We start from the raw sequence: 54,884 nt of genomic DNA, 5'->3' as shown, positions 1-54,884 counted from the left end.
GGCCTCAGGCTCTTCTCCCGGCTCGTGTTCTCACCGCTGATCGCATCCAGCGCCGTCAGCTACGGCCCGTTCGGAACCGTCCTGGTCATCCAGTCCTGGCTGGTCGGCGTGGGCGTCGTCGTGTTCGGCGGGGCGCTGGCCGGCCGACTGCTCCACGACGAGCTCCCCCGCCTGTCACGGGCGCTGAAACGCCGGGGGTGAGGCTCGGATCTACCGCATTCTTCGTCCACCTCACCGGGCCGTGCAGCGACAGGTGTCGCCACTCTCAACGCATCCGGCTGCCCCGCGTCACACCGCTTGGTCTGATTGGGTGTGCAGGCGGCTGTTGGGGCCGTCATGGTCGCCGGCGCTCTCGTCGTTGAACCAGTAGTCACCGGCCGCCAGGTGCCGGAAGGAGTGGGTGCTCTCGCTGGGCAGCTCGACCGTGACGGCCCGTTTCCCGTCCTTGCGCGAGCGCAGGGTGTGAACGCCGGGCTGCCAGTCGTTGAAGTCGCCCACCACGCTGACCGGCCCGGGCGGGGTGTCGGCGGGAAGGATGAAGGTGACCTCGGTGGGTCCTCGCGCAGCGTGCGCTCCAGCATCGGAATCGGCTGCCCGGGGGCGGGCGGGGTTGCCCCCTCATCCTCGCCACCGGACCCCCAGCCCGCATTCCGGCACCTCGTACCAGGCCGTAGACATCACCCTCCCGCCACGATCCGTAGCCGAAATGGCGCGAACCGTGATGCGTCGTGCCAGCGTGGCGGGGAGGGAATCCGAACGCCGCCGCGAAGAGGACCCGCTGCGCGGCGACGAGCTCTGAAAAGGCATCGTCCACGAAGCCAGAGCCCGGCCGGGCTCTGCACTGCCCCGCCTCACCTCTCGGTGCACTCGCTGGGCGAGCCTGTCCCCGATGCTGGCCCTTGTGGTTTCCCTGTACGTCCCGCTCTGGGTCCACTGGCGAGGTGCGGTCCAGGTCCTCCTGCGGTACCCACGGAGTATGACTCTGCAGCACCCTTCCGAACGGGGAAGCAAAGGGCGAGGCCCGTTCGAACGCCTCGCGGAGCGAGCGTCGAATCTGACGAGCTCCCCTGTGTTCTTTTCGTTCTGTCTGCTGCTCGTCGGAGCCTTCATCGGGGTCCATGCAGCGGGTTTGCCACTGAGCTGGCAGCTTCTTGTCGGAGACAGCATGGTGTCGGTGACTCTGCTGCTGTTGGCCCTCCTCAAGAATGCCGAGCGGCGGGCGGACCGTGCCATCCAGCGCAAACTCGACGCGATTGCGCTGGCGCTGCTGGAGGAACGCCGACGTACCACCGGTGAGGTATTCGACTCACTTGAGGAGGCTATTGGTATGGAGGAGGACTCCTGAGATACGCCGTGATGCGGACGCGTACGTGACCGCCGCAAGAATCCGCGAGCGCGGCGCCACCGTGGCGGTCGGTCCGCTCTCCTTCGGCACGGAACGCTCGGTGCTGGCCACTGACCCCGGCGACGTACCGGCACCTCGGCGAGGTCTCCGAGGGCACCGAATATCAGGTGACGTTCCGTACGACCGCCGACCGGCAACCGCCCTTACGACTCGCCGGAGGTCATCGCGTTCGCAATCGACGCCGGCCGCACCGAGTACCTGGACTGGATCGCCCGGGACAGTTCAGCGGCGGGCGGCTGAGAGTCGTCCGTCGAAGGTGATGTCGAAGGCGTTGAGGGCGGCCTTCCGGCGCTGGGTCGTTCGCGGAACTCCAGGAACCGCTCGGTGGCGGCTTCCTCGGTCGCCGCGGTGTAGACGGGCTTCAGCGCTTTCGAGATCTTGTCCCAGTCCTGCCGGGCCGCGTATCGGAACGAGGCCGGCAGCAGGTGGACCACGCATGTTTGCGTGATGGCCTGGGGCCAGACCGTCTCGATGGCGTCCGGGAGGCCCTTCAGCCCGTCGCAGACGAGCATGCAGATATCGGACACGCCCCTGTTTTTTGACGGGAATCGAACCCGCGCTATAAGCTTGGGAATCTATGCCGCGCAAGACATTCGTATGACGTCTGACCTGCGCAGATAGCCCGCCAAACACCCTTTCGCGAGGGGCTGCCCGTACCCGTATTGACCGCTGTTAACCGCTCGGAAGGGCACGGATAGGGCACGGGCCGGCCGCACGGAGAGCGGCAGTGTTCTGGTCCTGCTCGCCGAGTGGATGTTCAGGCGGCAGCGTTCTGGTACCTGCGTGGGTCAGGGCCGTCTCTCAGCGCGTTCCCAGGCCACCGTCGGAGGCCGACACGACTCCGGACTCGTACGCCGCTATCACCAGCTGGGCGCGGTCGCGGGCGCCCAGCTTGGCCAGGAGGCGGCCGATGTGGGTCTTCACCGTGCCCATGCTCAGGTGCAGACGCGCTGCGATCTCGTCATTCGACAGGCCCCGCGCGATCAGCTCGAGGACCTCGCGCTCCCGCTCCGTCACTCCCGTCAGCGGGGCGGGACCCCGGCTCGGGGCCGGGTCGCGCCTGCTGGTGAAGTCCTCGATCAAGCGGCGCGTGACGGACGGAGCCAGCAGGGAGTCGCCCGCGGCGACGACCCGGATGGCGGCCAGAACCTCCGCCGGAGGGGCGTCCTTGAGGAGGAAGCCGGAGGCACCGGCCCGTAGGGCCGCGTAGACGTACTCGTCGAGGTCGAACGTGGTCAGGATCAGCACCCGTACCCCGGCGGTCTCCGGGGAGCCGCAGATCTGCCGGGTTGCCTCGATGCCGTCCATGACGGGCATCCGAACGTCCATCAGGACCACGTCCGGTCGGTGCAGGCGGGCCAGTTCGATGGCTTCGGCCCCGTCACCCGCCTCTCCGACGGCAGTGAGACCGGGCTCGTTGTCGACGAGGATCCGGAAGGAGCCCCGCAGCAACACCTGGTCGTCGACGACGAGTACCCGGGTCGCGTCGGTCATTCGGTCCTCCTCGCGCCGTCCCGGGGCAGGCGGGCGGAGACCATGAAGCCACCCTCGGTACGAGGGCCCGCGCTGAATGTCCCGCCGTACGTCATCACCCGCTCCCGCATGCCCACCAGGCCGTGCCCGCCCGGCGGCGCGCGGTCGGGGCCGCGGACGCCGTCGTCCGTGACATCGATGCGCACCTCGCGGGGGTCCGCCTCGACCGTCACCCGGCAGCGTGCGGGGGCCGCGTGCTTCACCGCGTTGGTGAGGGACTCCTGGACGATCCGGTGAACGGCCGAGGAGATTCCGGCGGGCAGACCTTCGTCCGGGACCCGGACCGCGAGCTCCACCGCCACGCCGGCCCGTCGGGCCTGATCGGCCAGCAGGGGGAGGGCGTCGATGCCGGGCGTCGGGCCCAGCGGTACGTCGACGGCGCCGGCGTCGGCGCGCAGCACGCCAAGGGCGCGTCGCATGTCGGTCATGGCGGCGCGGCTGGTCTGGTCGATGACACGCAGGGCGTCCACAGCCTCCTCCGGGCGGTGCTGGGCGACGTGACCGGCGACGCCCGCTTTCACGGCGATCAGGCTGAGGCTGTGCGACACGATGTCATGCAACTCGCGTGCGATCCTCAGACGTTCCTCGACGATGGCACGTTCGCTCTGGCGGGCGGCGTGGTCCGCTTCCCGGGCTCGGCGGGCGCGCACCGCGAAGCCCGCCGCCCAGCCGCCGCCCAGGACCAGCCAGACGATGGCGGCGACACCGGCCGCCCCGCTCCAGCTCTCGGCCGGGGTGACCACGGCCTCCCCGGTGAGCACGGCAGCCGCCGAAGCGGTGAGTGTGGCGGCCAGCACCGGTACGGAGTGGCGGGGGGCCCGGGTGAGGGCGACCGCGTAGAGGGTGAGGCCGACCGCGAGGTACGGCTCGCGCGTGATGTCCAGGAGGGTGGCGGCGACGGCTCCGGCAACGGCCGTCAGCGCGGCCGGCACGGGCCACCGCCGGCGGCCCGCGACCGGGAGGCCGACCGCTGCGGCCACGAGCAGGCCCGCCCACACCGGTCCGGTGTAGGCGGGCTGGGTGACGCTGCCGGACATCCGGGCGAAACCGGCGTACGTGGCAGCGATCAGGATCGCGGCTGTCGCGTCGAGTGCGAGGAGACGGCTGTCGTGCGGTCGCCGGAGGAGACGCATGGCCCGACCGTACATCGTCAACCGGCCGTACATCGTCAACCAACCTGACCGGCAACGGTCATGACCGCGAGGGCCGTGATCACCGCGGCGGTCCAGCACAGCACGGCGGCCCGGCGCGGTGCCGGGCCGTCGCGAAGGACGGTGGCACCCAGCGGGACGAGGGCGACGCAGAGTCCGGCGACAGCCACGACCGACAGCGGAGTGGTGCCCTTGAGCACGCCGAGCGGCAGCGCGGCGGCCGCCGCGAGGGCGAGGGCGCGTACCGGGCCGAGTATCCGGGCCCGCCAGGCGCCGATGGCGAGGAGCAGCCAGCCGCCCATGATCGCAAGGTTGAGGGCGCTGAAGATGTGGAAGGCGCCGTACGTCTCGCCGACGAACCGGGTTGCGGCCTCGGCGCCTTGCCGGTCGGCGAGCTGGAAGGCGAGGTGGTCCACGCCGACGTGGAAGGTCCGAGCGAAGAGCCCGAGGACGCCGAAGATCCCGCCCCACAGGGCCAGTCCGGGGCTGCGGTGGCCGATGCGGGAGGCGAGTGCGGCCAGGGCGGGCCAGAGCAGGACGGTTCCGGCGGCGAAGGCGCCGTAGGAGGCCGCGATCAGGCCGGGGTGCTCGACGCGGGCGGCGAGCTGCTCGGGGTAGAAGAAGTGGAACGGAAGTCTCAACAGGACTCCGGTGCCCAGGAGTAGCGGCCCGGTGACCAGCGAGACCCCGCCCGCCCAACGCCCGGGAAAGCCCGACCACTCCATCGGCAGCAGCCGGGCCTTCGCCGGGACGGCGGTGTCGTCTACGAGGGGTGTGCTCCGTATGGTCGTCATGCCGTGAACGATCCCGCCCGCAAGGGCCCCGCCGCGTCGGAGCACGGTCCGCTTCCCGGCATCGGCCCCAGGTCCGACGATGCCCTTCTCCCCAGCCCCGGTGTCAGACCACGGTCCGACACCGGGCGGGACAATGGTGCGCTAGTGGTGCGCGACTCCTGAATAGGTCTAGACAACGACGAAGGCCCAGGTCGCTGACCTGGGCCTTCGTTCAAGAGCGGATGACGGGAATCGAACCCGCGCTATAAGCTTGGGAAGCTCATGTTCTACCATTAAACTACATCCGCAAGGTGGGCCAGTTGCCTGGATCCCTACCGTTGCACACTGTACCCCATGATCGACCCCCGGTGAATTCTCCCGTCCGGGTCGGCGTCGCCTCCGCATCGCAGGAGGGTTCGTGGGGGCGGGAGTTGGGGCGTACCGTGGGGGTGCGGAGCGGCGGCTGGAGTGGGTCCCGATCATCCCCTAATGTGGCGATTCATCGCGTTACGGCTCGTTGGGGAAAGGGACTCGATGGAGCACACAGTCGTCCGTTGTGCCGAAGGGCATGTTTTCAACACCGCTTCGTTCCCGTTGCAGCACCTCGGTGCCGGCCGGATCGGGCCCGGGCGGCTGCTGCGGTGTCCGCGGTGCGCGCGGCTGAGGCACGCGGTGCCCGTCGCCGGCGTCAAGCGGTAGTACGCGGGGCGGCAGGACGGTAGGCGCAGGACGGTAGGCGGGCGCGCGGGGACCCTTCTCGATTGGGGGTGGCCCGCGCGCTCTGCGTATCCTCGGGGCGTGCTTCTCTCCGACAAAGACATCCGGGCCGAGATCGACAGCGGACGGGTTCGCATTGACCCGTTCGAGGAGTCGATGGTGCAGCCCTCCAGCATCGATGTGCGTCTCGACCGGTTCTTCCGGGTCTTCGAGAACCACCGCTATGCGCACATCGACCCCGCCATCGAGCAGCCCGACCTGACCCGCATGGTCGAACCCGAGGGCGACGAGGCGTTCATCCTGCATCCGGGTGAGTTCGTGCTCGCCTCGACGTACGAGGTCATCTCGCTGCCCGAGGACATCGCCTCCAGGCTGGAGGGGAAGTCCAGCCTGGGCCGCCTGGGTCTGGTGACGCATTCGACGGCCGGATTCATCGACCCCGGGTTCTCGGGGCACGTGACCCTGGAGCTGTCGAACCTGGCCACCCTTCCGATCAAGCTCTGGCCGGGCATGAAGATCGGGCAGCTGTGCATGTTCCGCCTCAGCTCGCCCGCGGAGTTCCCGTACGGCAGCGAGCGGTACGGCTCCAGGTACCAGGGGCAGCGCGGGCCGACCGCCTCGCGCTCCTTCCAGAACTTCCACCGCACCCAGGTGAGGCACGAGGCATGAGCGAAGTACGCGAGAACCTGACCTACGAGGGGTTCGGCAACGCCGTCCGCGAGCTGGCGCAGACCATCGCCGACGACGGCTACGAGCCGGACATCATCCTGAGCATCGCCCGCGGCGGCGTGTTCGTCGCCGGCGGTCTGGCGTACGCGCTCGACTGCAAGAACATCCACCTGGTGAACGTGGAGTTCTACACCGGCGTGGGCACCACGCTGGAGATGCCGGTCATGCTGGCGCCCGTGCCCGAGGCGATCGACTTCACGAACAAGAAGGTCCTGATCGCCGACGACGTCGCCGACACGGGCAAGACGCTCAAGCTCGTCCACGACTTCTGCCTCGGCCACGTCGCCGAGGTGCGCTCCGCCGTCATCTACGAGAAGTCCCACTCGCTCGTGCAGTGCGAGTACGTGTGGAAGCGCACCGACGACTGGATCGAGTTCCCCTGGTCGGTCCAGCCGCCCGTGGTGAAGCGCGAGGGCCAGGTCCTCGACGCCTGACCGAGGACACGGACACCACCGCGTACGTGAAGGGCCCGCCGCGCGACCGCGCGGCGGGCCCTTCACGTACGCGTCGGCTAGAGCGTGCCCAGCTTGATCATCGAGAGCAGCGCGACCAGCTGGATCGCGGACGCGCCCAGCGCCTTCTGCCAGGGCAGGTCGTGCGACCTGCTGACCATCGCGGTGAAGAGCGCGCCGGCCGCCAGCCAGGTCACCCAGCCCAGCACCTGCACGAGCATGTTGTCGCCGCCCAGGAACACCGCCACCAGCAGGCGCGGCGCGTCCGTGATGGACATGACCAGCATCGACAGGCCCACGGTCGGCTGCCACGCGCCGTCGCCGCCCAGCTGGCGGGCGAGGGTGTGGGTGACCGCGCCGAGGATCAGGCCGCACAGGACGAAGGCCACGCCGGCGCTGAGGATGATCGGGATCACCTGGGTGAGGGTCGCCTTGATGGCGTCCTCGCGGGCCTTGTCGAAGCCGAAGACCGCGAGCATGCCGTAGACGAAGGTCACGACCAGCGCCGGACCCCAGACGGGGTAGTCGCGCATCTGCAGGAAGGTCGGACCCGGCCGCAGCACGAGGCCGCGAAGCAGGTCCTTCCAGTGCAGCCGCGGCCCGGCGGGGGCCGCGGGGGCCGCGCCCGCGTGGTAGGTCGCGCCCTGGCCGTACGGGTCCTCGCCGACCGAGAAGGCCTGGGTGTACCCCGGGTCGTTCGCGTACGAGGCCCCGTGCGGGCCCGCGTACGGGTCCTGCGGCGGCTGCGGGTGCGGGTGAGGGTGCGGCTGGGAGTACTGGCCCTGGCGGCCCGGCTGGGCCTGCTGCCCGTACGGGTCGAAGTACTCCGGCTCGCCGTGGTCGCCCGCGCCGCCCTGGGCCGGCCACTGCTGCTGCGGCGGCGGCCCGGAGGGAGGGTAGGGCTGATGGCCGTACGGTGCCTGCGGCGCTTGCTGCTGCTGACCGTACGGCTGCTGCCGCGGGGTGTGCGGGGGTTGCTGCGGAGGGTGGTTGTCGTCCCTGCCGCGTCCGATCCTGAATCCAGCCACGTGATCGAAAGTACCTGCTCCGCCGGGCGGCCGTGGCCGGGCCACCGGAACGGGCACCCTTTGCGGCTGACCTGTGACATCCCCTAGGGGGAGCCGGGGGAGGGTGATTTACACGGTTGCGTGAGCTTCTGTAGGGGTTCGTTACGCAGCCGACGGAATGCGTACGTATCGGGTCCGTAGCTTCGTGGGTGTCGCCGCCACGGAGTCACGAACCAGAACGGAAGCCCAAGACATGCGCCCTACCCGCCGCAGCACCGCCCTTCGTACCGCCGCAGTCCTCACCGGCGCCGCCGCCGTACTGGCGCTGCCCGTCGGGTCCGCCTCGGCCGACTCGCCGACGGTGCCGGAACCCGAGGTGCTGCCGGGGATCGAGCAGCCCGTGGTGGATCCGACGGCCGAGCCGTCCGAGAAGCCGTCCGAGAAGCCGTCCGAGAAGCCGACGGCGGAGCGGCCGGCCGAGCGGCCCGGGAAGGGCCGCGCGTACGTCACCACCGTGAGGCTGGCCGACGGGTCGGTCGCCAAGGTCTACAGGCTCGGCGACGGCCACTTCCAGGCGGACGTCTTCGCCGGTGGCACCAAGCTGGACACCCTGGTCAGCAGGAACGGCAAGCCGGCGTACGGGCAGAACAACGGCCTGCACGTGGTCCTCCAGCCGAACGGCACCGTGACCTCGTGGATCGAGGGCGGCTCCCGCAAGCCCGTCGAGAAGCCGAAGCCAAAGCCGAAGCCGCAGGTCAAGAAGGAGAGCTCGGTGCGGATCACCATGCCGGACGGGCGGATCGCCCGGCTGGTCGACGGCCCGAAGGGCAAGCGCGCCGAGATCTCCATGCCGAACGGGAACGTGCTCGGCACGATCGACCTGAAGAACCCGAGCGTGCTGAACGACGGCTGGACGTACAAGCTCGTCCAGGACGGGAAGCGCGTGAAGTTCGTCGTCATCGACGGCAAGGGGGGCGGGGACAGCTGGGTGTACGACTTCTCCACCGGCAGGCTGATCGAGCGGTACGAGGCGGAGAAGCCGGCGAAGGCGGAGCCGTCGAAGATCGAGCGGGCCGTCCCGAAGGGCGGCGTGAACGCCGGCGCCGCGGGGCCCTCGGACCCGAAGGCCGACACCCCGCTGCTGCTGGCCGCGGGCGGCGGCATGGCCGCGACGGGCGCGGCGGGCCTCGGCTTCGCGATGCTCCGCCGGAACCGCGGCAACGACTGATACGCGGAACGGCCGGTCCCCCTGAGGGGACCGGCCGTCCTACTGCCGTGTTCGGGCGGGGGCTACTTGGCCGCCTCGGGCTTCGCCCCGTCCTTGCCGTCGGCCGCGGGAGCCGCAGCCTCGGCCTTGTCCTCGTCCGCAGCCCCGTCCTTGGCCGCAGCCTCGTCCTCGGCGGGTCCGTCGGCCTCGACCGGAGCCTCGGCCTCGTCCTCGGCCTTGGCCGGGGCCTCCGCCTCGGCCGGAGCGTCGCCCTCGGCCTTGTTCGGAGCCTCCGCCGTGACCTCGGCCTCGGTGTCCGTCTCCGGCTTCGCCGCGGGAGTCTCGTCGTCGGCAGCCTCGGTCTCCGCGGCGGCCTTGTCCTCGGCCTTCGGCTCGGCGTCGGCCTTCGGCTCGGCGTCGGCCTTCGGCGCCGCCTCGGCCTTGGCCGGAGCAACCGCCTTGGCCTCGTCCTCGGCCGGAGCCTCGGCCTCCGCCTCTTCCTTGGCCTCGGCCTCCGGCTTCGCCTCTTCCTCGGCCTCGGCCTCAGCGGCCGCCTTGGCCTCCGCCTCTTCCTTGGCCTTCGCCTCCGCGGCGGCAGCCGCCTCGGCCTTGGCTTCGGCCTCTGCCTTGGCCTTGGCTTCGGCCTCTGCCTTGGCCTTGGCTTCGGCCTCCGCCTTGGCCTTGGCCTTCGCCTCGGCTTCCGCAGCCGCCTTCGCCTCGGCCTCCGCGGCGGCAGCGGCCTCGGCCTCCGCCGTCAGCGCCGCCAGTTCCTCCTCCGTCGGCTCCGGGGCCTTCACCGACTCCAGCAGCAGCTGCGCCACGTCCACGACCTGGACGGACTCCTTCGCCTGGCCGTCGTTCTTCTTGCCGTTCACCGAGTCGGTCAGCATCACCAGGCAGAACGGGCAGGCCGTCGACACGATGTCCGGGTTCAGCGAGAGGGCCTCGTCGACGCGCTCGTTGTTGATGCGCTTGCCGATCCGCTCCTCCATCCACATCCGCGCGCCACCGGCGCCACAGCAGAAGCCCCGCTCCTTGTGGCGGTGCATCTCCTGCTGCCGCAGCCCCGGCACGGCGGACATGATCTCGCGCGGCGGCGTGTAGACCTTGTTGTGCCGGCCCAGGTAGCAGGGGTCGTGGTACGTGATCAGACCGTCGACCGGCGTCACCGGCGTCAGCCGGCCCTCGTCGATCAGGTGCTGGAGCAGCTGCGTGTGGTGGATGACCTCGTACTCGCCGCCCAGCTGCGGGTACTCGTTGGCGATGGTGTTGAAGCAGTGCGGGCAGGTGGAGACGATCCGCTTCGCCGACTTCGGCTTCTTCGTCGCCGGGTCGTCGTCGTCCTCGCCGAACGCCATGTTCAGCATGGCCACGTTCTCCTGGCCCAGCTGCTGGAACAGCGGCTCGTTGCCCAGGCGGCGCGGCGAGTCACCGGTGCACTTCTCGTCGCCGCCCATGATCGCGAACTTGACGCCCGCGATGTTCAGCAGCTCCGCGAAGGCCTTCGTGGTCTTCTTCGCCCGGTCCTCCAGGGCGCCCGCGCAGCCGACCCAGTACAGGTAGTCGAACTCCGAGAGGTCCTCCGCGTCCTTCCCGATGATCGGGACCTCGAAGTCGACCTCCTTCGTCCACTCCACGCGCTGCTTCTTGGCCAGACCCCAGGGGTTGCCCTTCTTCTCCAGGTTCTTGAGCATCGTGCCCGCCTCCGACGGGAACGCGCTCTCGATCATCACCTGGTAGCGGCGCATGTCGACGATGTGGTCGATGTGCTCGATGTCGACCGGGCACTGCTCCACGCACGCACCACAGGTCGTGCAGGACCACAGCACGTCCGGGTCGATGACGCCGTTCTCCTCGGCGGTGCCGATCAGCGGGCGCTCGGCCTCCGCCAGGGCGGCCGCCGGGACGTCCTTGAGCTGCTCGGCGGTCGCCTTCTCCTCGCCCTCCATCGTCTTGCCGCCGCCCGCGAGCAGGTACGGGGCCTTCGCGTGCGCGTGGTCGCGCAGCGACATGATCAGGAGCTTCGGGGACAGCGGCTTGCCGGTGTTCCAGGCGGGGCACTGCGACTGGCAGCGGCCGCACTCGGTGCAGGTGGAGAAGTCGAGGATGCCCTTCCAGGAGAACTGCTCGACCTGGGAGACGCCGAAGACGTCGTCCTCGCCCGGCTCCTCGAAGTCGATCTCCTTGCCGCCGCTCGTCATCGGCTGGAGGGCGCCGAGCGCCGTCGAACCGTCGGCGTTGCGCTTGAACCAGATGTTCGGGAAGCCGAGGAAGCGGTGCCAGGCCACACCCATGTTGGTGTTGAGCGAGACCGTGATCATCCAGATGAAGGAGACGCTGATCTTCACCATCGCGGTGAAGTAGATGGCGTTCTGGATGCCGCTGAACGAGAGCCCCTTGAAGGCCAGCACCAGCGGGTACGAGGCGAAGTACGCCGGCTCGTACGACTCGACGCCGTGGATCGCGCCCTCGAGGCCGCGCAGGGCCAGGATCGCGAGGCCGATGGTGAGGATGACGTACTCGACGAAGTACGCCTGCCAGGCCTTCGAGCCGGCGAAGCGCGACTTGCGGCCGGCCCGCGAGGGAAGGTTGAGCAGGCGGATCGCCATCAGGACGACGATGCCGACGACCGTCATCACGCCGATGAACTCGGTGTAGAGCTCGAACGGCAGGAAGTCGCCGACGATCGGCAGCAGCCAGTCCGCCTGGAAGAGCTGGCCGAAGGCCTGCACCAGGGTGGGCGGCAGCGTCAGGAAGCCGATCGCGACGAACCAGTGCGCGAAGCCGACGATGCCCCACCGGTTCATCCGGGTGTGGCCGAGGAACTCCCTGACCAGGGTGATCGTTCGGTCCTTCGGGCGGTCTGTGCGGCTGCCCGCCGGTACGGGTTGGCCGAGCTTCACGAACCGGTAGATCTGCGCCACGGCTCGGGCGATCAGCGCGACGCCGACCACGGTCAGGACCAGCGACACGATGATCGCGGCGAGTTGCATGGGAGGGCTCCTCGGGCGGGACTTACTAAGCGGTAACTTATTGAGTCAAGGCTTGAGGTTACCCAGTTCCAGCGCCGCACTGTAGGTGAGCGTGCGGTGATCTGTGTCGCTCAGGCATGCCTCTGTCGGTAGGCCGCCCGAGGGGTCTGCGCGAGGATCGCGAGATCCATCCCCAGCCAATGGCTCTCCACATAGTGCCGGTCCAGCAGGGCCATCTCCTCCCAGGGGAGGTCGGAACGTGCGCTGACCTGCCACAATCCGGTCATTCCGGGACGTACGAGCAGCCGTTCCGGGTGGTCGGTACGGGCCTCGGGGCGCGGCCCGACCAGCGACATCTCGCCGCGGGCCACGTTGAGCAGCCGCGGCAGCCCCTCCAGGGCGCACCGGCGCACCAGCTCGCCCGCCCGCCCCGCCCCCTCGGTGCGCAGCCGCCAGGCGCGGAAGGGGCGCCCGCCGAGCCCGAGCGCGGGGTCGCGTACGAGGACGCCCGCGCGGGTCACCGCGTACAGCAGGGCGGCCGCCGCCAGGGCCGGGACGGCGCACAGCGGCAGCAGGACCGCCGCGCCGACGAGGTCGAAGACCCGCTTCGCCGGTGGCCCGGCCGGCCATCGCACCGGCGTCCGGGTCGGGATCCGCGTCCGGAGCCGGAGCCCTGGCCGGGCGGTGAGGGGGTGCGGCAGAGGCATGCCAGCACGCTGCCGGACGCCCGCCCGGCCCCCGGTGCGCCGCGCGGTCGCGCCCCGCGCCCGGAACCCGTTCGGCTGCGGGCCGTCCGCCGGGACTCCGCCCCGGAGCCCGCGCCTCGATCGCCGGCGGGCCGGATCCCGTACCGGCCCTGAGCGTAAGCGCAGCCTAAAGGTTGAGCCCCCAAGGCTCACCTCTGTTGACGCCGACGCGGCGTTACGGCACTCTTGAGTCTGTTCCACTCAAGTCAGCTGGAGGAATCGAAATGGCACGTGCGGTCGGCATCGACCTGGGCACCACTAACTCCGTCGTCAGCGTTCTCGAAGGCGGCGAGCCCACCGTCATCACCAACGCCGAGGGTGCCAGGACCACGCCGTCCGTCGTCGCCTTCGCCAAGAACGGCGAGGTCCTCGTCGGCGAGGTGGCCAAGCGCCAGGCGGTCACGAACGTTGACCGGACCATCCGCTCCGTCAAGCGCCACATGGGCACTGACTGGAAGATCAACCTGGATGGCAAGGACTTCAACCCGCAGCAGATGAGCGCCTTCATCCTGCAGAAGCTGAAGCGCGACGCCGAGGCGTACCTGGGTGAGAAGGTCACGGACGCGGTCATCACCGTTCCCGCCTACTTCAACGACTCCGAGCGCCAGGCGACGAAGGAGGCCGGCGAGATCGCGGGCCTGAACGTCCTGCGCATCGTCAACGAGCCGACCGCCGCCGCCCTGGCGTACGGCCTCGACAAGGACGACCAGACCATTCTCGTCTTCGACCTCGGTGGCGGCACCTTCGACGTGTCGCTCCTGGAGATCGGCGACGGTGTCGTCGAGGTGAAGGCCACCAACGGTGACAACCACCTCGGTGGCGACGACTGGGACCAGCGCGTCGTCGACTACCTGGTGAAGCAGTTCGCCAACGGCCACGGCGTCGACCTGTCCAAGGACAAGATGGCGCTCCAGCGCCTGCGCGAGGCCGCCGAGAAGGCGAAGATCGAGCTGTCCTCCTCCACGGAGACCTCGATCAACCTGCCGTACATCACGGCCTCCGCCGAGGGCCCGCTGCACCTGGACGAGAAGCTCACCCGCGCCCAGTTCCAGCAGCTGACCGCGGACCTGCTCGACCGCTGCAAGACCCCGTTCCACAACGTCATCAAGGACGCCGGCATCGCGCTGTCCGAGATCGACCACGTGGTCCTGGTCGGCGGCTCCACCCGCATGCCGGCCGTCGCCGAGCTCGTCAAGGAGCTCACCGGCGGTCAGGACGCCAACAAGGGCGTCAACCCGGACGAGGTCGTCGCCATCGGCGCCACCCTCCAGGCCGGTGTCCTCAAGGGTGAGGTCAAGGACGTCCTGCTCCTCGACGTGACCCCGCTGTCCCTCGGCATCGAGACCAAGGGCGGCATCATGACCAAGCTCATCGAGCGCAACACGACCATCCCGACCAAGCGGTCGGAGATCTTCACGACGGCCGAGGACAACCAGCCGTCCGTGCAGATCCAGGTCTACCAGGGCGAGCGCGAGATCGCGGCGTACAACAAGAAGCTCGGCATGTTCGAGCTGACGGGCCTGCCGCCGGCCCCGCGCGGCGTCCCGCAGATCGAGGTCTCCTTCGACATCGACGCGAACGGCATCATGCACGTCACGGCCAAGGACCTTGGCACGGGCAAGGAGCAGAAGATGACCGTCACCGGCGGCTCCTCGCTCGGCAAGGACGAGGTCGACCGCATGCGCCAGGAGGCCGAGCAGTACGCGGACGAGGACCTGCGCCGCAAGGAGGCCGCCGAGTCCCGCAACCAGGGCGAGCAGCTCGTCTACCAGACGGAGAAGTTCCTCGCGGACAACGCGGAGAAGGTCCCGGCCGAGGTCAAGACCGAGGTCGAGACGGCCGTCACCGAGCTGAAGGACAAGCTCAAGGGCGAGGACACCGCCGAGATCCGCACCGCGACCGAGAAGCTCGCCGCGGTCAGCCAGAAGCTCGGCCAGGCCATCTACGCCGACGCCCAGGCCGCCCAGGCCGCCGGCGGCGCGGGTGACGCGGGCCAGGCCAAGGCCGACGACGACGTCGTCGACGCCGAGATCGTCGACGACGAGAAGCCGAAGGGCGGCGCTGCCTGATGTCGGAGGAGACCCCGGGTTTCGACGAGAAGCCTGAAGTCCCCACCGGCGCCGACGACGCGGAGCCGAAGGCCGCCGACTCCTCCAAGGAGGAGGACGAGGCGGCCCCGGCCGGGGACAAGGCTCAGGACGTCGCGCTCCTGGCGCAGCTGGACCAGGCCCGTACCGCGCTCGGCGAGCGCACCGCGGACCTCCAGCGGCTCCAGGCCGAGTACCAGAACTACCGTCGCCGCGTGGAGCGGGACCGGGTCGCCGTCAAGGAGATCGCGGTCGCGAGCCTGCTGACGGAGCTCCTCCCGACCCTGGACGACATCGGCCGCGCGCGGGAGCACGGCGAGCTGGTCGGCGGCTTCAAGTCGGTGGCCGAGTCGCTGGAGACCGCCGCCGCCAAGATGGGGCTGCAGCAGTTCGGCAAGGAGGGCGAGCCCTTCGACCCGACGATCCACGAGGCCCTGATGCACTCGTACGCGCCGGACGTCACCGAGACGACGTGCGTGGCGATCCTGCAGCCGGGGTACCGCATCGGCGAGCGCACGATCCGCCCCGCGCGGGTCGCGGTGGCCGAGCCCCAGCCGGGCGCGGCACCCGCCGCGAAGTCCGAGTCCGGTGACGGCGACACGCCGTCCGACAAGGACACGGATGCCCCCGACAAGGGCTGACGCACACCATGTAGGGATCCGAGAGGAGGGACACCGGGGATGAGCACGAAGGACTTCGTCGAGAAGGACTACTACAAGGTCCTCGGTGTCCCGAAGGACGCCACCGAGGCCGAGATCAAGAAGGCGTACCGGAAGCTCGCCCGCGAGTTCCACCCGGACGCCAACAAGGGCGACGCCTCGGCCGAGGAGCGCTTCAAGGAGATCTCCGAGGCGAACGACGTCCTCGGCGACGCCAAGAAGCGCAAGGAGTACGACGAGGCCCGCGCGCTGTTCGGGAACGGCGGCTTCCGCCCCGGCCCGGGCGGCGGCTCGTTCAACTTCGACCTGGGCGACCTGTTCGGCGGTACGCAGCAGGCCGGCCAGGGCGGCTTCGGCGGCGGCCTGGGCGACGTCTTCGGCGGTCTGTTCAACCGCGGCGCGGGCGCCGGTGCGGGCACCCGCACCCAGCCGCGCCGCGGCCAGGACGTGGAGTCGGAGGTCACCCTCTCCTTCACGGAGGCCGTGGACGGCGCGACCGTGCCGCTGCGGATGTCCTCGCAGGCTCCCTGCAAGGCCTGTTCGGGCACCGGCGACACGAACGGCACCCCCAGGGTGTGCCCGACCTGCGTCGGCACCGGCCAGGTCTCCCGGGGCAGCGGCGGCGGCTTCTCGCTGACCGACCCCTGCGCGGACTGCAAGGGCCGCGGCCTGATCGCGGAGAACCCCTGCGAGGTCTGCAAGGGCAGCGGGCGCGCCAAGTCCTCCCGCACCATGCAGGTCCGGATCCCGGCCGGCGTCTCCGACGGCCAGCGGATCCGGCTGCGCGGCAAGGGCGCTCCGGGCGAGCGCGGCGGCCCGGCGGGCGACCTGTACGTGGTGGTGCACGTCGGCACCCACCCGGTGTTCGGCCGCAAGGGCGACAACCTCACGGTGACGGTCCCGGTGACCTTCGCCGAGGCCGTCCTGGGCGCCGACATCAAGGTGCCGACGCTGGGCGGCCCCCCGGTCACCCTGAAGCTCCCCCCGGGCACCCCCGGCGGCCGCACCATGCGGGCCCGCGGCAAGGGCGCGGTCCGCAAGGACGGCACCCGCGGCGACCTGCTCGTCACGGTCGAGGTCGCGGTTCCGGCGGAGCTGTCCGACAAGGCCCGCGAGGCCCTGGAGACGTACCGGGACGCGACCGGGTCCGAGGACCCGCGCGCCCTCCTGTTCGAGTCCGCGAAGGGAGCATGACATGGACGGCCGCCGACGACAGCCCCGCTTCGGCGAGGGGGCTTACCAGCTCACCGACGAGACCCCGGTCTACGTGATCTCGGTGGCCGCCCAGCTCTCGGGCCTGCATCCGCAGACCCTGCGCCAGTACGACCGGCTCGGCCTGGTCTCCCCGGACCGTACGGCCGGCCGCGGCCGGCGGTATTCGGCCAGGGACATCGAACTGCTCCGCACGGTGCAGCAGCTGTCCCAGGACGAGGGCATCAACCTGGCCGGGATCAAGCGGATCATCGAACTGGAGAACCAGGTGGCCGCGCTCCAGCAGCGCGTGGCCGAGCTGTCCGCAGCCGTGGACGGGGCGGCCGCCGCCCTCCAGGCCCGCGAGGCCCAGGTGCACGCCTCGTACCGCCGCGACCTGGTCCCGTACCAGCCGCCGATGCCGGGCAACGCGCTGGTCGTCTGGCGCCCCACCAAGCGTCCGGGCGACTGACCCGCCGACCGCGCCGTGAAGGCCCCGTCGGGCCCCTCCCACACGGGAAGGGGTCGAACGGGGCCTTCCGTGCGTCCGGGGGCCCCTGACGGCCGCCTGCGGGCTCCTGTCAGCCCTCGGGGAGCTGTGCCGGGTTCGGTCCGTGCAGGATCCCGGACTGGGCGATGAGGTAGCCCAGTTGGGCCCTGCTGCCGCTGCCCAGGGCGGCGGCCAGCTTCGCGATGTGCGCGCGGCAGGTGCGCACGTTCATTCCCAGCCGGCGGGCGATCGCCTCGTCCACGTGGCCCTCGATCAGCAGCTGCGCGATGGAACGCTGCACTCCCGAGATACCATCCGGGTTGTGCGTGTAAGTGACCTCGTCACCCAACGGCACGGCTCTGCGCCAGAGTTGCTCGAAGACCTTGATGAGGTAGTCCACCAGGCCCGGGTGCCGCAGCTCCAGGGCCACCCGCCGGTCGTCGCTGGCGGGGATGATGGCCACCGTGCGGTCGAAGATCATGAGACGCTCTATCAGCTCCTCCAGCGTGCGGATCTCGACCTTTCCGGCGGAGATCCGGTCCACGTAGGCGAGCGTGCCCTGGCTGTGCCGCACCGTGTGCTGGTAGAGCGTGCGGATGCTCACCCCGCGGTCGATCATCGGCGTGGCCCGCTCCAGGGACTCGCTGAGCACGGAGGTCGGCCGGGCGCCACCCGGCTGGACGGTCAGGGCCTCGGTGTGGCACTCCGCGGTGGCCAGGTCGATGGCGGCGTTGATCTGGTCGAATCCCTCCAGCACCGTGATGGCGTGGGTGTTGGCGGGGCTCTGGGCGCTGATGGTGAGGAACGGCTCGAATGCGTCGGTGAGATCTACGGCGGTGCGCCTGCGTTCCTGGATCTCGCGTTCGATCGGATGGAGCCGCTGGGCCAGTGCGATGGACGGGGGAACCGCGCGCAGCTGGTTCGCGTCGTCCGGGTCGGGTCGCAGTAGCGCGAATTCGAGCAGGCAGGGGGCGTTCGCGACCTCGCCGCGGGCGACGCGGCCGGTGCTCAGGGCGGCCGCGTAGAGTCGCGCCCCCTCGGCGCACATCTCTGTGACGGGGTGGCGATGTGTCGGGTTTATGTCACTTTTGGGCAAATCTCCACCCCCCAGGGTCCTGAACATGTAAGAACATGATGCATCGTCCCTGTGGCACTGACGTGCCTGAATGAGCCATCGTCTGTCAGTGCGGGGGAGAGGATTCCATCAAGTGAGGACGAAGCCGACCATGTATAAGAGAATGCTTCGCTCGGCGCTTGCCGTTGTTTTCTCCGCCGTTGCGGTCTTTGGGGCAGTCGTCGCCGTCGACGGGGACGCGGGGAGCGCTCAGGCTGCCGCCGGTCCGTCGGCCGGGACGGCGGTAGAGAGCGATTTCGGCTGGAACAGCATCCCTGCGAAGGCCTCCTGATGACCCCGGACGACCGCGACTTCCGCCGCGAAATGGCATCCGCGTACCGCTCCGGATGGCAGTTCATAGACCTCGCCACGGCGATCCCCTACGCCGGCGATTCGTTGATGGTCACTCTTTTCGGCCAGCCGATCGTCGTCGTGCGCGAGGAGGACGAGGACGTCCGCGCCTACCGCTGTCTGCGCCGCCCCCGGGGCGCACCGCAGCCCGTCCGCTGCGAAGTGCGGTACGGAATGGTCTTCGTCAACCTCGACCAGCGTGACCACCAGCTCTTCGAGCCCGATATCACCACCGCCACCCCCCGCAGTGCCTGAGGCGATTCCCCCGTCGTTGCAGATCGCTCCAGGTGCTACCCCCACACAACGGCGCCATCGTGGACCTGACCACGATGGCGCCGTTGTGATGTCCGCGTCCAGTGGCCGAACCGGACAATCGCCCCCGGGCCAGGCGGGAGCGCCCGGAGGACCCTCCGGGGCCTCCCCTTGGACGCTCAGGCCCGGCCCATGGCCCGGTCGAGGGTGATCTCCAGGACCACCCGGTCCGGGTTGGGCGAGGGCATCCGCCCGTACCGCTCCGCGTAGCGCGCCACGGCCTCGGCGACCGACGCCTCGTCCGTACGGATCACCGCGCGCCCCTCCAGGGTGGCCCAGCGCCTGCCCTCCATCTGGCAGACCGCCACCCGCGCGCCGCCGCCGGCCGCCGCCAGGACGTTGCGGACCTTCTTGCTGTGCTTGTTGCTGATCACCCGCGCCAGCCCGGCCTCCGGGTCGTACGTCACTCCCACCGGCACCACGTGGGGCGTGCCGTCCGGGCGGGGGGTGGTCAGGGTGCAGACGTGCCGCTCCCGCCAGAAGGCGAGGTACTCGGGCGTCGGGTTGAGTACGTCATGGGACATGGGCCGAAGCGTACGCCCGCGTACCCGCCGGATCCGGCGGGAGAATGGCCCCGAAAGGAGCCTTGAGTGGAATAGACTCAACTTTGCAGATGCTGAATCTGTCAGAGTGCGCACGCGGCCAGCCGGGTGCGACGAGTCACGTACGCCCGCAGGAGAGGAGAAACCGAGAGTGGACGCCGAGCTGACCAACAAGAGCCGCGACGCCCTGAACGCGGCCACGAGCAGGGCCGTCAAGGACGGCCACGCCGACCTGACCCCCGCGCACCTCCTGCTGGCGCTGCTCGCCGGCGAGGACAACGAGAACGTCATCGACCTGCTGGTCGCCACCGACGCCGACCAGGCCGCCGTCCGCGCCGGGGCGGAGCGGCTGCTCGCCGCCCTGCCCAGCGTCACCGGCTCCACCGTCGCGCCCCCGCAGCCCAGCCGGGACCTGCTCGCCGTGCTGGCCGAGGCCGACTCCCAGGCCGGCCGCCTCGGCGACGAGTACCTCTCGACCGAACACCTCCTCATCGCCGTCGCCGCCAAGGGCGGCCCGGCCGGTGAGGTCCTTTCCGCCCAGGGCGCCACGGCGAAGAAGCTGCTGGACGCCTTCCAGAACGCACGAGGAGCACGGCGGGTGACCACCCCCGACCCCGAGGGCCAGTACAAGGCCCTGGAGAAGTTCGGCACCGACTTCACCGCCGCCGCACGCGACGGCAAGCTCGACCCCGTCATCGGCCGCGACCACGAGATCCGGCGCGTCGTCCAGGTCCTCTCCCGCCGCACCAAGAACAACCCGGTGCTGATCGGCGAGCCCGGAGTGGGCAAGACCGCCGTGGTCGAGGGCCTGGCCCAGCGCATCGTCAAGGGCGACGTCCCCGAGTCCCTCAAGGGCAAGCGGCTCGTCTCCCTCGACCTCGGCGCGATGGTGGCCGGCGCCAAGTACCGCGGCGAGTTCGAGGAGCGCCTCAAGACCGTCCTCGCCGAGATCAAGTCGAGCGAGGGCCAGATCATCACCTTCATCGACGAGCTGCACACCGTCGTCGGCGCCGGGGCCGGCGGGGACTCCGCCATGGACGCGGGCAACATGCTCAAGCCCATGCTGGCCCGCGGCGAGCTGCGCATGGTCGGCGCGACCACCCTGGACGAGTACCGCGAGCGCATCGAGAAGGACCCGGCACTGGAGCGCCGCTTCCAGCAGGTGCTGGTCGCCGAGCCCACCGTCGAGGACACCATCGCGATCCTGCGCGGGCTCAAGGGCCGCTACGAGGCCCACCACAAGGTCGTCATCAACGACAGCGCCCTGGTGGCCGCCGCCACCCTCTCCGACCGCTACATCACCTCCCGCTTCCTGCCCGACAAGGCCATCGACCTCGTCGACGAGGCGGCCTCCCGGCTCCGTATGGAGATCGATTCCTCGCCCGTGGAGATCGACGAGCTCCAGCGCTCCGTCGACCGGATGCGGATGGAGGAGCTGGCGCTGAAGAACGAGTCCGACCCGGCCTCGATCGAGCGCCTCGACAAGATCCGCAAGGACCTCGCGGACAAGGAGGAGGAGCTGCGCGGCCTCACCGCCCGCTGGGAGAAGGAGAAGCAGTCCCTCAACCGCGTCGGCGAGCTCAAGGAGCGCCTGGACGACCTGCGCGGCCAGGCCGAGCGCGCCCAGCGCGACGGCGACTTCGACACCGCCTCCAAGCTGCTCTACGGGGAGATCCCGCAGCTGGAGCGCGAGCTGGCGGAGGCCACCGAGGAGGAGGCCGCGGCCGGGACCTCGAAGAACTCCATGGTCAAGGACGAGGTCGGCCCCGACGACATCGCCGACGTGGTCGGCGCCTGGACCGGGATCCCGGCCGGCCGGCTCCTGGAGGGGGAGACCCAGAAGCTCCTGCGCATGGAGGACGAGCTGGGCCGCCGCCTGATCGGCCAGAGCGAGGCCGTACGGGCCGTCGCGGACGCCGTGCGCCGCACCCGCGCCGGCATCGCCGACCCGGACCGGCCGACCGGCTCCTTCCTCTTCCTGGGCCCGACGGGCGTGGGCAAGACGGAGCTGGCCAAGGCCCTCGCGGACTTCCTCTTCGACGACGAGCGGGCCATGGTCCGCATCGACATGTCCGAGTACTCCGAGAAGCACAGCGTGGCCCGGCTCGTCGGCGCCCCGCCCGGGTACGTCGGCTACGAGGAGGGCGGCCAGCTCACCGAGGCCGTCCGCCGCCGCCCGTACAGCGTGGTGCTGCTGGACGAGGTCGAGAAGGCCCACCCCGAGGTCTTCGACATCCTGCTCCAGGTCCTCGACGACGGCCGGCTCACCGACGGCCAGGGCCGGACGGTGGATTTCCGCAACACCATCCTGATCCTCACCTCGAACCTGGGCAGCCAGTTCCTGGTGGACCCCGCCACACCGGCCGAGCAGAAGAAGACGCAGGTCCTGGAGGTGGTCCGGGCGAGCTTCAAGCCGGAGTTCCTCAACCGCCTCGACGACATCGTGGTCTTCTCCGCGCTGACCCGCGACGAGCTGGCGCACATCGCCGAGCTCCAGATCGCCCGGCTCGCCAAGCGCCTCGCCGACCGCCGGCTCGCCCTGGACGTCACTCCCGAGGCCCTGGCCTGGCTGGCGGACAAGGGCAACGACCCGGCGTACGGCGCCCGCCCCCTGCGCCGCCTGATCCAGACGGCCGTCGGCGACCGGCTGGCCAGGGAGATCCTCTCCGGCGAGGTCCGCGACGGCGACACCGTACGGGTCGACGTGGCGGGCGAGGACCTGCTGGTCGGCCGGGCCCTGTAAGGGCCGCACGGCCCCCGTGTCCGCCCGGAGCGGATCGCGGGTGCGGGGCTGGACACGGGGTAGGCGCGATGGGGGAGGATGGCGGTATCCGCACGAAGGGAAGTACACGGTGAGCATCGACCCGGCCTCGATTCCGAACTTCGGGGGTCAGCCCGAACCGCAAGGCCAAGGACCGGCGGGCCCCGTCGTCCCCGACCAGGACCTGGTGAAGCAGCTCCTGGAGCAGATGGAGCTGAAGTACGTCGTCGACGACGAGGGCGACCTCGCGGCGCCGTGGGAGGACTTCCGCACCTACTTCATGTTCCGCGGCGAGGGCGAGCAGCAGGTCTTCTCCGTGCGGACCTTCTACGACCGTCCGCACGCCATCGACGACAAGCCGCAGCTGCTGGAGTCGATCGACGACTGGAACCGCCGCACCCTGTGGCCGAAGGTCTACAGCCACACGCACGACGACGGCTCCGTCCGCCTGATCGGCGAGGCGCAGATGCTGATCGGCACCGGCGTCAGCCTGGAGCACTTCGTGTCCTCCACGGTCAGCTGGGTCCGCGCGTCGATCGAGTTCGACAAGTGGCTGCTGGAGCAGCTCGGCCTGGAGAAGGACGTCGACTCCGCCGAGGGCGACGAGAAGAAGGAGGAGGACGGCGAGTAGCCGTCCCCCCTCCTCCTACAGGGGCACCTTCGCCATCAGGAGCAGGTACGCCCCGTAGCCGTACGAGAGCCCGGCCAGGCCGGCGGTCACCGCGATCGCCGTGCGCGGCCGGGCTCTCGCCATGGCGGCCGCCACCGGCAGCAGCAGCGGGAACGCGGGCAGCAGGAAGCGCGGCTTCGACTCGAAGAAGCCCGCCCCGCCGAAGGTGATCACCAGCAGCGTCCCCGCGTACACGAGCAGCGGCAGCGGCGTCCGGTCCAGTACGGCCAGCACGGCGAGCAGCCCGGCGGCGGCGAGCACCGCCAGCGTCACCGCGACCGGAACGGTCACGGGCCCGCCGGACAGGACCTTCCAGGCCGTCTCCAGGGTCCCGCCGCCGAAGTCGAAGCGCGAGCCCCACTGCCGCTGCACGGTGAAGTAGCCGAAGGGGTCGTGCCGGTGCGCGCCCACGGCCACGACGTACGAGGCCCAGCCCGCGGGCGCGAGCAGCCCGGCCGCCCACACCCCGGGCGCGCGGTTGCCCCGTACCAGCTCCCGCAGGGCCAGCACGGTCACGGCGGCGGCCACGGCGATCCCGGTCGGCCGGGTCAGCCCGGCGAGCGCCGCCAGGGAGGCCGCCCACAGCCAGCGCTCCCGCAGCAGCGCGTACAGCGACCAGGCGGCCAGCGCGCACAGCAGCGGCTCCGTGTAGGCGAGGCTCAGCACCACCGCGTGCGGCAGCGAGGCCCACAGCGCGACGAGCAGCACCCCGGCCCGGGCCCCGAGCAGCAGCTCCCCGATGCGGTACACCCCGACGGCGGCAGCGGCAGCGGCCGTCCAGGACACCACGAGCCCGGCGACGGGGCCGCCGCCGGTGAGGTCCACCAGCAGCGGGTACAGCGGGAAGAAGGCGTAGTCGCTCTGGATGGAATCGGAGGCGGGCCACATGTGGGTGCGGCCGTAGCCGTTGGCGGCGATGGAGAGGTACCAGAAGGAGTCCCAGGAGCCGCCGAGCACCTTGACCGGGTTCCGGCCGGCCCACCAGGCGCCGAGGGCGATGACCAGCACCCCGGCCCCGCGCACGGCGGCGAACACCCCGAGCGCGACCCCGGCCGACCAGGCCGTCCCCGGTCTTCGTCTGGTCCGTCCCGGGGCGGGCGGGATCCGTCTCGTCGTCACGTCCATGCCGGGCCTCAGAGCCGGCGGAGGCGGTCCACGGCCTCCTGGAGCACGTCGGTCTGCTTGCAGAAGGCCCAGCGGACCTGGGTGGCCCCGGCGGACTTGTCGTCGTAGAAGACCTGGTTCGGGATGGCGACGACCCCGCACCGCTCGGGCAGGGCGCGGCAGAAGGCGAGGCCGTCCTTCTCGCCCAGGGGCGAGACGTCGGTGGTGATGAAGTACGTGCCCTGCGGGCGGAAGACCTCGAAGCCGGCGGCGGCGAGCCCGTCGGAGAGGAGGTCGCGCTTGGCGGCGAGGTCCGCGCGGAAGCCTTCGAAGTAGGAGTCGGGGAGGGCGAGGGCCTCGGCGACGGCGTACTGGAAGGGGCCGGAGGAGACGTACGTCAGGAACTGTTTGGCCGAGCGGACCGCCGAGACCAGCGCGGGCGGGGCGGTGATCCAGCCGACCTTCCAGCCCGTGAAGGAGAAGGTCTTGCCGGCGGAGGAGATGGTGACGGTGCGTTCGCGCATGCCGGGCAGGGAGGCCAGCGGCACGTGCGAGCCCTCGAAGACGAGGTGCTCGTACACCTCGTCGGTGACGACGAGGAGGTCGCGTTCGACGGCGAGTTCGGCGACGGCGGCCAGCTCGTCGCGGGTCAGGACGGTGCCCGTGGGGTTGTGCGGGGTGTTGAGCAGGAGCAGCCGGGTGCGCGGGGTGATCGCGTCGCGCAGGGCGTCCAGGTCGGGGCGGAAGTGCGGGGCGCGCAGGGTGAGCGGGACGCGGGCCGCGCCCGCCATGGCGATGCAGGCGGCGTAGGAGTCGTAGAACGGCTCCAGCGCGATGACCTCGTCGCCCGGTTCGAGGAGGGCGAGGAGGGAGGCGGCGATGGCCTCGGTGGCGCCGGCGGTGACGAGGACCTCGGTGTCCGGGTCGTGGGCCAGGCCGTAGAAGCGCTGCTGGTGGGCGGCGATCGCGGTGCGCAGTTCGGGGATGCCGGGGCCGGGCGGGTACTGGTTGCCGCGGCCGTCGCGGATCGCGCGTACGGCGGCTTCCGCGATCTCGGCGGGGCCGTCGGTGTCGGGGAAGCCCTGGCCCAGGTTGATCGACCCGGTGCGGGCGGCCAGTGCCGACATCTCCGCGAAGATCGTGGTGCCGAAGGCGGCGAGGCTGCGGTTGAGGAAGGGGCGGCTGCTGCTGCCCGCGGGTGCGCTCATGAGCGCCATCCTCGGGGGAACCTCTGGAGTTGCTCAAGTGTGCTTTCGAGGCGTTGGCCTGCGGGCATCCCTCCTGCACGCGGGCCACGGGGGTGCCGCGACCCGGGTGACCGGGGTGTGAGGAAGGGGGCGGGGCCATGACCCTTGTCCTGATTCTCGTCTTGGCGGCCGTGGTGGGGGTCGTCGTCCTGGTGGCGCGTCTGTCCGGGTCGGGCGGCAGCGGTTCCGGAGGTTCCGGCGGCTCCGGGTCCAGCTGGTGGGCCGGCGGCGGGGGCTCCTCGTCCTCCTGCGGCTCGTCCTCGTCCTGCGGTTCGTCCTCGTCGTGCGGGTCCTCGTCCTCCTGCGGTGGCGGAGGCTGCGGGTCCAGCTGACACTGGTACGTGCGCCGCGGGCCGCGATCCGCATCGCGTGCGGAAGCCGGGCGTACCCCGTGTGGACAACACGCCCGGTGGGGACAACTTCCTTCGGGCGTCTTCTTGTTCGGGCCGGCACTACGGCGTACGGGCGGCGTCGTGTTGAACACGTGAACCGTGAAGCCCCCGGGGGGATGTAAACCCCGTCAAGTTGGGTAAAAACGCTGTGAGTGCCGTGCCTTTCATGATTCCCTCGGTTGAGTAGACCAGTCCCCGGACCTCCCGGGACTTCCTGTGGATCCGTGCCGGTGTCCCCCCACCCGTTGACTACCGCTGGCGGGCCCCGGCCCATCTCCCTCGCGCGTTTGCGGAGCCGACTCATGCTCACGACCCTCCAGACCACCTACACCGACACGCGTGCCGCCGATCTCGCCTGGGCCCTGGGACGCGACCGGCTGCCCGCCCTGGCCGTACTGAACCTCCAGCTCGCGGACGCGAAGGTGGAGTTGCGCCTGCTCGGGGCCTCTCATCAGGTGCTCCTGGAGGAGGGCGAGGTGCTCTGCTCGGAGACGGTCGCCTGTATGCCCGGCAGCAGCACGCCGCTGCCGCTCGGCGTGGCGAAGCGGGTGGGCGACTGGGAGTACGAGTTCGCCGCGCGGGTCGAGACCCTCTCCCGGGGGTCCTTCGCGGGGCGGGCACAGGAGCTGCTCGCGCTGGTCGCGGACCACCCGAACGGGCTAGCCGGCACTTTCCCCGGTGACCCGCACGCGTTCACCGCCATGCTCGCGCAGCGGCACGAGGGACAGGTGCGCTGGCGCACCTGGCACGCGTACCCGCAGGAGGGCCAGCTGGTGGCCACCCGCACCCGGGTGGGCGTGCGCATGGGTGCCCCCGTCTAGGCTCCGGCACGACCCTTCGGGATTACGCCAACTGGCCTGATCGGCCTGTCACTTGCACCCATGTGGGTGACAGGGTGTTGGTGGGCGGTGACGTACGGTTCGCTGCATGATCGACCGTTCCGCCCCCCGCGGGGTGCTCCCGGCGGCGGAGCCGCGGGGCGTGCAGACCGTCCAGGCCGCCCTGCCCGTACGTCCCCGGACCGGCCGACTCCTCGTGCTGGCCACCGTGTTCGTCTGCGCCGCCTGCGGGCTCGTCTACGAGCTGGAGCTGCTCGCCCTCGGCTCGTACCTCATCGGCGACTCCGTCACGCAGGCGTCGGTCGTCCTGTCCGTCATGGTCTTCGCCATGGGCGTCGGCTCCCTCCTCGCCAAACGCCTGCGCCGCCGGCCCGCCCTCGGCTTCGGTGCGATCGAGGCCGCGCTCGCCCTGCTCGGCGGCTTCTCCGCCATGGCCCTGTACGCGAGCTTCGCCTGGCTGGGGGAGTCCCGGCCGGCCCTCGTCGCCTTCTCCTTCGGCATCGGAGTGCTCATCGGCGCGGAGATCCCGCTGCTGATGGTCCTCATCCAGCGCATCCGCAGACAGGACGCCGGCGGCGCCGTCGCCGACCTCTTCGCCGCCGACTACGTGGGCGCACTGGCCGGCGGGCTCGCCTTCCCCTTCCTGCTGCTGCCCGTGCTCGGCCAGCTCACCGGCGCCATGCTCACCGGCACCGTCAACGCCTTCGTCGGCGGCGGACTCGTGCTGTGGCTGTTCCGCCACGACCTCAGCAGACGCTGCCGCTGGCTGCTGGTCACCGCCAACGCGACCGTCCTCGCCCTGCTCGCCGCCGCCACCCTCCTCGTCGACGACTTCGAGCGGGCCGCGCGCACCGCCGTCTACGGCGCCGAGGTGCGGGTCGCCGCGCAGACCGGGGTGCAGGAACTGGTGCTGACCGGCCCGTCCACCGGCTCCCCGCGCTCCCTGGACCTCTTCCTCGACGGACGGCTGCGGGTCAGCGGCTACGACGAGTACCGCTACCACGAGGCCCTGGTCCACCCCGCGATGACCGGCCCGCACGCCCGCGTCCTGGTCCTCGGCGGCGGCGACGGGCTCGCCGCCCGCGAGGTGCTGCGCTACCGCGACGTCGCCTCCGTCACCGTCGTCGAGCTCGACCCCGGCGTGGTCCGCCTGGCCCGCACCGACCCGATGCTCTCCGCGCTCAACGCCCGGGCGTACGCGGACCCGCGCCTCGGCGTCGTCACCGAGGACGCCTTCCGCTGGCTGCGGGGGCCCGCCGCGCGGGACCGTTTCGACGTCATCGTCTCCGACCTGCCCGACCCGGGCATCACGCCGAGCACGAAGCTGTACTCGCAGGAGTTCTACGGGCTCGTCGCGCGGGCCCTCAAGCCGGGCGGGCGCATCGCGGTGCACGCCGGCCCCCTCACCACGAGGCCGCGTACGTACTGGACCGTCGAGTCGACGCTGCGCGCGGCCGGGCTGCTCACCACCCCGTACAGCACGGGCGGCCGGCTCTCCGGCTTCGCCGCCGGGCCCGACCGCACGCAGGGCGCGGCCGACGCGCCGCCGCAGGACTGGGGCTTCGTGCTCGCCGCCCGCGACCGGGTTCCCGAGCTGCGTGTGGACCGCGACACCCCCGCCCTGCGGGCCGTGTCCACCCGGGGGCTGCAGGACGCGGCCCGGGACGCCGCCCGGACCCGGCCGGCCTGGCTCCCGCCGTCCACGCTGCCGCATCCGCGTTACCAGTGACCCGTGGCGTCGTGTCCGTGTGCAGCGGCGGGTCCCGTCGGTAGGCTCGGCCGCATGGAGCATCAGGTGTTCGTTCCGGTACCGGCACAAGACGTCCGCGCCGTGCTGCGCGACCCCGCCCGGGTGGCCCGCTGCGTCCCCGGGCTCCAGCAGGACGCCGACACGGCCTCCGGGCCGCTGGCCGGGCGGCTCAAGGTACGGGTGGGCGGCCACACCGTGACCTACCGGGGCTCCCTGGCCCTCGCCGAACGGGACCCGGACCGCTTCGCCGCGGAGGGCGAGGGCACCGAGGTGCGGGGCAGCGGCACCGTCACCCTCTCGCTCGTGCTGCGGCTGGTTCCGCACGACGGCGGGACCCTGCTGGAGTTCAGCGGCGGGGCCACCGCCGACGGCCGGGCCGCCGCCTTCGACCCGCGGGCCACCGCCACCGCCGCCGGACGGCTGCTCGACCGCTTCGCCGCCAACCTGGCCGGCGCGGCCGGCGCCGCGGACGAGCCCGTGGCCGGGGACGAGGCGTCCGGGTCCGGCGCCGCCGGGGCCGTGCCCTCCGTGTTCGACACCGAGGTGCCGCCCCCGTCCCTCGACCCCTTGCTCGAAGGGGAGTTCGCGGACTTCGCCTCCTTCGCCGAGCCGGAGAAGGAGGAGGCGCCCGACAAGGCCACCGCCGGCCCGGGACGCCCGCCGGCCGAGGCCGCCCACGCCCGCCGCACGATGATCGGCCGCAGCGCCGAGGAGGTCGACCACGCGCCCCCGCGCGGCCGCTACGCCCCGGTTCCGGCGCCCTCCGCCGCGGGCGGCGGCAACGGCCTGCGCTGGGTCGCCCCGGCGGCGGCGCTGGCCCTCGCCTCGGCGGTCGTGGTCGGAAGGGCGTTGCGCCGCCGTCGCTGACGCGCCGTAGGGTCACCGTATGACTACGCGACTGGGCGCCGGCGGCGCCGAACTCACCATCGATCAGGAAAACGGCTGCCGGGTCAGCGGTCTGCGCGTCGACGGCATCGAGCTGCTGCGGCAGGGCCCGAAGTTCGGGGCCTTCCCGATGGTCCCGTGGTGCGGGCGTACGGCGAACGGCCGGTTCCACGACGGCGCCGCCGTCCACCAGCTGCCGCTCAACCACCCGCCGCACGCCATCCACGGCTTCGCCCGGGACGCGCCCTGGAAGACGGCCTCCGCCACCGGCACCACCGCGGCCTTCACCTACGACCTCGTCGACCCCTGGCCCTACTCCGGCCGGGTGACACAGCTCTTCGAGCTGGGCGAGGACGCGCTCACGATCCGCCTGGGCGTGGAGACGTACCAGGACTCCTTCCCGGCGCAGGCGGGCTGGCACCCCTGGTTCAACCGGGTCCTGACCGAGGGCGGGGAGCCGGCCCGGATCGGCTTCGACCCGGCCTGGCAGGAGGAGCGCGACGAGGACCACATCCCCACCGGCCGCCGCACCGACCCGAAGCCCGGCCCCTGGGACGACTGCTTCGGCATGCCCTACGGGGTCGACGTCACCCTCACCTGGCCCGGTCAGCTGGAGCTGAAGGTCACCAGCCCCGCCGAATGGGTGGTCGTGTACGACGAGCAGCCCGAGGCCGTCTGCGTCGAGCCCCAGTCCGGCCCGCCGAACGGCCTCAACACCCTCCCGCGCCTGGTCACGCCGGTGGACCCGCTGGAGATCTCCACCACCTGGACCTGGCGGCGCCTGGGCTGACCCCCAACTAAGCTCGACGCCATGACTGACGTACGCGATGCGCTTCTGCAGCAGATCAAGGACAAGGCCGTCGTGCACGGCAAGGTGACGCTCTCCTCCGGCAAGGAAGCCGACTACTACATCGACCTCCGCCGGATCACCCTCGACGGCGAGGCCGCCCCGCTGGTCGGGCAGGTCATGCTGGACCTCACCGCCGACCTGGAGTTCGACTGCGTCGGCGGCCTGACCCTGGGCGCCGACCCGGTCGCCACCTCGATGCTCCACGCCTCCGCCGCGCGCGGCGAGCGCCTGGACGCCTTCGTCGTCCGCAAGGCGCAGAAGGCCCACGGCATGCAGCGCCGCATCGAGGGCACCGACGTGAAGGGCAAGCGCTGCCTGGTCGTCGAGGACACCTCGACCACCGGCGGCTCCCCGCTGACCGCCGTCGAGGCCGTCCGCGAGGCCGGCGGCGAGGTCGTCGCCGTCGCCACGATCGTGGACCGGGGCGCGGCCGACGCGATCGCCGGGGCCGGCCTGCCCTACCTCACCGGCTACCAGCTCGGGGACCTGGGCCTCGCCTGACCCCCCTCCGCGGGCTCCGGTCGTCTCGGATCGTGGTCGCGAAGGGGTGGCGGCGGGGTTCGGGCCGGGCGCGGGAGAACTGGGGACCAAGGTCCCGGAGGGAGTCGCTCCGGTCCTGACCTGCGGCTTTTCGAACGGGCGGGGTGTTTCACGTGAAACACCCCGCCCGCTTCGGTAAGCGGGGGGTGACAGGCGGGGTGGAGTGTTGCGCCGAGTCTGGAAAGATAGGCGCGACGGCGACGTCGCCCCCAGGTCAGGGCCCGCAATAAGCACACTCCCCGCACATCCAAGGAGCGGACAGATGCCCATCGCAACCCCCGAGGTCTACAACGAGATGCTCGACCGGGCGAAGGCAGGCAAGTTCGCCTACCCGGCCATCAACGTCACCTCGACCCAGACCCTGCACGCCGCGCTGCGCGGTTTCGCGGAGGCCGAGAGCGACGGCATCATCCAGATCTCCACCGGTGGTGCCGAGTTCCTGGGCGGCCAGTACAGCAAGGACATGGTGACCGGTGCGGTCGCCCTGGCCGAGTTCGCGCACGTCGTCGCCGCCAAGTACGACGTCACGGTCGCGCTGCACACGGACCACTGCCCCAAGGACAAGCTGGACGGCTACGTGCGTCCGCTTCTGGAGGTGTCCGCCGAGCGCGTCGCACGCGGCCTGAACCCCCTCTTCCAGTCGCACATGTGGGACGGCTCCGCCGAGACCCTGGCCGACAACCTGGCCATCGGCCAGGAGCTGCTGGCCAAGGCCGCCGCCGCGAAGATCATCCTCGAAGTCGAGATCACCCCGACCGGCGGCGAGGAGGACGGCGTCAGCCACGAGATCAACGACGAGCTGTACACCACCGTCGATGACGCGATCCGTACCGCCGAGGCCCTGGGCCTGGGCGAGAAGGGCCGCTACCTGCTGGCCGCCTCCTTCGGCAACGTGCACGGCGTCTACAAGCCGGGCAACGTCGTTCTGCGTCCGGAGCTGCTCAAGGACCTCCAGGCCGGTGTCGCCGAGAAGTTCGGCAAGGCCTCGCCGTTCGACTTCGTCTTCCACGGCGGTTCGGGCTCCACGCCCGAGGAGATCGCCACCGCGCTGGAGAACGGCGTCGTGAAGATGAACCTCGACACCGACACCCAGTACGCCTTCACCCGCCCGGTCGCGGACCACATGTTCCGCAACTACGACGGTGTCCTGAAGGTCGACGGAGAGGTCGGCAAGAAGTCCACCTACGACCCGCGCACCTGGGGCAAGCTGGCCGAGGCGAGCATGGCCAAGCGCGTCACCCAGGCCTGTGCCGACCTGCGCTCCACGGGCACCAAGCTGAAGTAAGCGGCGAGGACCCGGAAGGGTCCGCGAGGACCTGCGAAAGGGGGTCCGCCGGTCCGTCACGGGCCGGCGGACCCCCTTTTCCGCGTGCGGAGCGGTGGATTCGGGAGGGATTCGCCCGAGGTGACATACGCCGGTGGACGCGCGGCGGCGCGATGGTGTGGAATCTACCCAGAGAAACGTACCCGTGGGGATGTAAAACCGGCGGGCCAGGAGAGGCGACGCCGCAGATGAAGACAGAGCGACCCCAGGTGAAGCAGGACCGGGCGGTGCGCACGCGCCGCGCGATCCTGGAGGCGGCCGCCGTGGTGTTCGAGGAGCACGGCTACGACGCCGCGAAGCTCTCGGACATCGTCAACATCGCGAAGGTCACCAAGGGCGCGCTCTACTTCCACTTCGACTCGAAGGAGGGCCTGGCCCAGGCCGTCATCGACGCGCAGAACGAGTCCGCGCCCGAGATGCCGCCGCAGCAGTACAAGGCCCAGGAGTTCGTGGACATCGGCATGGTGTTCTCGCACCGGCTGAGGCACGAGGCGCTGATCCGGGCCAGCGCGCGGCTCACGCTGGAGTACGGCAACCAGCAACTCGACCGGGCGGCCCCCTACGAGGCGTGGATCGATTTGCACGCCGAGGTGCTGGCGGAGGCCAGGCGGCGCGGGGAGCTGCTGCCGAACGTGGACCCGGTGGTCCCGTCCCGGCTGATCGTGGGGGCGTACGCCGGGCTGAACACCATGTCGCACACGCTCGGCCTCGACCTGGACGCGCAGGTCGCGGAGCTCTACACGCACGTGATGCCGAACGTGGTGGTCCCGGCCGTGGCGATCCGGCTGGACACCGCTCCCGGGCGGGGAGCCCGGGCACTGTTCGGGCCGCAGGGCGCGCACGCGTGCCGATCCGACTGCCAGGGCGGCGTGCCGCTGCGGGAGCCGGCCGAGCAGACCGCCCGGCAGGCCGCCGAGTAGACCCCCTGGACCCGTAGACCCCTGCCTCTTCCAAAAAAGATCCTTCTGGGTATGATTTTTCTGCTCGCCTGCCCAGGGAGATCACTGTGGACATTGAGGTACTCGGCACACCGCGGGTCATCGAGAACGGTGTGCCCATCACGGCCCCCACGCCGGAGTCCCGGCACGTCCTGGCGGTCCTCGCGGCCTGTCCCGACCGGGTCGTCCCCGTATCCGTGCTCGCGGAGGAGCTGGTCCGCCGCGTCCCGCCCGAGCACGCCCACGCCGCCCTGCACACCGCCGTACGCCGGCTGCGCGAGCGGTTCGCGGAGGCGCTGGGGGCCGGCTCGGTACGAACTCCCGAGGCCGTGCTGTCCACACGGCCCGGCGGGTATCTTCTCGACACCGCCGGCGGCCGCTGCGACGTCCGCGAGTTCGAACGCGAGGCCGGAGCCGGGTACCGGGCCATGGAGCGGGGCGACTTCGCGCAGGCCGCCGCGCGGCTCCGCCGGGCACTGGACCTGTGGACCGGCCCCGTCCTGGACGGCATCGACGCCGGGACCTGGCTCCGCGGCCGCATCGCCTGCCTCGACGCCGACAGGCTCTCCGTGCTCGGCCAGTGGGCCGAGGCGGAGCTCGCCCTCGGACGCCACCGCGAACTGCGCCTCGCGCTCGCGGTCCTGCGTTCCGGCGCCGGCCGCCCCGACGGCGCCTACCTGGCGGCGCTGCGCCGGGCCGAGGCCCGCGTCGAGGCCGCCCACAGGACCCGGAGGGCCCCCGGTCCCACCCTGTCAGGCGCCGCCTGCGGCTGAGCCGCGGCCGGCCCCGGGCCTCCTGCTTGACCCCTCGCCCGACGGAACCTAGGTTCGGAGCCGGGGACGTGAAGCAGCTGGTCGGGGTGGGGGGAGCGGCGGTATGCGACGCGGGGACGGGGGCGGCCCGCTGGCCGTGCTGGAGCTGCTCGCGCAGGACGCCCCGCAGAGCCGGTACGAGACCCTGCTGGCCGAGGCCCGCGGCGCCGGCGCGGACGAAGCCGAACTCGCCGCCCTCACCCGGGCCGTCGACCTCGCCGGCTCGGTGCGGGCCCGCGCGAGCAGCGGCAAACAGCGCGAGGCCGCCCTCACCGCCCTCGTCGACACCGCCCACGACCTGACCTCCCCGTACGACATCGACGGCCTGCTGCGCCTGATCACCCGCCGGGCCAGGCGCCTCCTCGGCTTCGACATGGCCTGGCTGTCGCTGAGCCGCCCGGACGGCTCGGCGTACGTGCGCACCTCGGAGGGCGAGACCACCGCGCTGAACGTCGGCCTCGAACTCGGCACCGGCCGGGGCCTCGGCAGCATCGCGCAGGCCCGCCGCTCGCCGGTGTGGACCGCCGACTACCTCGCCGACTCCTCCATCGCGCACGCCCCCGGCATCGACGCCGTGGTCGAGGCGGAGAGCCTGCACGCGATCATCGCGGTCCCGCTGCGGCGCGGTGACTCCACCCTCGGCGCGCTCTACGGATCCGACCGCGCCGTACGGGAGTTCACCCCCGACGAGATCGGCATCATGCTCTCCCTCGCCGACCTGGCCGCCGTCGCCATCGAGAAGGCCCGGCTGCTGGAGCAGACCCGGGACGAGGTCACCGAGCTGGCGGCCTTCGGCTCGCGCACCAACACCGCCCTCACCCGGGTCCGCTACCTGTGGGAGTGCCACGCCCGGCTGGCCGGGCTGGTCCTGGACGGAGCCGGCCTGGCCACCCTCGCCCGGGCCACCGCCGACGCGCTGGACGGCGTGCTCCAGGTGCGGGACCCGGGCGGCCGGCCGCTGACCGCGACCGGGGAACTGCCCGGCCTGGACGAGGACGCGGTGACCAAGGGCGCCCTCCAGGCGCTCACCGACCGGCGCCCGGTGCGCCTGGACGGGGACCTGTGGCTCGCCCCCGTACTGGCGGGTGCCGAGGACCTCGGGGTGCTGCTGCTGAGAGCCTTCGAACCGCTCGCCGACGAGGACGTACGGCTGCTCCAGCTGGCCGCCCAGTCCGTGGCCTCCCTGATGCTGATCCAGCGCGGTACGGCCGCCGCCGAGGGCCCCGTCCACGACGAACTCCTCGCCGACCTGCTGGAACGCCCGCACTCCGTCGACCTGCACCTGCTGGAGCGCACCCGCCGCCTCGGCATCGACCTGGACGGCCCGCACGTGGTCGTCGTCGCCCGGCCGGAGGGCGGCGAACTGGGCAAGGCCGTGGCCTGGGCGTCCTCTTACGCGTACCGGATGGGCGGGCTCAAGGGCGTCCGCCGCGGCTGCATCGTCCTGGTCCTGCCCGGTACCGACGCGTCCGCCGCCGCGCACCGGGTCTCCGGGGAGCTGTCGCCGCTGCTGGGCCACGCCGTGTCCACCGGGGCCGCCGGACCGACCGGGAGCCCGGGCGAGGTGGCCCGCGTCTACGCCGAGGCCGTGCGCTGCCTGGACGCGCTGACCGCGCTCGACGGGGTGGGCGGTACCGCCTCGCTGCGCGAACTGGGCTTCCTCGGCATGCTGCTGTCCGCCGACCACGACGTGGAGTCGTTCATCGCGGCGACCATCGGCCCCGTCCTGGAGTACGACGCGGACCGGCTGACGGAGCTGACCCGCACCCTGGAGGCGTACTTCGCCTCCGGAGCCAGCCCCACCCACGCCGCCGAGGCCCTGCACGTGCACCCCAACACCGTCTCCCGCCGGCTGGACCGCATCGCCGAACTCCTCGGCCCCGACTGGCAGAAGCCCGCCGGGGCGCTGGAGATCCAGATGGCCCTGCGGCTGCGCAAGGCCCGCACCGTCCTGCACGACCGCCGCACGGCCGCCGACCGCTCGGACGCGGTGTAGCCGACCCCGTCCTACGCCGCCGCGTAGTGCTCCGTACCGGTCAGGGCGCGGGCCGCGTGCGCGACCGACGCCAGCGTGACGTGCCGGTGCCAGCCGGGCAGGGCCCGCCCGGCGAAGTCGCGCAGACCCGCCTCCTGGCCGCTGTGCACGGCGGCGAAGCCGACCCGCCGGCCCTGCTTCGTCAGCCGCAGCAGCGGGCCCACGGGCAGCCGTACCAGGTCCGTCACCCACAGCTGCGCCGGAGGACGGCGCGGGTCCGTCCACTCGCCGACCAGCAGCAGGTGGCGGCGGCGGGCCGGGGAGGGGTCGGGCATCATCACCCGCACCGCGACCGCCAGGGTGCTGCGGTGGCGGCCGCCGGGGAACGCGGGGTCCGGGTCGGTCCACTCCACCGGGGTGCACAGCCCCTTCACCGACTGCAGGACATCCCGCGCGGGGCGCGCCCCGGCGCCGTGGCCGGGCAGCGCGGGGTCGGTGACGAGCAGCGGCGTCGACGGCGCGACGCGGGCGATGACGGGCAGTCCGGCCTCGGCGAAGCGGTTCATCGTGGAGCGGGTGCCGATCCGCTGGATGTCCAGCACCACCGGGCGCCGGTTGCCGCTGCGCCGCACCGTCTCGATGGCGGCGTCCGCCGCGGACTCCTCGTACGCGGCCTGCGCGTCGGCGGGGTCGAGGACGCCGGCCCCGTCGGCCTCCGGCAGGTGCATCCGCCACCCGACCGGAGTGACCAGCCCGGACGAGGCGAACCAGGTCCCGAAGGCCTGCTGCCCCCGGAACATCTGCCCCTGGTGCGGGTCGAAGCGGTGCGCCACCCCCACCGAGTGCTCCCCGCCCTTCGGGATCGCCATCGGCTGCGCCACCCAGGCGGTCAGCGGGGAGGCCGCCTGGAGGAACCCGGCGAGCGAGGCGCGGATCGGCTCCCAGTCCCAGGTGGACCCCGAGATGAAGTGGTGCATGCTCTGCTCGGCCGCCCCGCCCCCGACCTGACCGGCGATCCCGCGCATCGACTTGCGGCCGGGCAGCGCGAGCAGCCCCTGCACGTACTGCCGGCCCTTCTCCCGCTGGTCCTTGCGGCGCAGCGAGGACAGGACCGCCGAACACAGGTCGTCGGCCGCCTCCCGGGCCGGGTCCCGCCGGACCGGCGCCACCACGGCCGTACCGGTGCCACCGCTGATGCTGTTGATGCTGCTCATGACCGCTTTCACGACATGCCCCCCTCGGCGTGCGTCCACTGCACCTCTACCGTCGGCCGAGCACCCCTCTTCCGGGGAGGTGTGCCGGTCACCGCACTTGGCCGGATCGTGGTGGGGCCGCCACCACCCGGGCGACTTGACGGACTGCCCGGGCGGACCTGGCCGGACCATCCCGAATCGGGCACGGTCGGATCGCGGGGCCACGAGCCGCGGTGCCGGGGCCTGCCCCCCGGCGCCGCCCCCGCACGGTGGCGCTGTCGACACGGGAGGGGCGGGGTGCAGTTCGGCATCTTCTCGATCGGCGAGGTCGTGCCCGACCCGTCGACCGGCCGTACGCCGACCGAGCACGAGCGGATCCTGTCCATGACCGCGCTCGCCCTGCGGGCGGAGGACGCCGGGCTCGACGTCTTCGCCACCGGCGAGCACCACAGCCCGCCCTACGTGACCTCCTCGCCGCCGACCCTCCTCGGCTACCTCGCCGCGCGCACCCGGCGGCTGATCCTGTCCACCGCCACCACGCTGGTCACCACCAACGACCCGGTCCGCGTCGCGGAGGAGTACGCGCTGCTCCAGCACCTGGCGGGCGGGCGCCTCGACCTGATGACGGGCCGGGGCAACACCCCGAACTGCTATCCGTGGTTCGGCCAGGACCTGCGCCAGGGCATCGCGCTGGCCCGGGAGAACTACGCCCTGCTGCACCGCCTGTGGCGGGAGGAGGACGTCGACTGGCAGGGCCGCTTCCGGGCCCGCCTCGACGGCTTCACCTCCGTGCCCCGGCCGCTGGACGGCGTACCGCCCTTCGTGTGGCACGGGGCGGTGCGCTCGCCGGAGGTCGCGGAGCAGGCCGCGTACTACGGCGACGGCTTCTTCGCCGACAACCTCCTCGGGCCGGTCGACGAGTACGCCCGGCTGGTGGAGCTGTACCGCACCCGGTACGAGGAGCACGGCCACGGCACCGCCGAGCAGGCGGTCGTCGGGCTCGGCGGGCAGGTCTTCGTACGGGAGCGCTCGCAGGACGCGGTGCGCGAGTTCCGCCCGTACTTCGACCGGTCCCGGGTCTACGGCGGGGGCTACTCCCTGGAGGAGTGCGCGGCACGGACCCCGCTGGCCGTGGGCAGTCCGGACCAGGTGATCGAGAAGGTCCTCGGCTTCCGCGAGGCGTACGGGGACTACCAGCGGCAGCTGTTCGCCGTGGACCACTGCGGGCTTCCGGCGGCGGCGGCCCTGGAGCAGGTGGACGTGCTGGGCGAGCGGATCGTGCCGGTCCTGCGCCGGGAGCTGGCCGCCTCCCGTCCGGCGTCCGTCCCCCCGGGCCCCCGCCACCCGGCGACGCTGTGATCCCGGCCGGGCCGCCGGCCGCCGCCGCCGTCGGCCACACTGAAGCCATGTCGATTCACCAGAACCTGCTCGGGGGCCCCGCCCCCACCCACCTGCCCGACGAGCCCGCGCCCCGCGAGGCCCTCGCCGCCGGTACCGACCCGGCCGAGGTGGCCGCCGCGCACCCCACCTCCTCCCTCGCCTGGGCCGCCCTCGCCGACCAGGCGTTCGCCGCCGGCCGCACGGTCGAGTCGTACGCGTACGCCCGTACCGGCTACCACCGCGGCCTGGACGCGCTGCGCCGCGCCGGCTGGAAGGGCCACGGCCCGGTGCCGTGGGAGCACGAGCCGAACCGCGGCTTCCTGCGCGCCCTGCACGCCCTGGCGCGGGCCGCCGGGGCCATCGGCGAGAAGGAGGAGTACGAGCGCTGCTCGACCTTCCTGCGCGATTCCTCGGAGACGGCGGCGGACACGCTCGCATAACGCTCTCCAGGAGCGCCCTAGAGGGCTTCCGGATCCCCTGCTTATGATGCGGAGCAGGGGACCGGGGCTCCACTTACCTCACGGAAGGAGCGGACCGCTACCCGGAAGCACGTGTCGAGGAGACAGAAATGTCGCACGCCCTTGATGCCTCCGGAGCCGGTTCGGACACCCCGAACCTCGACTTCGCCGGCACGACTCCGTACGAGGACTACGTCCAGGCGGACGTCCTCACCCACCTCCAGCACCCGCGCTCGGACGACCCCGGCGAGATGGTGTTCCTGGTGACCACCCAGGTCATGGAACTGTGGTTCACGGTCATCGTCCACGAGTGGGAGACCGCCGCCCGCGCCCTGCGCGAGGACGACGTCCCGGTCGCGATGGACGCGCTGAAACGATCCCTCCGCGAGCTGGAGGCCCTGAACGCCTCCTGGCGGCCGCTGGCCCAGCTCACCCCCGGGCAGTTCAACTCGTACCGCGCCGCCCTCGGCGAGGGTTCCGGTTTCCAGTCGGCGATGTACCGCCGGATGGAGTTCCTGCTGGGCGAGAAGTCCGCGTCGATGCTGGTCCCCCACCGCGGCGCCCCGCGGGTCCACGCCGAGCTGGAGAAGGCCCTCCACGAGCCCGGCGTGTACGACGAGACCCTGCGCCTGCTGGCCCGCCGCGGCCTGCCCGTCCCCCAGTCGGTCCTGGACCGGGACCTCGCCCTGCGGTACGAGCCCTCCGCCGAGGTCGAGGCCGTCTGGACGGAGCTCTACGCGGACCCGTCCGGCCGCCACGCCGACCTGCACCGCCTCGGCGAGGTGCTGACGGACGTCGCCGAGCTGGTCTGGCGCTGGCGCAACGACCACCTGGTCGCGACGCGCCGGGCGATGGGCGCGAAGACGGGCACGGGCGGCTCGGCCGGGGTGACCTGGCTGGAGAAGCGCGCCACGAAGAACGTCTTCCCCGAGCTCTGGACGGCCCGCAGCCATGTCTGACACCGCCCTGAACCCGGTATCCGAGCTCCAGGAGAGGGCCGCGCGGCTCGACGCCGAGGACGGCCTCGGCAAGCTCCGCGAGCGCTTCACCCTGCCCGACGGGGTCGTCTACCTCGACGGGAACTCCCTCGGCGCGCTGTCGGCCGGGGTCCCCGGCGCGGTGGCCGACGTCGTGCACCGCCAGTGGGGCGAGCTCCTCATCCGCTCCTGGGACGAGAGCGGCTGGTGGACCGCCCCGCAGCGGATCGGCGACCGCATCGCCCCGCTGATCGGTGCCGCCCCCGGCCAGGTGACCGTGGGCGACTCCACGAGCGTCAACCTCTTCAAGGCCCTCGTCGGCGCCGCCCGCCTGGCCGCCCCCGGCCGGTCCCGGCTGCTGGTCGACGCCACCACCTTCCCCACGGACGGCTACATCGCCGCGTCCGCCGCGCGGATGACCGGCCTCGAACTCGTCCCGGTCGACCCCGCCGACGCGGCCGGCGCCCTCGGCGACGACACCGCGGTGGTGCTGCTCAACCACGTCGACTACCGCACCGGCCGGCTGCACGACCTGCCCGGCCTCACCGCGGCCGCGCACGCCGCGGGCGCGCTGATCGTGTGGGACCTGTGCCACAGCGCCGGGGCCCTGCCCGTGGGCCTCGACGAGCACGCCGTCGACCTGGCGGTGGGCTGCACGTACAAGTACCTCAACGGCGGCCCCGGCTCCCCGGCCTACATCTACGTGGCCGAACGGCACCAGGGAGACTTCGACTCCCCGCTGCCCGGCTGGAACGGCCACGCCGAGCCCTTCGCGATGACCCCGGACTACGTCCCCGCCGAGGGACCGGCCCGGATGCGCGTCGGGACGCCGGACATCCTGTCGATGCTGGCCCTGGAGTCGGCCCTCGACGCCTGGGAGGGCGTGGACGTCGAGGCCGTGCGCGCCAAGTCCCTCGCGCTGACGGACTTCTTCCTCGAATGCGTGGCCGCGTACGTCCCGGACGGCCGGGTCGAGCCGGTCACCCCGGCCGAGCACGCCCGGCGCGGCAGCCAGGTCTCGCTGCGTGCCGAGGGCGCCCGCGAGGTCATGGCGGAGCTCATCTCAAGGGGGGTCGTGGGCGACTTCCGCGCCCCCGACGTCCTGCGGTTCGGATTCACCCCGCTCTACGTCGGTTTCGCCGATGCGGAGCGCGCGGCACGCACACTGGGTCACATTTTCGGGTGACGCGGTAGCGAAACGTCACACCACGGGGCGGGCGGGGCTACGGCTCCGCCCGCCTTCGTGCGGGCCCGTTCCGGCGGCCGGTGGCGCGTGTCGGCCTGGTACGGTCCGGCTCAGTCGGAACACCGGAACATCTGTCCCCCCTGTCCCACGCGTTACCGAGAGGTCGAGCCGATGACGGACCCCGCAGTCGAACGGGACGCCGCCGAGGCCGCCTCGGCCTTCGCCCATCCCCCGGTCGCGCCGGACGCGAGCGCCGCGTACGGGGACCACCCCGACCAGGTCGTCGACTTCTACGCCCCGCGCGGGGACTCCACGGGCTCCGCCCCGCTGGTCGTGGTCCTGCACGGCGGGGCCTGGCGGGCCCCCTACGACCGGCAGCACATCACCCCCTTCGCCGACCTCCTCGCCCGGCGCGGCTTCGCCGTCGCCAACGTCGAGTACCGGCGCGGCAGCTCCCTGCCCCACCAGGACGCCGCCGGGCCGGTGGCCGGGCGCTGGCCCGACACCTTCGACGACGTGGCCGCCGCCATGGACGCGCTGCCCGGTCTGGCCGCGGCCGCCCTGCCCGCCGCCGACTTCCGCCGGACCGTGGTCACCGGCCACTCGGCGGGCGGACAGCTCGCACTGTGGGCGGCGGCGCGGCACGTGCTGCCGCAGGGCTCCCCCTGGCGGCTGCCCGCCCCGCCGCCGCTGCGCGGTGTGGTGGCGCTGGCCCCGATCGCGGACTTCGCGGTCGCGGAGGAACTCGGCGTCTGCGGCGGGGCGTCGGCGCAGCTGCTGGGCGGCCCGGAGCACTGGGAGGCCCGGCTGCCCTTCGCCGATCCGGCGGCCCTGGTCCCGACCGGCATCGCCACCACCGTGGTGCACGGGCGCGAGGACGTCGTGGTCCCGCCGGCCGTGGCGGAGTCGTACGTGGCCGCGGCGGCGAAGGCGGGCGAGATGGTAGGCCTGACCCTGGTCGAGGGCGTCGGCCACTTCCCCCTGATCGACCCCGCTGCGGACGCCTGCGCGGTGGTCGCGGAGGAGATCTCCCAACTCGCCTGGTAGCGCGCGCCCGTACGGGTCCGCCGGTCAGCGCCGGGGCGTGGTCCGCTTGGGCGGGGTGATCCGCACCCGCTTCTCGGCGGGCGCGTTCTCTATGTCGTCCAGCTGCGCGGTGATCGTCGCGCGCAGGTCGTCGTAGTCCTCGAAACGGTGGTCGTTGAACAGGGTGTAGCCCGTCCACATCAGGTTCGCGCAGATCCGCGCCGGCACGCGGCCGGTCCGGGCTCCCATGCCGACCAGGGCCACCGAGCGGATGCTGCCGGGCTTCTCCTCGTTCTGCCGGTGGACCGCCTGGAAGGCGGCCGCACAGGCCAGGGCCACGTTCAGCGTCTGGCTGACGTTCTGCGAGGACGTCTCCATCGTCGGCGTCGAGATCAGGAAGCGCGGCGTGACCGCCCCGGACGGCACGCACACCGCGCTGCCCACCGGGAGGCTGCCGGCGAACCGGTCGCGTATCGCCCGCTGCACGCGCAGCTGGATGCCCGCTCCCAGGAAGCGCTTGACGGCCGCGTCGACCCCGCCGTCCATCCGGCCGCGGGAGTTGGTCGGGCTGACCCACGCGTCGACGTCCTCGTCGAGGATCGAGCCCCTGCGGATCTCGATCCCCGGGGTGTCGGCGAAGGCGGCCCGCCACGACTCCACCACATCGGCGTTGACGTCGGTCAGTACGACCCTGAGCGCGGGCTGCACGCGGTCCTCGGTCATCATCCACTCCAATCGGGAATCGGTCTTTCCGACCACTCACCACGCTAGCGGGAGCCACTGACAATCGGCCGCCGGACAGCGGTGGGTGACGACCGGTCAGCATTGTCAGTGCCCGCTGCTAGCCTGCGGAAAGATTCGAAATCAGGCTCGACATTTCGGAGTTCCCGTCATGCCCGAAAGCAACTCCACGGCCAATCCCGCACAGCCCGACCCGAATGACCCGCTGGCCCTCGCCGAATTGTTCAAGGGCGGCGGAGAGTCGTGGTTCCCGCTGCTGGGACCCGTCATCGAGGCCCAGCCGGACGCCGCCGCGTTCATCGGAACGGGCCGCAGCCCGGAAGTCGTACCGGTCCGCGAGCTGACCTTCCAGGCGCTCAAGCCGAATCCGCCGCACAAGTGGAAGGTCGTCGTCTTCGGGCAGAACCCGTATCCGAGGCCGGAAAGCGCCACCGGCATAGCGATGTTCGACAACACCTTCCACGAGTGGAAGGACAGCCAGTTCGGCCGGGTCGTCAGCATTCGCTGCATCATCAAGGCCGCGGCGATGTGGAAGCACGGAATTCCCAAGAAGACCCCGATCGCCGACATACGCGCGCTCCTGAGGAAGCAGGACACCGTGCAGCCGCCGGAGTGGTTCCAGGCGATGCTCACCCAGGGCGTGCTGCTGCTGAACGCCGCGCTCACCGCGAGCAGCGACGGGACCCGGGGCGGCGCCGATCCGCACACCGCCTTCTGGCGGCCGGTCGCCGAGCGGATCGTCGAGGAGATCCTCAAGGCCAAGCAGGACGCCGACGAGGAGGACCGCGGGGTCGTCTTCGCCTGGTGGGGGGCACACGCGCGCAGCCTGAAGAAGGTCGTCCTCGAACTCCAGAAGAAGTACCCGGGGGTCGAGGTCCGGCACATCGACCACGCCAACCCGGCGGCGCAGGGCGACATCTTCTGCGACGGCGACCACTTCGCCACGGTCAACGACGCGCTCGCGTCCCTGGGCGCGGCCCCCGTGGACTGGCTCCCGGAGAAGGGGTGGAACGAGCGCGCGGAAGGGGCCGGCGGAGCGGGCGGCGAGGACGTCGCGGCGCGGATGGGCGCGTTCATCGCCTCCACGATGGAACTGCACCAGCTGTATCTGGAGCGCCTCTCCAGCGTCAAGGACGAGGGGCTCGTCCTCCCCGCGATCACCGGGGTGTTCGACACCCCGCTCATGCAGTTCCGGGACGCCGTCGCACCCGTCGCCGAGCTGCTGTCCGGACTCGGCCGGCACGTCGACCGGTCGTACGAGTTCGGCAGGACGCGGGCGGACGGAGCGGCCGGCGGGCTGTCCGCCGACGCGGTCTCCGCCCTCTACCTCTACACCTGCGAGTCCGCGTTCTACCGTGAGATCAACGCGGTCCTGCGCTCCCCGGACCGCTCCGGGCTCGTCCCCTACCTGCCCTACCTGCGGCTGCTGTTCTCGGCCGTGTCGGGGCTGCCCGCGCGCACCGAGCCGCTGTACCGGGGCGTGGCGCTGGACCTGCGGGCGCAGTACCCGCTGGGCCGCACCGTCACCTGGTGGGGCGTGTCCTCCTGCACGCCGAAGCTCGGCGTCGCGCGGGGGTTCCTCGGCAGCCGCGGCAAGCGGACGCTCTTCGAGGTGGTGCCCGCCCGGGCGGTCGGCATCCGGGACTTCTCCGCGTTCACCGAGGAGGAGGAGTTCATCCTCTCCCCGGGAACGCAGCTGAAGGTCACGGACGTGAAGACCGAGCGCGGCGGGCTGTGCACGGTGCGGCTGACCGAGCTGGAGGAGCAGACCCTGGTGTCCTGACCCGGTGCCGGCCGCCGGTCGTCAGTCCCACTGCTGGTCGGCGAGGGAGGCGACCGGCTGGGGCTTGCCGATCACGGCCAGGGCGATGAAGAAGCTGATCTGGCCGATCGCGATGGTGAGGGTGGCCAGCGCCTTCTCGTCGTAGTGCTCCGCGACCTCGGCGTACAGCGCGTCCGAGACGCGCTCCTGGCCGCGCGGGGCGGGCTGGAGGGTGGCCTCCACCAGGGCGAGCGCGGCACGCTCCGCCGGGGTGAAGTACGGGGCGTCCTGCCAGGAGGCGACGGCGGTGATGCGCTCCTCGGACTCGCCGGCCTTGCGGAGGAAGGCCGTGTTCAGGACGGTCAGGTAGGTGTTGTGGACGATCTGTCCGGCGCGCAGGTGCACCAGGCTGATCGTGGTGCGCGGCACTGAGCGGTTGCCGGTGGCGCGGAAGAGGGCGGCGCTGATGTCGTTCAGCTCGGGCACGAACTCGCCGGGGTTGGGCATCCGGGAGATCGAGGCGGGGGTGTTCGTCATGGCTGCTGCTCTCCTTCGGTCGGTGTCTTCACAGCACTGACCCCCCGGAGAGCGCGGATGTGACAGGCGCGGGAAAGTTTTTTTCAGGCCGCCGGGGGCGGCGGCAGGTGCGCCACGGAGTGGGTGAAATAGGTCCGCAGGTCCTCGGCCATCGCGTAGGCCCGCTTCACGTACACCTCCCAGGGCCTGACGATCGCCGGGTCCTCGTAACGGCGGCTGCCCGTGTGGACGCCGGCGGGCGTGTGCAGGACCTCGTACAGGACGCGGCCGTCGAGGATCACGATCTCGGGCAGCGGGCCGCCGCCGCCGGCCTCGGCGAAGGAGAACTCCTCGGCGGACAGCACCCGCGTCTGGTGGCCCGCCTCGGCGCGCATGTGGAGCCAGTGCAGCTGCCACTGCACGTACGGGGACAGCGGCTCCTCCACCACCCGCAGCCTGCGGAAGGGGGAGCCGTTGCGGCTGTCGTCGTCGGCGGCCCGGCGCGCGGTGGTGCGCTCCGCCTCGATCAGCCGGAGCACCTCCCGCCAGTCGCCCCGGCGCAGCGCCTCCCGGGTCGGGTTGCCGGTCTCCTCGAAGTGCTGGCGCCGTTCCAGCCGCCAGGACTCGGCGTTGCGGACCGACGCGCGGCGTACCCGCAGCTCTTCGGCGTAGGCGTCGGCGTCGAGCGCCTCGCCTCGGATCGCCGGGAGCGCCGGCGCGCGGAGATCGTGCATCTGGAATCCCCAGCCTGGGTGAAGGTGTCCCGACTGTACCGAACGTGATCCACCGGACGCGGTACGTGTTCGCGCGGGTCTGCCGAAAACGCCGGAGGGGTGGGGAGCGCGGTGTGCTCCCCACCTCTCCGGGCGTCGTGTCAGGCCGGGGCCGTGGTGCCTAGAGGAACGAGTTGATCTCGATCGTCTCGGTGCGGCCGGGGCCGACGCCGATCGCGGAGATCGGGGCGCCCGACATCTCCTCCAGTGCCTTCACGTAGTTCTGCGCGTTCTTCGGCAGGTCGGCGAAGGTCTTGGCCTTGGTGATGTCCTCGGACCAGCCCGGGAGGGTTTCGTAGATCGGCTTCGCGTGGTGGAAGTCGGTCTGCGAGTAGGGCAGCTCCTCGACGCGCTTGCCGTCGATCTCGTACGCGACGCAGACCGGGATCTCCTCCCAGCCGGTCAGCACGTCCAGCTTGGTGAGGAAGAAGTCCGTCAGGCCGTTCACGCGGGTGGCGTAGCGGGCGATCGGGGCGTCGAACCAGCCGCAGCGGCGGTCGCGGCCGGTGGTCACGCCGCGCTCGCCGCCGATGCGGCGCAGCGCCTCGCCGTCCTCGTCGAACAGCTCGGTCGGGAACGGGCCCGCGCCGACGCGGGTCGTGTAGGCCTTGAGGATGCCGATGACGCGGCTGATCTTCGTCGGGCCCACTCCGGTGCCGGTGCAGGCGCCGCCCGCGGTCGGGTTCGAGGAGGTGACGAAGGGGTACGTGCCGTGGTCGACGTCGAGCAGGGTGCCCTGGCCGCCCTCGAAGAGCACGACCTTGTCGTCGTCCAGCGCGTTGTTGAGGATCAGGGTGGTGTCGGCGACGTAGCCCTTGATCTGGTCGGCGTACTGGAGCATCTCCTCGACGATCGCGGAGGCCTCGATCGCGCGGCGGTTGTACAGCTTCGCGAGGAGCTGGTTCTTGCCCTCCAGCGCCGCTTCGACCTTCTGGGTGAGGATCGACTCGTCGTAGAGGTCCTGGACGCGGATGCCGACGCGGTTGATCTTGTCCGCGTACGTCGGGCCGATGCCGCGGCCGGTGGTTCCGATCTTGCGCTTGCCGAGGAAACGCTCGCCGACCTTGTCGAGGGTGACGTTGTACGGCGTGATCAGGTGCGCGTTGCCGCTGATGAGCAGCTTGGAGGTGTCGATGCCGCGCTCGTTCAGACCGCGCAGCTCGGAGAGCAGGACGGCCGGGTCGACGACGACACCGTTGCCGATGACCGGGGTGCATCCGGGGGAGAGGATGCCGGAGGGGAGAAGGTGCAGCGCGTACTTCTGGTCGCCGACGACCACCGTGTGGCCGGCGTTGTTGCCACCCTGGTAGCGCACTACATAGTCAACGGATCCACCGAGCAGGTCGGTGGCCTTTCCCTTGCCCTCGTCACCCCACTGAGCTCCGAGCAGCACAAGAGCGGGCACAGGCGTACACCTCTTCCGGATGGGGCATGTCCAAGGTCAGGGGGCGTACGACGATGTACACCGCAGGCTGAGCCGTCGGACCGGTGCCCCGGAATAGACGAAGGCCCTGGCGCAATAGCGCAAGGGCCTCTTGCATAAAGATGCTACCCGAGGAAGGACCGAGGTGTCGGCTCCAGAGCCCGCCATGAGCCATGCGGGCGCGCCGGTAGGCGGCCTGCTCGTGCTCGTCGACCCGGTCGCCCGCCGTCTTGACGGCGAGTCCGTGCGAATCGCGAAGGATGTGTTGTCAGCGGGAGCCGCAGCGAAAATCTGCCTCCCGGATTCGCAGGAGGAATTTGCGCGGGCCCTCGCCCGCCGGGGTCATCGGCGGCCGGTGATCGTGGGTGACGACCGGGCGCTGGTGCGGGCCGTGGGGCTGCTGCACCGGGAGCGGGAGCCCGGAGAGCGGGTGGTCTCGCTGATCCCGGTGGGGACGCCGGGGTCGCTGGCGCTGGCCCGGTCGCTCGGGGTGCCGCTGTCGGCGGTGCTGGCGGCGAGGGCGGCGCTGGACGGGGTGGCACCGCCGCGGGACCTGCTGGTGGACGACGGCGGCGGGGTGGTGCTGGGGGGCCTGCGGATCAGCCCGCCGGTGCCGGCCGTGCTGCGGGGCGGCTACCGCTCGCTGCTGCGCACGCTGCTGCCGAGCCCGGCGGCGCCCGCAAGGCCGGTGCACGGGCTGCGGGTGGAGGCCGACGGGGTGGTGCTGGCCGACGGGGACCGCCCGGTGGAGGACGTGGCCGTACGGACGGCCGGGGGCGGAGCCGGACCGGCGGAGGTGGTGGTCCGGCTGTCGGGAGCGCCGCCGCTGAGGGGGTGTGCGGAGGCCGTCACGGTGTCCGGGGTGGTCGGGGCGTTCGGCGAGGACTTCCGCTACCGCGCGGACCACGCCCTGGCCGGGCCGGTGCGGCGGCGCACGTGGACGGTGCGGCGGGCGGCCTGGGCGCTGACGCTGCCGAGGTGAGGTGCGGCGGAGGTGCCCGGGGCGGGGCGGGACGGGCGGGTGGGGTGGGCGGGGCCGGTGCGCTCGCCCACCCAGCCGCAGAAGCCGTGGACCGGGATGATGGCGGGCATTTCGGGCCCGCCGCCGGACCGGTCTAGAACTCCACCAGCAGCTCCCGCAGGCCCCGGATCACATAGCCCTCCTGCCACCGCGGCTCCCGTACGAGCCGCATCGGCGGGCCTCCCGCGTCGAGCAGCGCGCCGAAGGAGGCCGCCAGTTCCAGGCGGGCCAGGGGCGCGCCCAGGCAGTAGTGGATCCCGGCTCCGAAGGTCAGGTGCGGATTGTCAGCTCGTCCGAGGTCCAGCACGTCCGGGTCCTCGAAGCGCGCGGGGTCCCGGTTCGCGGACCCGAAGAGCAGCGCCACCTCGGCCCCGCGCGGGATGACGGTGTCCCCGACCTCGATGTCGTCGAGAACCCAGCGCTCGAACATCTGGAGGGGCGTGTCGTAGCGCATCAGCTCATCCACAGCTGTGGACAACTTTTCCGGATCCGCCGGTCCGGGGCGCTCGCGCAGGGCGGCGAGCTGTCCGGGATTGCGGAACAGGGCCCACCAGCCGTTCACCGTGGTGTTCACGGTCGCCTCGTGCCCGGCGTTCAGCAGGAGGACGCAAGTCGAGATCATCTCCTGCTCGCTGAGCCGGCCCTCCTCATCGTGGGCGGCGATCAGCGCGGAGATCAAATCCGTGCCGGGCTCCTTGCGGCGCTCGGCGATCAGCTCCCGCAGGTACGCGCTGAACTCCACGCTCGCCGCCACCGCCCGCCGCACGGTCTCCGCGTCCGGCCGCAGCTCGAACATCCCGCAGATGTCCGCCGACCAGGGCCTCAGCAGACCCCGGTCGCCCTCCGGGACCCCCAGCAGCTCCGCGATCACCGCCACCGGCAGCGGTTCGGCGACGGCGGTGAGCAGGTCCCCGCCCCCGTCGGCCCGCAGCCCGTCCACCAGCTCCCGCGCCAGCCGCTCGACCGACGGCCCGAGCCGCTCCACCATGCGGGGGGTGAACGCCTTCGACACCAGCCGCCGCACCCGCGCGTGCGCGGGATCCTCGAGGTCCAGCAGGCCGTTCCCGTTGAGCACGTGGAACGGCTCGTGCTCCGGCGGAGGGGCCTCGCGCCCGAACTCCTCGTGGCTGAACCGGTGGAGGTACGTCCGCCCCAGCCGCCGGTCCCGCAGCAGAGCGCTCACATCGGCGTAGTGCGGCACCAGCCACTGGCCCGTCGCCGCGCACCACACCGCCCTCCCCTGCTCCCTCAACTCCCGGTAGGCGGGGTACGGATCGGCGACGAACGCGGCATCCCACGGATCAAAGCGCATCCCAGCACCCTAAGCAGGCGTCACCAGCCGTGTCTCGTAGGCGTACACCGCGGCCTGGGTCCGGTCCCGCAGGCCCAGCTTCACCAGGATCCGGCTCACGTGCGTCTTGATCGTGGACTCCGCGACCAGCAACCGGTCCGCGATCTCCCCGTTGGACAGGCCCTGCGCGATCAGCACCAGCACCTCCGTCTCCCGCTCCGTCAGCTCCGACACCCCCGAAGGGTCCGCAGCCCGCTGCACATCCGAAAGCTTCGAGAACTCCGAGATCAGCCGCTTCGTCACCGACGGGGCGAGAAGCGCCTCCCCGGCCGCCACCACCCGCACCCCCTCCGCCAGCTGCCGGGCGGAGGCGTCCTTCAACAGGAACCCGGACGCCCCCGCACGCAGCGCCTGGTACACGTACTCGTCGAGGTCGAAGGTCGTCAGGACCAGCACCTTCGCGTCCGTGTCCGCCGCCACGATCTGCCGCGTCGCCTCCAGGCCGTTCATCTCCGGCATCCGGATGTCCATCAGCACCACGTCCGGCCTCAGGGCCGCCACCTGAGCGATGGCCTGCCTGCCGTCGACCGCCTCTCCGACGACCTCGATGCCCTCCATCGCGTTCAGCAGGACGGAGAACCCCTCGCGGACCATCATCTGGTCGTCGACGATCAGCACCCGGATCGTCATGCCGGCTCCTCCTCGGCCTGCGGCCGGCTGCGCACCGGTATGAACACCGCCACCTCGTACCCGCCCGATCCGGTCTCCCCGGCCGTCATCTCCCCCTCCAGCATCGCCACCCGCTCCCGCATCCCGGTGATCCCGTGCCCGGCTCCCGGCGAGGGCGGGACGTCCCCGTCCGCCGGACCGTTGACCACCCGTATCCCCAGACCGCCCAGTACGTACGAGACCTCCACACCGGCCGCCGCCCCGGGGGCGTGCCGCAGGCTGTTGCTCAAGGCTTCCTGGATGATCCGGTACGCCGACAGCTCCACGCCCTGCGGCAGCTCGCGCACCGCACCCGTGACGGTCTTGTCCACGCTCAGGCCCGCCTCCCGCACATTGGCCAGCAGCCCGTCGAGGGAGGCCAGCGTCGGCTGCGGGGCCTCCGGGGCCTCGTAGTCCGCGGACCGCACCACACCCAGCACCCGCCGCAGCTCCGTCAGGGCCGCCACCGCGTTCTCCCGGATGGTGGCGAAGGCCGCCTCCAGCTCCGGCGGCGGATTCTTCACCCGGTACGGGGCCGCCTCCGCCTGGATCGCCACCACCGACATGTGGTGCGCGACCACGTCGTGCAGCTCGCGGGCGATGGTCGTCCGCTCCTCCAGCAGCGTCCGCCGGTCCCGCTCGACGGCCGTCACCTCCCGCTCGGCGATGACCTCCCGCCGGGCCTCCCTGCGCGTGTTGCGGACCGTCACCACCAGCAGGGCCACCGCCGAGAAGAAGGCCATCGGCGCGACGGCGGCGCCGTTCTCCCCGCCGACCAGGATCGGCAGGACCGTCCCGTACAGCAGGGTGATGACCCACATCCAGGCGGCGGCACGGGGCCGGAGCCGCATGGCCACGAAGGTCATCACGGCGAGGGTCGCCCCGAAGGTGCTCGGCGACCACGGCCAGGACAGGTTCCGGTCGGAGAACACCGACAGGGCGGTGGTCAGCGCCAGCACCACCCAGAACGCCCCCGCGGGACGCACCAGGGTCATCAGCACCGGAACCGCCGCGAGCAGCCCCAGCACCACGAACTGCACCGGCGGGCCGCCGTACTGGTTGTCGGCGCTCGCGAGCATGGTCACGAAGAACGCCGTCGCGACCACCACGGCATGCGGCAGATAGGCCGCCTTCGGCCGTATCCCCTCGGGGAGCCGGCGCACCAGCGGGCCGTCCGTCCGCATCAGCGGGAGTGGCCGGTAGGCGAAGGCATCGGTGATCAGCTCGTCGCGCAGGCTCTGGAGCAGGCCCGAAGCCATCCGCAGTTCGGGAGGCCGGGGGGTCGCCCCGGTGGTCGTCTCGGTCATGCCCAAACCGTAGGCCGGTGCCCCCCTCGACCGCGTCGCCGCCGAAGGGGATTTCACGGGGTCCACCTCAGGTACTACACGGGGCCCTCAGTAGCCCGCCGGACGGACCAGACCCGTCTCGTAGGCGAACACCGCGGCCTGGGTCCGGTCCCGCAGGCCCAGCTTCACCAGGATCCGTCCCACATGGGTCTTCACCGTCTGCTCGGCCACCACCAGGTGCGCCGCGATCTCCCCGTTCGACAGGCCCTGGGCGATCAGCGACAGCACTTCCGTCTCCCGCTCCGTCAGCTCCTCGATCCGGGCCCTGGACGGCGCACGCGGAGCGCCCAGCCGAGAGAACTCGGTGATCAGACGCTTCGTGATGTTCGGCGACAGCAGGGCCTCACCGGCCGCGACCACCCGCACGGCCTCCGCCAGCTGGTCCGCCGAAGCGTCCTTCAGGAGGAAGCCGGAAGCTCCCGCGCGCAGCGCCTCGTACACGTACTCGTCCAGGTCGAAGGTGGTCAGCACCAGCACCTTCACCGCCGAATCGGGTGTCCCCGTGATGACGGAGGTGGCCTCGATACCCCCCATCCCCGGCATGCGGATGTCCATCAGGACCACGTCCGGGGCGAGTTCTCCGGCCTTCGCCACCGCGTCGGCGCCGTCTATGGCCTGGCCGACCACCTCGATGTCGGGCTGGGCGTTCAACAGGACGGTGAAGCCCTGCCGGACCATCATCTGGTCGTCGGCGATCATCACCCTGATCGGAGTGCTCATGCGTCCTTCTTCTTGTCTGAGGATGAACCGCCGGGCGGATCCATGGGGAGCACGGCGCTCACCTCGTACCCGCCGTCAGGGCGCGGGCCGGCTGCCAGTTCGCCCCCCAGCATGCCTGCCCGCTCCCGCATGCCGAGCAGCCCGTGCCCCGCACCGGGCGAGGGCGGGGCCGGCCGGGTCGGCGCCGAGTTCGCCACGCACAGGTGCAGTTCGCGCGGGCCGTAGGCGATGCCGACCTCCACACGGGAACCGGGGGCGTGACGCAGGCAGTTGCTCAGCGCCTCCTGCACGATCCGGTAGGCGGTCAGCTCGACGCCCGGGGTCAGCGGCCGCCGCACGCCCGCGGTCTCCGTGGTGACGTCCAGCCCGGCCCCGCGCACGTTGTCCACGAGGACGTCCAGCTCGGCCAGGGTGGGCTGCGGGTGGTGCGGGTTCGCCGGATCGTCGGCGTGCTCGGAGCGCAGCACGCCGAGGACGCGCCGCAGTTCGGTGAGGGCTTCCAGGGCGTTCTGCCGGATGCCCGCGAGGTTCTCCTTCAGCTCCGGGGACGGGTTCTCCACCAGGTGCGGGGCCACCTGGGCCTGGATGGAGATCACCGACATGTGGTGGGCGACGACGTCGTGCAGCTCACGGGCGATCCGGCTGCGCTCCTCCAGCAGCGTCCGCCGCGCCCGCTCCTCCTCCGTCAGGGTCTCCTGGGCGACGAGCTGCCCGCGGGCCAGCCGCGTCGCCCGCAGGGCGTACCCGAGGAGGCCGGCGAAGCCGAAGACGAGGAGCGCGCCGACCGCGCTGCTCTGGCTGTGCTCCGGCTTGAAGAGCACTTCGGCGGCGCAGGTGCAGGCGACGGGGACGGCGACGACCGCGGCCGTCACCTTCGGCGGCACGCGCAGGGCCACCAGCAGCACCAAGGGGGCGAAGGCGAAGAGCCCGACGGGCGTCCACGGCCAGGTCTGGCCCCACCCCACGTGACCGTGGATCGCGGCGGCGATGAAGCCGTAGGTCACCAGGCCGAGCCACCAGGCGGCAACCGGCCGGAACATCGCGGCCACGACGGAGAAGCCGGTGAAGAGGCACAGCACGATGACGCTCGGATCGCGCACGTGGTAGTGGTCCTGGATCTGTGTGAACGTCAGGAAGCCGAAGAGGACCGCGACGTACACGACCAGGACGTGTGGCAGCCGGTTCAGCCAGCGCGGCCGCTTCATCGGGGGCAGCGGATCCCGCCCGAACGTGAACAGCTGCCGGGCCACACCGCGCGGTGCCGGGCCGTCCTGGGCGGGGCCCTCGGCCCGGGGTTCCTTCTGCTCGTTCACGCCGTCCACCCTAGGCATGGGACATCTCCGGTACGGATCCCGGTCGCCGGTCGCGGAGGGTCCCGGCGGCTTCCCGGGGCCGGGCGGCCTGTTCGTAGGTGTGGAACGCGGCCCAGCAGACGGCGAGGGCGGCCGCGAACACCGGTAGCCACAGCACCCGGACGGCTATCCAGCCCGCAGTACCGGGCTCGGTGTGCAGCCCGGGCAGGTCGGAGGAGACCAGCAGTCCCAGAGCGGTGACGGACATCATCGCCGTCTGGTGCCAGAGGAAGACCGTCATCGCGGACAGGTTCATCAGGGCCACCTTCGCCCAGGTCCGGGGCCGGCTCATGGCCCGCGCCAGCGGCCCGCGCGCCAGCAGCGCCAGCCCGCACTGGGCCAGCCCGAAGGCGACGGCGGCCAGCGTCGGCGGGTTCAGATTGGACACCGCCGCCCCCGGAACCCCCACCATCGACGCCGGGTACCCGCCCCACAGGACCAGCGCGGCGGCGCCGGCCGCGCCCCCGCCCAGCAGGAGCAGGGCCGGACGGCGCCGGGCGAACGCCCCCCGCGCCCAGGCGGCGCCCAGGGTGTAGGGGACGAGCCAGCCCGCGGCGACATTGACCCAGCCGATCCACTCGGGCCCGCCGAAGCCGAACCGCCACACGTCGACCACCGCCACCACGAGCGCGGGCCACAGCGGGCTCAGCCGGACCACCAGCGGGGTGGCGGCGGTCAGCGCGGCGAACACCAGCAGGAACCACAGCGGCGACCACACCAGCCGGAGCAGGGTCCGGACGGTGTCCGGCTCCGCGCCGCCCAGCAGCAGTCCGCCCGCCACGACGGCCCACAGCGCCAGCACCGCCGCCACCGGGCGGAACAGCCGTCCCAGCCGCAGCCGGACCCAGCTCCCGTACGCGACCCCGTGCGCCCGCGCCGACGTGTACCCCTGGGCCGCCACATGGCCGCCGACCAGGAAGAACACGGCCAGGGTCTGGAGCACCCAGGAGACCGGGGCCAGCCAGGGCATGTGGGCCAGCGGACTCACCCCGCGCAGACCGCCGTCGGTACTGGTCAGCGAGGTCACCAGCCAGTGCCCGAGCACCACTCCGAGGATCGCGAGGGCCCGCAGGGCGTCGACCGAGCGGTCCCGGTCCACCGGGGTCGCCCCGTCGACGCGGTCGGCGAGGGCCGACCAGCGGGCGTGCAGCCTACGCATGCGGGGCCTCCGCTCCGAGGACGATGCGGGCCAGGCTGCCGAGGGACTCGGTACCGGGCTTGAGGTAGTCGCTGTGCCCGGCGGAGCCGGCCGCGAAGGCGCGGGCGCCGAAGGCGGGATCCACGGGATCGGTACCGAACCCGACCCCGCCGAGCCGTACATGGGGAACACTGCCGATCCAGTCACCGGAGCCCCGGCCGGCCCACACCCGGGCGTCGGTCGGCAGGTCCCCCGAGGTGGCCGCTCCCGTGCCCGGGCTGCCGTACAGGGCCATGTCGGTCACCCCGGGGCCGGTCGCGGTCCGGCCGCAGACCACCGAGCCGTACG

The 54,884-nt window shown here is 71.9% G+C and carries 52 protein-coding genes, 1 tRNA gene and 3 pseudogenes (2 of these 56 running past the window's edge); 31 read left to right on the top strand and 25 right to left on the bottom strand.

The features are described from left to right. Positions 1 to 201, top strand: partial view of a ribonuclease BN gene (locus ACZ597_RS06315; protein ID WP_471325688.1) — the final stretch only. Its footprint begins 582 nt before the window's first position; the window shows 201 of its 783 coding nt (coding positions 583-783); the start codon falls outside the window, past its left edge; the stop codon is at positions 199 to 201. Between the two features lie 87 nt (positions 202 to 288). On the opposite strand, the gene ACZ597_RS06310 is transcribed toward ACZ597_RS06315, so the two are convergent. Then, positions 289 to 498, bottom strand: coding sequence for an early set domain-containing protein (locus ACZ597_RS06310; RefSeq protein ID WP_471325685.1), 210 nt, complete (start codon positions 496 to 498; stop codon positions 289 to 291). Positions 499 to 976: 478 nt separating this feature from the next. Between ACZ597_RS06310 and ACZ597_RS06305 the strand changes: the two genes are divergently transcribed. From ACZ597_RS06305 to ACZ597_RS06295, 3 genes and pseudogenes are all read left to right on the top strand, one after another. After that, the gene (locus tag ACZ597_RS06305) at positions 977 to 1,345 is read left to right on the top strand and encodes a low affinity iron permease family protein (protein WP_471325683.1); all 369 of its coding nucleotides are present in this window, start codon (positions 977 to 979) and stop codon (positions 1,343 to 1,345) included. 16 nt (positions 1,346 to 1,361) lie between these two features. Further along, positions 1,362 to 1,460: pseudogene (locus tag ACZ597_RS06300) on the top strand (VOC family protein); the annotation flags it as partial. 107 nt (positions 1,461 to 1,567) lie between these two features. Further along, on the top strand, positions 1,568 to 1,645 hold the full coding sequence (locus tag ACZ597_RS06295) for a hypothetical protein (RefSeq protein ID WP_471326766.1): 78 nt from the start codon (positions 1,568 to 1,570) through the stop codon (positions 1,643 to 1,645). Positions 1,646 to 1,704: 59 nt separating this feature from the next. Here ACZ597_RS06295 and ACZ597_RS06290 read toward each other — a convergent pair. The 5 genes and pseudogenes from ACZ597_RS06290 to ACZ597_RS06270 form a co-directional block, all read right to left on the bottom strand. After that, positions 1,705 to 1,944 (bottom strand): annotated as a pseudogene (locus tag ACZ597_RS06290) (transposase); the annotation flags it as partial. A 262-nt stretch (positions 1,945 to 2,206) separates the two neighbouring features. Then, complete coding sequence (locus ACZ597_RS06285; protein WP_471325680.1) at positions 2,207 to 2,899, bottom strand: response regulator; 693 nt, start codon at positions 2,897 to 2,899, stop codon at positions 2,207 to 2,209. Further along, entirely contained in the window at positions 2,896 to 4,071 is a 1,176-nt protein-coding gene (locus tag ACZ597_RS06280) for a sensor histidine kinase (RefSeq protein WP_471325678.1), read from the bottom strand. Before ACZ597_RS06280 ends, ACZ597_RS06285 begins: the two co-directional genes overlap by 4 nt. A 35-nt stretch (positions 4,072 to 4,106) precedes the next feature. Continuing rightward, positions 4,107 to 4,883, bottom strand: a complete 777-nt coding sequence (locus ACZ597_RS06275; protein ID WP_471325676.1) for a hypothetical protein — start codon at positions 4,881 to 4,883, stop codon at positions 4,107 to 4,109. A gap of 216 nt (positions 4,884 to 5,099) precedes the next feature. Then, positions 5,100 to 5,170 (bottom strand) — tRNA-Gly (locus ACZ597_RS06270). Between the two features lie 490 nt (positions 5,171 to 5,660). On the opposite strand from ACZ597_RS06270, the gene dcd reads away from it, so the two are divergent. Together dcd and ACZ597_RS06260 are read left to right on the top strand one after the other, a co-directional pair. Next, entirely contained in the window at positions 5,661 to 6,248 is a 588-nt protein-coding gene (gene dcd, locus ACZ597_RS06265) for a dCTP deaminase (protein ID WP_471325674.1), read from the top strand. Then, positions 6,245 to 6,742: a phosphoribosyltransferase gene (locus ACZ597_RS06260; RefSeq protein ID WP_471325672.1), complete on the top strand. Its 498-nt coding sequence runs from the start codon at positions 6,245 to 6,247 to the stop codon at positions 6,740 to 6,742. Before dcd ends, ACZ597_RS06260 begins: the two co-directional genes overlap by 4 nt. Before the next feature lie 77 nt (positions 6,743 to 6,819). Here the strand turns inward: ACZ597_RS06260 and ACZ597_RS06255 are convergent, their stop codons facing one another. Beyond that, positions 6,820 to 7,788, bottom strand: a complete 969-nt coding sequence (locus tag ACZ597_RS06255; protein WP_471325670.1) for a Yip1 family protein — start codon at positions 7,786 to 7,788, stop codon at positions 6,820 to 6,822. Positions 7,789 to 8,020: 232 nt separating this feature from the next. Here ACZ597_RS06255 and ACZ597_RS06250 point away from each other — a divergent pair, with 232 nt between their 5' ends. Beyond that, the gene (locus ACZ597_RS06250; protein WP_471325667.1) at positions 8,021 to 8,995 is read left to right on the top strand and encodes a hypothetical protein; all 975 of its coding nucleotides are present in this window, start codon (positions 8,021 to 8,023) and stop codon (positions 8,993 to 8,995) included. 713 nt (positions 8,996 to 9,708) lie between these two features. Here the strand turns inward: ACZ597_RS06250 and ACZ597_RS06245 are convergent. Together ACZ597_RS06245 and ACZ597_RS06240 are read right to left on the bottom strand one after the other, a co-directional pair. Further along, positions 9,709 to 11,967, bottom strand: a pseudogene (locus tag ACZ597_RS06245) (heterodisulfide reductase-related iron-sulfur binding cluster); the annotation flags it as partial. A gap of 110 nt (positions 11,968 to 12,077) precedes the next feature. Continuing rightward, positions 12,078 to 12,653: a sugar transferase gene (locus ACZ597_RS06240; protein WP_471325665.1), complete on the bottom strand. Its 576-nt coding sequence runs from the start codon at positions 12,651 to 12,653 to the stop codon at positions 12,078 to 12,080. A gap of 263 nt (positions 12,654 to 12,916) precedes the next feature. Between ACZ597_RS06240 and dnaK the strand changes: the two genes are divergently transcribed. Genes dnaK through ACZ597_RS06220 form a run of 4 tightly spaced genes read left to right on the top strand, consistent with a single transcriptional unit; the run spans position 12,917 to position 17,101 of the window. Further along, a complete protein-coding gene (gene dnaK, locus ACZ597_RS06235) occupies positions 12,917 to 14,761 on the top strand; it encodes a molecular chaperone DnaK (protein WP_470969638.1) in 1,845 nt (614 codons plus the stop codon). After that, positions 14,761 to 15,420: a nucleotide exchange factor GrpE gene (gene grpE / locus ACZ597_RS06230; protein WP_471325662.1), complete on the top strand. Its 660-nt coding sequence runs from the start codon at positions 14,761 to 14,763 to the stop codon at positions 15,418 to 15,420. Before dnaK ends, grpE begins: the two co-directional genes overlap by 1 nt. Before the next feature lie 39 nt (positions 15,421 to 15,459). After that, on the top strand, positions 15,460 to 16,632 hold the full coding sequence (gene dnaJ / locus ACZ597_RS06225) for a molecular chaperone DnaJ (protein ID WP_471325659.1): 1,173 nt from the start codon (positions 15,460 to 15,462) through the stop codon (positions 16,630 to 16,632). 1 nt (position 16,633) lies between these two features. Continuing rightward, entirely contained in the window at positions 16,634 to 17,101 is a 468-nt protein-coding gene (locus ACZ597_RS06220; RefSeq protein ID WP_471325656.1) for a heat shock protein transcriptional repressor HspR, read from the top strand. A 109-nt stretch (positions 17,102 to 17,210) separates the two neighbouring features. Here ACZ597_RS06220 and ACZ597_RS06215 read toward each other — a convergent pair whose 3' ends face one another. Beyond that, positions 17,211 to 18,242 (bottom strand): helix-turn-helix transcriptional regulator, encoded by a 1,032-nt coding sequence (locus ACZ597_RS06215; protein ID WP_471325653.1) that lies wholly within the window; start codon positions 18,240 to 18,242, stop codon positions 17,211 to 17,213. Positions 18,243 to 18,327: 85 nt separating this feature from the next. Between ACZ597_RS06215 and ACZ597_RS06210 the strand changes: the two genes are divergently transcribed. Continuing rightward, the gene (locus tag ACZ597_RS06210; protein WP_471325650.1) at positions 18,328 to 18,525 is read left to right on the top strand and encodes a hypothetical protein; all 198 of its coding nucleotides are present in this window, start codon (positions 18,328 to 18,330) and stop codon (positions 18,523 to 18,525) included. Further along, entirely contained in the window at positions 18,525 to 18,839 is a 315-nt protein-coding gene (locus ACZ597_RS06205; RefSeq protein WP_030228709.1) for a Rieske (2Fe-2S) protein, read from the top strand. The genes ACZ597_RS06210 and ACZ597_RS06205 overlap by 1 nt, the downstream gene beginning before the upstream one ends. 176 nt (positions 18,840 to 19,015) lie before the next feature. On the opposite strand, the gene ACZ597_RS06200 is transcribed toward ACZ597_RS06205, so the two are convergent. Continuing rightward, positions 19,016 to 19,420 carry a pyridoxamine 5'-phosphate oxidase family protein gene (locus tag ACZ597_RS06200; RefSeq protein ID WP_471325647.1) on the bottom strand — a complete coding sequence of 135 codons (405 nt, stop codon included), beginning with the start codon at positions 19,418 to 19,420 and terminating at the stop codon, positions 19,016 to 19,018. 169 nt (positions 19,421 to 19,589) lie between these two features. Between ACZ597_RS06200 and clpB the strand changes: the two genes are divergently transcribed. Beyond that, the gene (gene clpB, locus ACZ597_RS06195) at positions 19,590 to 22,181 is read left to right on the top strand and encodes an ATP-dependent chaperone ClpB (protein ID WP_471325644.1); all 2,592 of its coding nucleotides are present in this window, start codon (positions 19,590 to 19,592) and stop codon (positions 22,179 to 22,181) included. A 109-nt stretch (positions 22,182 to 22,290) separates the two neighbouring features. Further along, complete coding sequence (locus ACZ597_RS06190) at positions 22,291 to 22,830, top strand: type III secretion system chaperone family protein (protein ID WP_362458774.1); 540 nt, start codon at positions 22,291 to 22,293, stop codon at positions 22,828 to 22,830. A 15-nt stretch (positions 22,831 to 22,845) separates the two neighbouring features. Here ACZ597_RS06190 and ACZ597_RS06185 read toward each other — a convergent pair whose 3' ends face one another. Then, complete coding sequence (locus tag ACZ597_RS06185) at positions 22,846 to 23,994, bottom strand: glycosyltransferase family 39 protein (RefSeq protein ID WP_471325641.1); 1,149 nt, start codon at positions 23,992 to 23,994, stop codon at positions 22,846 to 22,848. A gap of 8 nt (positions 23,995 to 24,002) precedes the next feature. Next, positions 24,003 to 25,190, bottom strand: a complete 1,188-nt coding sequence (locus tag ACZ597_RS06180) for a pyridoxal phosphate-dependent aminotransferase (RefSeq protein ID WP_471325638.1) — start codon at positions 25,188 to 25,190, stop codon at positions 24,003 to 24,005. Positions 25,191 to 25,914: 724 nt separating this feature from the next. Here ACZ597_RS06180 and ACZ597_RS06175 point away from each other — a divergent pair. The 9 genes from ACZ597_RS06175 (at position 25,915) to ACZ597_RS06135 (ending at position 35,546) form a co-directional block, all read left to right on the top strand. Next, on the top strand, positions 25,915 to 26,433 hold the full coding sequence (locus tag ACZ597_RS06175; RefSeq protein ID WP_042801168.1) for a DUF2617 family protein: 519 nt from the start codon (positions 25,915 to 25,917) through the stop codon (positions 26,431 to 26,433). 106 nt (positions 26,434 to 26,539) lie between these two features. Beyond that, a complete protein-coding gene (locus ACZ597_RS06170; protein ID WP_471325635.1) occupies positions 26,540 to 28,180 on the top strand; it encodes a polyamine aminopropyltransferase in 1,641 nt (546 codons plus the stop codon). A 54-nt stretch (positions 28,181 to 28,234) separates the two neighbouring features. Further along, positions 28,235 to 29,068 (top strand): SRPBCC domain-containing protein, encoded by an 834-nt coding sequence (locus tag ACZ597_RS06165; protein WP_471325632.1) that lies wholly within the window; start codon positions 28,235 to 28,237, stop codon positions 29,066 to 29,068. A gap of 19 nt (positions 29,069 to 29,087) precedes the next feature. Next, complete coding sequence (locus tag ACZ597_RS06160; protein ID WP_471325629.1) at positions 29,088 to 29,876, top strand: aldose epimerase family protein; 789 nt, start codon at positions 29,088 to 29,090, stop codon at positions 29,874 to 29,876. A 21-nt stretch (positions 29,877 to 29,897) separates the two neighbouring features. Further along, complete coding sequence (gene pyrE, locus ACZ597_RS06155; RefSeq protein WP_267034081.1) at positions 29,898 to 30,437, top strand: orotate phosphoribosyltransferase; 540 nt, start codon at positions 29,898 to 29,900, stop codon at positions 30,435 to 30,437. A gap of 301 nt (positions 30,438 to 30,738) precedes the next feature. Continuing rightward, on the top strand, positions 30,739 to 31,761 hold the full coding sequence (fbaA, locus tag ACZ597_RS06150) for a class II fructose-bisphosphate aldolase (RefSeq protein WP_388933322.1): 1,023 nt from the start codon (positions 30,739 to 30,741) through the stop codon (positions 31,759 to 31,761). A gap of 227 nt (positions 31,762 to 31,988) precedes the next feature. Beyond that, positions 31,989 to 32,720 carry a ScbR family autoregulator-binding transcription factor gene (locus ACZ597_RS06145; protein WP_471325627.1) on the top strand — a complete coding sequence of 244 codons (732 nt, stop codon included), beginning with the start codon at positions 31,989 to 31,991 and terminating at the stop codon, positions 32,718 to 32,720. An 86-nt stretch (positions 32,721 to 32,806) separates the two neighbouring features. Then, a complete protein-coding gene (locus tag ACZ597_RS06140; protein WP_471325625.1) occupies positions 32,807 to 33,511 on the top strand; it encodes an AfsR/SARP family transcriptional regulator in 705 nt (234 codons plus the stop codon). Between the two features lie 103 nt (positions 33,512 to 33,614). Continuing rightward, positions 33,615 to 35,546: a helix-turn-helix domain-containing protein gene (locus ACZ597_RS06135; RefSeq protein ID WP_471325622.1), complete on the top strand. Its 1,932-nt coding sequence runs from the start codon at positions 33,615 to 33,617 to the stop codon at positions 35,544 to 35,546. An 11-nt stretch (positions 35,547 to 35,557) separates the two neighbouring features. Here ACZ597_RS06135 and ACZ597_RS06130 read toward each other — a convergent pair whose 3' ends face one another. After that, the gene (locus ACZ597_RS06130; protein ID WP_471325619.1) at positions 35,558 to 36,739 is read right to left on the bottom strand and encodes an IS701 family transposase; all 1,182 of its coding nucleotides are present in this window, start codon (positions 36,737 to 36,739) and stop codon (positions 35,558 to 35,560) included. Positions 36,740 to 37,015: 276 nt separating this feature from the next. On the opposite strand from ACZ597_RS06130, the gene ACZ597_RS06125 reads away from it, so the two are divergent. The 5 genes from ACZ597_RS06125 (at position 37,016) to ACZ597_RS06105 (ending at position 41,766) form a co-directional block, all read left to right on the top strand. After that, a complete protein-coding gene (locus ACZ597_RS06125) occupies positions 37,016 to 38,077 on the top strand; it encodes a CE1758 family FMN-dependent luciferase-like monooxygenase (RefSeq protein WP_471325616.1) in 1,062 nt (353 codons plus the stop codon). Positions 38,078 to 38,124: 47 nt separating this feature from the next. Continuing rightward, positions 38,125 to 38,538, top strand: a complete 414-nt coding sequence (locus ACZ597_RS06120; RefSeq protein ID WP_470969572.1) for a DUF3151 domain-containing protein — start codon at positions 38,125 to 38,127, stop codon at positions 38,536 to 38,538. Between the two features lie 128 nt (positions 38,539 to 38,666). Beyond that, positions 38,667 to 39,515, top strand: a complete 849-nt coding sequence (locus tag ACZ597_RS06115) for a tryptophan 2,3-dioxygenase family protein (protein WP_471325613.1) — start codon at positions 38,667 to 38,669, stop codon at positions 39,513 to 39,515. Next, complete coding sequence (gene kynU, locus ACZ597_RS06110; RefSeq protein ID WP_471325611.1) at positions 39,508 to 40,719, top strand: kynureninase; 1,212 nt, start codon at positions 39,508 to 39,510, stop codon at positions 40,717 to 40,719. Before ACZ597_RS06115 ends, kynU begins: the two co-directional genes overlap by 8 nt. 171 nt (positions 40,720 to 40,890) lie before the next feature. Then, complete coding sequence (locus ACZ597_RS06105; protein WP_471325608.1) at positions 40,891 to 41,766, top strand: alpha/beta hydrolase; 876 nt, start codon at positions 40,891 to 40,893, stop codon at positions 41,764 to 41,766. Between the two features lie 24 nt (positions 41,767 to 41,790). Here the strand turns inward: ACZ597_RS06105 and ACZ597_RS06100 are convergent, their stop codons facing one another. Beyond that, positions 41,791 to 42,468, bottom strand: a complete 678-nt coding sequence (locus tag ACZ597_RS06100) for a macro domain-containing protein (protein ID WP_471325605.1) — start codon at positions 42,466 to 42,468, stop codon at positions 41,791 to 41,793. Positions 42,469 to 42,637: 169 nt separating this feature from the next. On the opposite strand from ACZ597_RS06100, the gene ACZ597_RS06095 reads away from it, so the two are divergent. Further along, positions 42,638 to 44,269, top strand: coding sequence for an ADP-ribosyltransferase domain-containing protein (locus ACZ597_RS06095; RefSeq protein ID WP_471325602.1), 1,632 nt, complete (start codon positions 42,638 to 42,640; stop codon positions 44,267 to 44,269). Positions 44,270 to 44,290: 21 nt separating this feature from the next. Here ACZ597_RS06095 and ACZ597_RS06090 read toward each other — a convergent pair whose 3' ends face one another. From ACZ597_RS06090 to ACZ597_RS06080, 3 genes are all read right to left on the bottom strand, one after another. Continuing rightward, complete coding sequence (locus tag ACZ597_RS06090) at positions 44,291 to 44,785, bottom strand: carboxymuconolactone decarboxylase family protein (RefSeq protein ID WP_471325599.1); 495 nt, start codon at positions 44,783 to 44,785, stop codon at positions 44,291 to 44,293. A gap of 83 nt (positions 44,786 to 44,868) precedes the next feature. Further along, a complete protein-coding gene (locus ACZ597_RS06085) occupies positions 44,869 to 45,498 on the bottom strand; it encodes a DUF6879 family protein (protein WP_471325597.1) in 630 nt (209 codons plus the stop codon). Positions 45,499 to 45,658: 160 nt separating this feature from the next. Beyond that, positions 45,659 to 46,942 (bottom strand): adenylosuccinate synthase, encoded by a 1,284-nt coding sequence (locus tag ACZ597_RS06080; protein WP_471325594.1) that lies wholly within the window; start codon positions 46,940 to 46,942, stop codon positions 45,659 to 45,661. A gap of 184 nt (positions 46,943 to 47,126) precedes the next feature. Here ACZ597_RS06080 and ACZ597_RS06075 point away from each other — a divergent pair, with 184 nt between their 5' ends. Further along, positions 47,127 to 47,942 carry a diacylglycerol kinase gene (locus ACZ597_RS06075; protein WP_471326763.1) on the top strand — a complete coding sequence of 272 codons (816 nt, stop codon included), beginning with the start codon at positions 47,127 to 47,129 and terminating at the stop codon, positions 47,940 to 47,942. Between the two features lie 133 nt (positions 47,943 to 48,075). On the opposite strand, the gene ACZ597_RS06070 is transcribed toward ACZ597_RS06075, so the two are convergent. From ACZ597_RS06070 to ACZ597_RS06040, 7 genes are all read right to left on the bottom strand, one after another. Continuing rightward, complete coding sequence (locus ACZ597_RS06070) at positions 48,076 to 49,293, bottom strand: cytochrome P450 (RefSeq protein ID WP_471325591.1); 1,218 nt, start codon at positions 49,291 to 49,293, stop codon at positions 48,076 to 48,078. Positions 49,294 to 49,302: 9 nt separating this feature from the next. Beyond that, positions 49,303 to 49,962, bottom strand: coding sequence for a response regulator (locus ACZ597_RS06065; RefSeq protein ID WP_471325588.1), 660 nt, complete (start codon positions 49,960 to 49,962; stop codon positions 49,303 to 49,305). Then, on the bottom strand, positions 49,959 to 51,287 hold the full coding sequence (locus ACZ597_RS06060; RefSeq protein WP_471325585.1) for a sensor histidine kinase: 1,329 nt from the start codon (positions 51,285 to 51,287) through the stop codon (positions 49,959 to 49,961). Before ACZ597_RS06060 ends, ACZ597_RS06065 begins: the two co-directional genes overlap by 4 nt. Positions 51,288 to 51,374: 87 nt before the next feature. Continuing rightward, positions 51,375 to 52,046 (bottom strand): response regulator, encoded by a 672-nt coding sequence (locus ACZ597_RS06055; RefSeq protein WP_471325582.1) that lies wholly within the window; start codon positions 52,044 to 52,046, stop codon positions 51,375 to 51,377. Continuing rightward, entirely contained in the window at positions 52,043 to 53,359 is a 1,317-nt protein-coding gene (locus tag ACZ597_RS06050; protein ID WP_471325579.1) for a histidine kinase, read from the bottom strand. Before ACZ597_RS06050 ends, ACZ597_RS06055 begins: the two co-directional genes overlap by 4 nt. A gap of 10 nt (positions 53,360 to 53,369) precedes the next feature. Further along, on the bottom strand, positions 53,370 to 54,557 hold the full coding sequence (locus tag ACZ597_RS06045) for an acyltransferase family protein (protein WP_471325573.1): 1,188 nt from the start codon (positions 54,555 to 54,557) through the stop codon (positions 53,370 to 53,372). Further along, positions 54,550 to 54,884: the 3' end of an alpha/beta hydrolase gene (locus ACZ597_RS06040; protein ID WP_471325567.1), read on the bottom strand. The gene runs 595 nt beyond the window's last position; only the last 335 of its 930 coding nucleotides appear in the window; its start codon lies beyond the right edge, outside the window; the stop codon is at positions 54,550 to 54,552. The genes ACZ597_RS06045 and ACZ597_RS06040 overlap by 8 nt, the downstream gene beginning before the upstream one ends.

This window comes from Streptomyces sp. NPDC040718 (assembly GCF_055593565.1).
The sequence above is the reverse complement of the archived record's forward strand: the minus strand, read 5'-3'. Positions and strand labels throughout refer to the sequence as shown.

What these genes read in the sequence shown, in the direction of transcription:
- ACZ597_RS06305 (WP_471325683.1), top strand. Translation starts at nt 977, where the DNA reads ATGACTCTGCAGCACCCTTCCGAACGGGGAAGCAAAGGGCGAGGCCCG.
- ACZ597_RS06285 (WP_471325680.1), bottom strand. Translation starts at nt 2,899, where the DNA reads ATGACCGACGCGACCCGGGTACTCGTCGTCGACGACCAGGTGTTGCTG.
- ACZ597_RS06280 (WP_471325678.1), bottom strand. Translation starts at nt 4,071, where the DNA reads ATGCGTCTCCTCCGGCGACCGCACGACAGCCGTCTCCTCGCACTCGAC.
- ACZ597_RS06275 (WP_471325676.1), bottom strand. Translation starts at nt 4,883, where the DNA reads ATGACGACCATACGGAGCACACCCCTCGTAGACGACACCGCCGTCCCG.
- ACZ597_RS06260 (WP_471325672.1), top strand. Translation starts at nt 6,245, where the DNA reads ATGAGCGAAGTACGCGAGAACCTGACCTACGAGGGGTTCGGCAACGCC.
- ACZ597_RS06250 (WP_471325667.1), top strand. Translation starts at nt 8,021, where the DNA reads ATGCGCCCTACCCGCCGCAGCACCGCCCTTCGTACCGCCGCAGTCCTC.
- ACZ597_RS06240 (WP_471325665.1), bottom strand. Translation starts at nt 12,653, where the DNA reads ATGCCTCTGCCGCACCCCCTCACCGCCCGGCCAGGGCTCCGGCTCCGG.
- dnaK (WP_470969638.1), top strand. Translation starts at nt 12,917, where the DNA reads ATGGCACGTGCGGTCGGCATCGACCTGGGCACCACTAACTCCGTCGTC.
- grpE (WP_471325662.1), top strand. Translation starts at nt 14,761, where the DNA reads ATGTCGGAGGAGACCCCGGGTTTCGACGAGAAGCCTGAAGTCCCCACC.
- dnaJ (WP_471325659.1), top strand. Translation starts at nt 15,460, where the DNA reads ATGAGCACGAAGGACTTCGTCGAGAAGGACTACTACAAGGTCCTCGGT.
- ACZ597_RS06220 (WP_471325656.1), top strand. Translation starts at nt 16,634, where the DNA reads ATGGACGGCCGCCGACGACAGCCCCGCTTCGGCGAGGGGGCTTACCAG.
- ACZ597_RS06215 (WP_471325653.1), bottom strand. Translation starts at nt 18,242, where the DNA reads ATGTTCAGGACCCTGGGGGGTGGAGATTTGCCCAAAAGTGACATAAAC.
- ACZ597_RS06205 (WP_030228709.1), top strand. Translation starts at nt 18,525, where the DNA reads ATGACCCCGGACGACCGCGACTTCCGCCGCGAAATGGCATCCGCGTAC.
- ACZ597_RS06200 (WP_471325647.1), bottom strand. Translation starts at nt 19,420, where the DNA reads ATGTCCCATGACGTACTCAACCCGACGCCCGAGTACCTCGCCTTCTGG.
- ACZ597_RS06185 (WP_471325641.1), bottom strand. Translation starts at nt 23,994, where the DNA reads ATGGACGTGACGACGAGACGGATCCCGCCCGCCCCGGGACGGACCAGA.
- ACZ597_RS06180 (WP_471325638.1), bottom strand. Translation starts at nt 25,190, where the DNA reads ATGGCGCTCATGAGCGCACCCGCGGGCAGCAGCAGCCGCCCCTTCCTC.
- ACZ597_RS06175 (WP_042801168.1), top strand. Translation starts at nt 25,915, where the DNA reads ATGCTCACGACCCTCCAGACCACCTACACCGACACGCGTGCCGCCGAT.
- ACZ597_RS06170 (WP_471325635.1), top strand. Translation starts at nt 26,540, where the DNA reads ATGATCGACCGTTCCGCCCCCCGCGGGGTGCTCCCGGCGGCGGAGCCG.
- ACZ597_RS06165 (WP_471325632.1), top strand. Translation starts at nt 28,235, where the DNA reads ATGGAGCATCAGGTGTTCGTTCCGGTACCGGCACAAGACGTCCGCGCC.
- ACZ597_RS06160 (WP_471325629.1), top strand. Translation starts at nt 29,088, where the DNA reads ATGACTACGCGACTGGGCGCCGGCGGCGCCGAACTCACCATCGATCAG.
- pyrE (WP_267034081.1), top strand. Translation starts at nt 29,898, where the DNA reads ATGACTGACGTACGCGATGCGCTTCTGCAGCAGATCAAGGACAAGGCC.
- fbaA (WP_388933322.1), top strand. Translation starts at nt 30,739, where the DNA reads ATGCCCATCGCAACCCCCGAGGTCTACAACGAGATGCTCGACCGGGCG.
- ACZ597_RS06145 (WP_471325627.1), top strand. Translation starts at nt 31,989, where the DNA reads ATGAAGACAGAGCGACCCCAGGTGAAGCAGGACCGGGCGGTGCGCACG.
- ACZ597_RS06135 (WP_471325622.1), top strand. Translation starts at nt 33,615, where the DNA reads ATGCGACGCGGGGACGGGGGCGGCCCGCTGGCCGTGCTGGAGCTGCTC.
- ACZ597_RS06130 (WP_471325619.1), bottom strand. Translation starts at nt 36,739, where the DNA reads ATGAGCAGCATCAACAGCATCAGCGGTGGCACCGGTACGGCCGTGGTG.
- ACZ597_RS06120 (WP_470969572.1), top strand. Translation starts at nt 38,125, where the DNA reads ATGTCGATTCACCAGAACCTGCTCGGGGGCCCCGCCCCCACCCACCTG.
- ACZ597_RS06115 (WP_471325613.1), top strand. Translation starts at nt 38,667, where the DNA reads ATGTCGCACGCCCTTGATGCCTCCGGAGCCGGTTCGGACACCCCGAAC.
- kynU (WP_471325611.1), top strand. Translation starts at nt 39,508, where the DNA reads ATGTCTGACACCGCCCTGAACCCGGTATCCGAGCTCCAGGAGAGGGCC.
- ACZ597_RS06105 (WP_471325608.1), top strand. Translation starts at nt 40,891, where the DNA reads ATGACGGACCCCGCAGTCGAACGGGACGCCGCCGAGGCCGCCTCGGCC.
- ACZ597_RS06100 (WP_471325605.1), bottom strand. Translation starts at nt 42,468, where the DNA reads ATGACCGAGGACCGCGTGCAGCCCGCGCTCAGGGTCGTACTGACCGAC.
- ACZ597_RS06095 (WP_471325602.1), top strand. Translation starts at nt 42,638, where the DNA reads ATGCCCGAAAGCAACTCCACGGCCAATCCCGCACAGCCCGACCCGAAT.
- ACZ597_RS06090 (WP_471325599.1), bottom strand. Translation starts at nt 44,785, where the DNA reads ATGACGAACACCCCCGCCTCGATCTCCCGGATGCCCAACCCCGGCGAG.
- ACZ597_RS06085 (WP_471325597.1), bottom strand. Translation starts at nt 45,498, where the DNA reads ATGCACGATCTCCGCGCGCCGGCGCTCCCGGCGATCCGAGGCGAGGCG.
- ACZ597_RS06075 (WP_471326763.1), top strand. Translation starts at nt 47,127, where the DNA reads ATGAGCCATGCGGGCGCGCCGGTAGGCGGCCTGCTCGTGCTCGTCGAC.
- ACZ597_RS06070 (WP_471325591.1), bottom strand. Translation starts at nt 49,293, where the DNA reads ATGCGCTTTGATCCGTGGGATGCCGCGTTCGTCGCCGATCCGTACCCC.
- ACZ597_RS06065 (WP_471325588.1), bottom strand. Translation starts at nt 49,962, where the DNA reads ATGACGATCCGGGTGCTGATCGTCGACGACCAGATGATGGTCCGCGAG.
- ACZ597_RS06060 (WP_471325585.1), bottom strand. Translation starts at nt 51,287, where the DNA reads ATGACCGAGACGACCACCGGGGCGACCCCCCGGCCTCCCGAACTGCGG.
- ACZ597_RS06055 (WP_471325582.1), bottom strand. Translation starts at nt 52,046, where the DNA reads ATGAGCACTCCGATCAGGGTGATGATCGCCGACGACCAGATGATGGTC.
- ACZ597_RS06045 (WP_471325573.1), bottom strand. Translation starts at nt 54,557, where the DNA reads ATGCGTAGGCTGCACGCCCGCTGGTCGGCCCTCGCCGACCGCGTCGAC.